This is a genomic window from Haemophilus sp. SZY H53, from assembly GCF_054332375.1.
Window position 1 is genome coordinate 57,672 of record NZ_JBTGNV010000005.1, and the last position, 56,981, is coordinate 114,652.

The window sequence follows — 56,981 nt, forward strand, 5'->3', positions numbered from 1 at the left end:
ATCTAGACTGCCACTCACTCGATGGGCAGCCTCAGTCGGATTAAAAATACCCCAACGTACACCTAACTCTTTCAGGCTTTCATCAGTAATCGTCACAATACGTGCTTCGATGACAATTTGTTCAATGGGTTTATCCAGCTCTGCAATCAATTTTTTGATATTTTTGATAGAACGTGCATCATCCTGAATCAGTAATACATTGCTTCGATCATCAAAGGTAATTGTGCCGCTAGGTGAAAGCAAAGAACCACTACCAGTTGTTAAAGATTTCATCACATCAGAGGCCTTAGCAAAATGCAGTTTAACCGTTGTACTCACAAGTGGTGTTTCACTAGGCAAACTTTCTCCGCTAATCGCCATAGGTTCTGTCATTTTCTCTGCATATTGTTCATGTTGAGAAGGCTTACCCAAATAATAAATATCATTTTCTTGATAAAAAGAGAGCCTTTTGATTTTTGCCACAGAACGCAATAAACGATCAAAATCTACGTTCTCTAATTGCAATGAAAGCGTTCCTTCTAACTCATCATCAATCATTAAATTGGCATTTTGCTCAAGAGCAAGTTGCTGGAGTGTCGCCACCATGGGAGCTTGTTTTAAGCGAAGTGAAAATACGCGATTTTCTGCCGCCGAGTAAGTTGTCCATAGGATCAAAAAACACATTAAAAACTGACCGCACTTTGTTTTTATTTTCTGCTTTATCATTTTAAAATCTCATTATGATTGAGGTCGTTTGTTCACATTGCCCCGGTTTATAACTTTGAAGCGTCACGCCATTTTTACTTACTTTTTCAATTAAATAACCTTCTTTTCCAATTCGCTGCCCGACTTGAACGGAAAGAATATGCCCATCATCATTAAATAATACTTCTGCCTGTTTACCATATTGCACGACTCCCACAATATCTAGCTGAGCCAATGGGCGTTCCTCCGCCAGTCTCAGCTCTGAATACACGCAAGTCGACACTGGCGGTAGGGTAAGCCCCTCTTTTGGATATTCGGTTTGTTCTCTTTGTTTACGATCAAAAGGATCTTGCGAAAATGCTGACACAGAAAAAAACGCTATCAAGATTAAGAAAAGCTTTTTCATTATTTGTCCTTATTTAGTTGGAAAATTAACTCGCATGTAATAGAAGCATTTTCCTCTTCATCTAATTTCTTAATGTTTAATTGAGTTAAAGAAAGTGTAGGAACATCGTTTAAAAGTGCGGTCAAAAATTGCTGTAAATCGACAAAATAGCCTTGTAACGACAAATGCAACAAAGTATGTTGAGAAAAATCCCAACGTAAATCCAACGCTCGAAGTCGCCCATTTAACAGCGCCTGTACATGCTGATTAATCGGCAACACAGAGTTAGCCAATTCAGGAGAAAGTTGTCGGCTGTCTGACTTTTGCCTTAAGGTTTGTAAAATCTTTTCCTGTTTATCCCACTCTTGCTGCTGCAAACTCAATTCTGCGTCAAGTCGATGTAGTTCGTTGCTATTTTCAACGTAACGAAAAACAGGTAAAAAGATGACTGCACTTAATGCACTCAACCAAAAGGCAGCATGGACCATTTGAGGTAATCGAAGCCATCTCCCAAACCAACTTTGCGCACTTTTTTGAACTAGCTCATTGATAAAGTTCCTCATTGCATAGACTCCGATAAATGAATATCAAATTGAAAAAATAACTGCTGTTGCACTGGCTGAAACTTAGTTAAGTTAACCTCTGTAAAATGGCGTTTGAGAAATTGATGTATCTCTTCAAACTCTTGTTGGCTTTCTGTCATGCCTGAAAGGACAATTTGCTTCGCATTGAGCGTAAATTCATCTAACTCACCCTGTTGTAATGGCAGCTCACTTAATAAATTAAGCAGGCGATACACATATTCCGTATCCATCTCAGTCAACTCATTCATTTCTTTTAAGTTACTTTGTAGTTGCTGAACTTGAATGCGCTTCTGATGGACTTGATGAGTTATTTGTGTCAGTTTTTCTTTTGTCTGATTTAGGGCTTGCCCTTGTTGTTCATTGAGTTGGTTCAATCCAATGACAATCAAAACTGAACAAGCTAGCCAAATGAAACCTTGCCACATAAAACGACGAAAGGCCTTTTGATGTTGTTCTAAACGCCAAGGCAATAAATTAAGGCTTAACATCACCACTCTCCCGATTAACTAAAGGCAAAAGTGCGGCTGGTTTTAAAGATAAATCCACTAGCTTTAAATCGGTTTGCCAAAGTGCATTACCTAAGGCGATGAAAGGAAAATCTGTTTCGATACGCTGCCAATCCTGAGACAGTAATTCGATTGTGTGTGAATTTAATATATCGGGCGTTTGATACATATAAATCTGTTCTATGGTTTCAGGAAAACGCTGGGTAAATTGTTGATAAAGTTCGGATAAATCACCTTGAGATTGCAAAACTTGTCGTTGTTGTAAGCGTTCACAAACGGCGAGACATCCTTGTTGATCTTGATATAAAAATAAAGTGTTAATCGGCTCTTGACCTAAAATGGCATAAAATGCACGTAAAATACTGTGATTCAGTGAATCAAGTGCGGTCAATTTTAGCGGCAAATATTTTTCTAATTCTGCATTGGCGCTTTCTTGTCGAATCGCCGTGATATCCAAACGGAAACCTTGTTTTAATGGCATGGCAAGATAATCAAACCATAATTCATCCAACGGAATCGGCAATTCTTTTTGCAAAATAAAACGACATTGTTGTTCACACTCCTGAGCATTGAGTGTTTGCGGTAAAATAAGCGTTTTAGACCAAGTCAAATGGGGGGAAATGGAACCAATAAAACAACATTGGTTCGCTTTTTGAGGTAAATGAGGTAATAACTGGGGAAAAATGTCCTTTTGTTGTCCATTTAAGCAAATAGATTGAACTTTGTAGAATTCATCTAGCCAAACAAAATAGAGGTTATCTTGTTGTTTACTCACACCAATTTTTTGTTTTAGCTGCTTTCTAGGAACAATTCCCATATTCTTTCCTATTCTTTAAGGGATTAATCTTTTATACTTAGCAGCCAAAATCATAATTTTGATTTTTTGAATATTCATTAAACCAGAGAGAATTTTACGATGCGGATCGCAAAATTAATATTAAGTACCCTATTTACGATATGTATACTGGGGTTAGTCGCCGGTGGTGTACTGTATTTTCACTTAAAATCCTCCTTACCATCGGTTGAGAGCCTAAAAACCGTTGAGTTGCAACAACCAATGCAAATCTATACGGCTGATGGCAAATTAATCGGTGAAGTCGGTGAACAACGCCGTATTCCAGTAAAATTAGAAAATGTGCCTCAACGCCTGCAAGATGCCTTCTTAGCAACAGAAGATAGCCGTTTTTATGAACATCACGGTTTAGACCCTGTCGGTATTGCTCGTGCGATTTTTGTTGCCGTCAACAATGGTGGTGCATCTCAAGGGGCAAGTACCATTACGCAACAGCTTGCGCGTAACTTCTTCTTAACGCCAGAAAAAACCATTATTCGTAAAGCTCGCGAAGCGGTATTGGCCATTGAAATTGAAAATGCCTTAAGCAAACAAGAAATTTTAGAACTCTATTTAAATAAAATTTTCTTAGGGTATCGTTCTTATGGCGTTGCAGCCGCCGCTCAAACCTACTTTGGTAAAAACTTAGATGAATTAACGCTTTCTGAAATGGCGATCATTGCTGGCTTGCCAAAAGCGCCTTCTACCATGAATCCACTCTATTCGCCAAAACGTGCGGAAGAACGTCGAAATGTGGTTTTAAGTCGAATGCTTGATGAGAATAAAATCACCAAAGCAGAATATGATGCAGCGATTAAAGAGCCAATCGTCGCAAGCTATCACGGTGCTAAATTTGAGTTCCGTGCAGACTATGTGACAGAAATGGTTCGTCAAGAAATGGTAAAACGTTTTGGTGAAGAAGATGCTTATACCAAAGGTTATAAAGTCTTCACGACTGTACTCTCAAAAGATCAAGCAGAAGCACAAAAAGCCGTTCGTAATAACCTGATTGATTATGATATGCGTCATGGCTGGCGTGGCGGTGCACCACTTTGGAAAAAAGGTGAAGCCCCATGGGATAATGAACGTATTGTCGCTTTCTTGAAAAAATTACCTGATTCAGAACCATTCATTCCAGCAGCAGTGACCGCATTAGGTAAGAATGGTGCAGAATTACTTTTAGCCAATAATGAAACGATGACGCTCTCTTCTAACGCAATGCGTTGGGCAGGTAGATCACCGGTTAAAGTGGGCGAACAAATTTGGATTCGTAAACGTGATAACGGTGAATGGATTTTAGGTCAAATCCCAGCCGCTAACTCTGCATTAGTTTCATTAAACTCCGATAATGGTGCAATTGAAGCCATGGTGGGTGGCTTTAGTTACGAACAAAGTAAATTTAATCGTGCAACCCAATCTTTAGTGCAAGTCGGTTCTTCAATTAAACCATTTATCTATGCCGCTGCGTTAGAAAAAGGTTTAACGCTTTCAAGCGTATTGCAAGACAGTCCTATCTCTATCCAAAAACCAGGACAACCTTTGTGGCAACCGAAAAACTCACCTGATCGTTATGACGGTCCGATGCGTTTACGTGTAGGTTTAGGTCAATCTAAAAACATGATTGCAATCCGAGCACTACAAACCGCAGGTGTTGGCTTCACTGCTGACTTCTTACAACGTTTTGGATTCAAACGTGACCAATATTTTGCGAGTGAAGCGCTTGCATTAGGTGCTGCATCCTTCACGCCATTGGAAATGGCGCGTGCTTACGCAGTTTTTGATAATGGTGGTTTCTTAATTGATCCTTACCTTATCGAAAAAATTCAAGATAATACCGGTAAAGATTTATTTATTGCGAACCCTAAAATTGCTTGTATTACCTGTAATGACATTCCTGTGATTTATGGTGAAACCAAAGATAAAATTGATGGCTTTAAAGATGTCGCAGAAGTGGCTAACCCTGATAACCTAAAATCCGCTAAAGGTAATAGCAACACCGATACAGATGAAGGTGAGGGCGATCAGCAACCTGAGAATGTACCAGACTTGCCAGAGCTTCAAACATCCGCATTAAATGACGGTTCTGTTGATTTAATGGCGGATGCGAAAGACGGTGCAGCAAAACAAGAATACGCACCTCGTGTGATTAGTGGTGAATTAGCCTTCTTAATTCGTAGTGCATTAAATACGGCGATTTATGGTGAGCAAGGACTTAGTTGGAAAGGTACCAGCTGGCGTATTGCTCAAAGCATTAAACGTAGTGATATCGGTGGTAAAACCGGTACCACTAATAGTGCGAAAGTAGCTTGGTACGCAGGTTTTGGCGCAAACTTAGTCACCACAACCTATGTTGGTTTCGATGATAACAAACGCATATTAGGTAAAGGTGAAGCGGGTGCAAAAACTGCAATGCCGGCGTGGGTCGCTTATATGAAAGCTGCACTTTCTGATGTTCCAGAACGTCAACTTGAGCTTCCTCCAAACATCATGGAAAAAACCATTGATAGTAACTCTGGTTTACTTTCTGAAGGTGGTGGTCGCAAAGAATACTTTATCGTCGGTACTGAGCCTAAACGTACTTACATTGCGGAAATGCAAGAGCGTGGTTATTATGTTCCACCAGAGTTACAACAACGTCTAAACGGTGGAACAGGTAAAACTAAAGATGCCATTCCAGCAACGCAACCAGAAGAATTATTCTAGTACTGATTAAAATACTAAAAGTGTAGTTAATTTTAAATGCCTTTCCGATCTCAATTTGTGAAAGGCATTCTTTTACTCAAAATATTTTCAATATTAGTTAAATTTTAAGTTTGATAAATTTATCTAGCGCAGTTGCCTATCTCTTGTTTCCGTAATAAACCAAAGTCCAATCAAACTTAATACGGCATTTAAGGTTAGATAAATTCCAACACTTTTTAAGCCATAATTTGCATTCAGTGGTAACGCAATAATTGCTGCTACACTGGCACCGAATAAGCCTGAAATATTGTAGGTCAACGATGCACCGGAATAACGAGCATGTGTTGGAAATAATTCAGGTAAGAAACTCGCAAGCGGGCCATAACCCATGCCAATTAACCCCATTCCTATCATCAAGAACCAAAATAAACTGGTAGTTGTTCCATTATCGAGAAAATATGGCAAGGCTAAGCCAAAAATAGCCACGCCAAAGGTTGTCCAAATTAACCAAATTCTTCGTCCAACAATATCGATATATTTGCCTGAAATAGCAATTGTAATAGCTAATGAAATCGCACTGCACATTAGTAAAGCAGTAAAAATTTGTGGTGAGAAACCTAATCCCATTGCGTAGCCAGCTTCTGATACGGTTGGGGCAGATTTTGCATAAATTTGGCTGAAAGCGATCATAATATAAAAGAGCACATAGCCTGCAATGCAGATCATCATGCCTAAGAAGAACGGTTTGAAATGAGTAACGATTACTTCTATCATCGGTAAAGCTTTAGGTTTAGGCTTGTTAAGTACAGCAATAAATATTGGTGCTTCCGTAAGTTTTAATCGAACATACAAACCAATTGCAACTAATACAAAAGAGGAAAGAAATGGAATTCGCCATGCCCAGTCAATCATTGCTGCTTGTCCAAAAAGCGTGGTAATGAGTAGAAAGATACCATTGGCAAGTAGTAACCCTAGAGGTGCGCCTAATTGTGGAAAAGTGCCATACCAACCACGTTTTCCTTCAGGTGCATTTTCGATTGCCACTAATGCAGCGCCGCCCCATTCGCCACCTAAACCAATACCTTGCCCGATACGGCATAAGCAAAGTAAGATGGTTGCCCATATTCCGATACTGTCGTAAGTCGGTAATAAGCCGATCACTACGGTTGAGATTCCCATTACTAACAGGCTCATAACAAAGGTATTTTTTCTTCCTAAGCGATCGCCAAAATGTCCGAATAATACCGCCCCCAGAGGACGAGCAATAAAAGTCAGTGCTAGCGTAGAAAGCGCAGCGATTTGGCCTGAAAGCGGATCGGCTGCATGGAAAAATTGATGATTGAAAACGAGCACCGCAGCCATGGCATAAATATAGTTATCGAAATATTCAATAGCGGTGCCAATCATTGTTGCTATTGCGACTCGTTTTAAGCTATTTGGATTATTGGTTGCTTGCATTACTTTCTTCCTTTAAGGCTTGAGTGGCTACTTTTATATCATTCGCTTGAGTTATAGCCGTTATAACTGCAACACCATCAGCACCATATTTCAGTAAGGTTTTTACATGTTCTCGTTTTACGCCACCAATAGCTACAAGTGGTTTGGTGATTCCTGCTTCTCTCAATGTTTGAATGAACGTCATTCCTAGAGTAGGTTTAGGATTTTCTTTTGACTGAGTCGGAAAAATTGGACCAATACCGAAATAATCGATTTCAGATAATTCCTCTCCGATTTTGGCTTCGTCTAAACGGTTTACTGACCAACCAATAATCAGTGGTTTATTGGTTTTTGCTCGAATCGTTTTTACAGGCGTATCACTTTGCCCAACGTGAATACCATCCGCTTCAATTTCTAAAGCTAAATCAACGTTATCATCGACAATAAATGGCACATTATATTGACGACATAAGTCTCTGCACTTAATGGCTAAGACTCGTTGTTCTGTTGGAGAATTTTCTAATGAGAATTTGCCTTTATCGCGAAATTGAAAACAGGTAATGCCACCTTCTAAAGCTTGTTTAAGAACAGAAAGCAAGTTATCTGCTGGATTATCACCTAAATGTCGGCAATCTTGTGTGCCTGCTACAAAATAGATCGGTAAAATTTCTTGAATATTTTTCATCTTTCAATCCTTAAAGGCGACTGTAAGCCCAATGATTCGTTGGTCCATGTCCATGACCAATATTCAATGGGTGAGAAATAGCTGCCGTAATAAAATCTTTGGCTGTTTTGACCGCACTTTCTAGAGGTGCCCCTTTGGCTAATTCTGCCGTTAAGCAAGCTGAAAAAGTACAACCTGTGCCATGAGTATGTGGTGTATTGAAACGTGGACTTTCCAAAACAAAATGTTCACCATTTTGTAAAAGGATCCAATCTTGGCATTGCTGACTTTGTGAATTGAGTGAATGTCCGCCCTTAATAATCACATTCTTTGCGCCTTGTTTTTGCAAGTCTAACGCGGCTTGTTGAATGCTGGCTGTATCAGAAATCTTAAAACTAGTTAAAGCTTCTGCCTCAGGAATATTTGGCGTAATCACATCGGCAAGTGGCAATAAATATTTGCTTAGTGCGGAAATAGCTTGTTGTTGCAATAAAGGTGCCCCACCTTTCGCAATCATGACGGGATCAAGAACTAATGTGCCGAATGGTCGATATTTTAAGAAATCAGCAACGCATTCAATAATATCTGCCGTGCCAAGCATGCCAATTTTGGCACTTGCAATTTGAAAGTCATTTTTAACCGCTTCAAGTTGTGCTTGAATCGTGTTCAGCGGAATAGGGTGAATATCAAATACGCCAAGTGTGTTTTGTGCGGTGACAGCTGTAATCACTGAAGTCCCAAATACGCCTTGCATTTGAAAGGTTTTCAAATCTGCTTGAATTCCCGCACCACCGCCGCAGTCAGAACCAGCAATAGTCAATGTTTGTGGAATGTTAGACATATTTCACCTCCGCATTTTGTTCTATTAAATCAGGTGTTAAGTCTGCCAATTCATCAAGTAAGCGAATTTGGAATTGACCGACTTGCGTGGTTAAGTTTTTAGCCGCAAGCTCCCCTGCAACGGTGTAAGCGGCACAGGCTTCGACTGTTGCAGAAAAATGTTTACCTTCATCAACGGCTAAAAATGCTGTGCATACTGCACTTAATAAACACCCCGATGCGGTGACTTTTGGAAATAGCGGCGTACCGTTATGGATGGTAGCAGTTTGCTGACCATCACTGATAATATCGACTTCTCCACTAATCAACACCGTACAGTTATAGCGTTGTGCAACATGTTTAGCGACTTCTTGTAGATTCGTTTTACCTTGTCCCGCATCCACGCCTTTTGCTTGCCAGTCTTCACCTGCAATTGCAGCTAGCTCACCAGCATTACCACGAATTAAGGCAAATTTTACTTCCGCCAATAACTGACGGACTGTTTCTTGTCGGTAACGAGTGGCGCCCACTCCAACCGGGTCAAGCACGACAGGAATGCCTATAGAATTAGCCGTTTTACCCGCTAATAACATAGCCTCTCGTTCTTTACCTATGAGAGTACCGATATTGATGACTAATGCTTGGCTGATTTTCGGCACCTCAACCATTTCCTCTATGTTGGCTGACATCAATGGTGACGCACCTAATGCAAGTAAGCCATTGGCACTAAAATTTGCCGCGACAATGTTGGTAATGTTATGAATAAGCGGGTTTTGTTCACGAATTTTTGATAAATAAATAGATTTCATTTCACACCTTTATTTTTATGCTAAATCTAATCCCATTTGCCAAAATCCGATTTCCATTCGGGTAGCCGTAGTAAAAATTTGTTGGATATGAGCGAATTGGGCATCATTAAGTGGTTCACAAAGTGCGGTAAGAAAATCAACTGTTTCTTGTGCCGCTTGTTGATATTCTGGTGCAGAGTATGCGTCAATCCATGCTTGATAAGGATTGCTTGGTTGTTTGGGATAATTTTCTGTGATGTAACGGGCGACTTGTGCGTAACCTAAAGCACAAGGCGTAACGGCGGCATATAGTTCAGGTAAACCGCCCGTCATTCCACAATCAAGCAGATAACGTGTATAGGAAATACATGCCGCACTTTCGGGTGTTTGGAATATTTCCTGTTCACTAATTTCCCATTGTCGGCAGTAATCCAAATGTAATTGGATTTCTTGGCAAAGAATATCGAGCGTTTTACGTGGCATGTCCATCTCGGCAAAATTTTTTGCCTTGAATACGCCCAAGGCAAAAGCTCGGCTGTAATGGAAAAGATAGATGTAATCTTGTTTTAAATAGTGTTGAAAACAAGCTTTTGGCAAGGTGCCTTTTGCAAGTTGTTGCACAAATTCATGCTCAACATATTGCTTCCAATAAGGTTGCGCTTGCTGAATGAGTTGATTAATCATCATTTTCCCTTATTGTAATTCGACAGCATAGTCTTTCAATTCAAGTGCTTTTGTAATCAACCCTTTCTGATGCATAAATTCCGCCATTTGTTGATAACGTTTAGCATCCAATTGACGGGGTTTCGTTGCTAATAAAGGTAGGGTATCTTTCCATGCTAATTGATTTAATTCTGTATTAAGTTCTTTTGGCTTATAGCTCACAAATGCTTGCCATGCTTCATCTGGATGGCTTTGTAGATAGGTTGTGGCTTGTTCAAGTGCGGTCAAAAAAGCGGAAATTTTTTTAGAGGCAAGATTGTTTCTGTTCGCCACTAAAATCAATTCATCATAAGCTGGCACACCATATTGTTCTGGGAAAAATGCCACGCCTTCTTGTTTTTCTAAATGGATCTGATTCAGTTCGAAATTACGAAATGCCCCGATGACCGCATCGACTTGTCCGGTTAAAAGAGAAGGGGAAAGTGACCAATTCACATTCACTAATTTTACGTCTTGGTTGCTGAGTCCGATGGAATGGAGCATGGTATCGAGCAACACATCTTCAAAGCCACTGACTGAATAGCCTACTTTTTTCCCTTTCAGATCGGCAAGCGTTTTGATATTGCTATTTTTTAGAACCACTACGCTATTTAATGGGCTGGAAATCAGAGAGCCTACACGTACTAAAGGTAATCCTTCAGCAACTTGTTGATAAAGTTGAGGTTGATAATTAATAGCTAAGTCCACTTTTCCTGCGGCAACTAATTTAGGCGGTAATGATGGAGCGGCGGGTTCGATAATGTCGACGTCTAAGTTATTTTTTTCAAAAAAGCCTTTTTGTTGCGCGACAATGATTGCGGCGTGATCAGGATTTACATACCAATCAAGCATTAAGCTGATTTTCTCTTTTGCTAAGCTGGAAAAGCTGGCGGTGAGTCCAATTAAAAGACTGAAATAACGGATGATTTTCTTCATTTTTGTCTCCTTTTGTCATGAAGTGTTAAACGTTCCAAATAAAACGGCGTAGTAGCCAATCAATGCTGAAATATAAACAAAGTGAAATTGCCACTAAGATCAGCAATGCGGCAAACATTAAATCTACCTGCATACGGGCGTTGGCATGAATCATCAAATAGCCAAGCCCTTCTGATGAACCCACCCATTCTCCAATTACAGCGCCAATTGGTGCGACTGAAACAGCAATGCGAAAGCCTGATGCAAATGCGGGTAAAGCAGCTGGTAAACGTACTTTAAGTAATAAACGCCAAGGGGATGGCTTGAATGTTTTGGCGAGATCAATCCAAGCTTTAGGTGTATTGCGTAAGCCATCGTAACAAGCTGCAGTTACAGGGAAATAGATAATGAGAATAGCCATAACAATTTTTGACGGCATGCCATAACCTAGCCAAAGTACGAGTATCGGAGCGATAGCAAAAACAGGAATTGCTTGAGAAATCACTAAAACCGGTAACAGTAAGGACGATATTTTAGGCGAAAAAGAGAGCAATAGGGCTGATGACAATCCAAAAAGAAAACCCAGTAGCAGCCCTAAGCCAATTTCAATTAAGGTGATTAGTGTATGTTGCCAAAGTAGTTCTGAATGAGAAGTTAATTGCAACCATACAGCTTGTGGAGAAGGAAATATGTAATGGGGAAAATCACCGAATACACCAATAAGTTGCCATAGACAAAGCAATATAACTCCAATAAAGAGCGGTTTAAGAAGGTTAAGTTTCATCTTTTTCCCTCTAATAACTCGTTCAATAATTGCTGTTGGAGCATCCACAAATTATTTTGGTTTAGATCTCGTGGTGCTTTACCTTCAGGTTTTATAACATCGGATAATGCTGATTGATTAGGCTGCGGTGAACGTAATACAAAAATACGTTGGCTTAAGCGTAATGCTTCTTGAGGATCATGGGTAACTAATAATACTGATTTATTTTTTAATAGTTCATAGGCCAAGTTTTGTAATTGGTAACGACTAATCGCATCAAGGGCAGAGAATGGTTCATCAAGTAAAACTAAATCAGCGTTTTGCATTAATACTCGAGCGAGCGCCACTCTTTGTTTTTGCCCTCCAGATAATTGAGCACTGTTTTTATGCAGATGCTCTGACATACCCACTTGTTCAAGTAATACTTTGGCTCGAATAGTGGTTTTTGCAGATTTATTTCCAAATAGTACGTTTTCTAATTGGACGTTATCAACAATTGAAAGCCAAGGATAAAGGGTATCTTTTTGCGGTAACCATGCCACTCGAATATGAGGATGGGAGGTGATATTGCCTTGAACTTTTCCTGGTATTTCAAGCCCTGCAATTAATCTCAAAAGCGTTGATTTACCTACACCAGAGCAGCCAAGTAAACTGACCCACTCATTAGGCAAAAGCGTTAAATCAAGGTGTTCAAATAGTACTTGCTCTCCAAAAGCAAGACTAAGATCCTGAATATTCACCATAGCATTAACCTAAGGATTAATAACCAAAGGTAACGGCAGAAAAGGAGTAAAAATAGGTATGAAGAATGAGAAAATATTTTGGCATATTAGTTTCCTACGTCAGTACTAACTGTTTCAGGTTCACGGGTATCATCTCAGCCACCTTGTGGCACCCCGACTAAAATTTGAAATAATTTTATATCGCAATTAAGAATAAAACAATAGGAAATGATATTAACTTTAGTTTAGATTTTTTTGTTTAGTCCTCAGGAGTCAATTTAAGTAATGAAAATAATAAGTTAAATTATAGACTCACTTTTCAAGTGTTATATTCAACGTTCTAGAAATGACTCCTTACCTTGTAAAATAAGACAACAAAAGTATTTATAATAAAAAACTAGATTCTCTATAAGCATATAATATATTATTAGTCCTTTAATTTGCTTTTCCATAAGTTGCTTGCCGGATTATAAAAATTTCTGACATCATGAATATCCCCTTGAATTCAAAGCTCTTCAAAGGTTTTAGTGTTTCAAGTGATAATATTTTTTCTACAGAAAAGTTATACCATCAATCTTGAGCGTACTTTTCTCATCATAAAGGAGAAACTATGTTAAGTTATCGCCACAGTTTTCATGCTGGCAACCACGCCGATGTGCTTAAGCACATTGTACTAATGCTGATTCTAGAAGATCTTTCACTAAAAGAAAAAGGTTTCTACTATCTCGACACCCATTCAGGTGTTGGCCGTTATCGCTTAAGTTCTAACGAATCAGAAAAAACCGGCGAATACAAAGAGGGAATTGGAAGACTTTGGGAAAGAACAGATTTACCCGAAGAGATTGCTCGCTACGTGGATCTCATTAAAAAGATCAATTATGGGGGTAAAGAATTACGCTATTATGCGGGTTCACCAATGATTGCTGCACAATTATTGCGTCCTCAAGATCGTGCATTACTGACAGAATTACACCCAAGCGATTTTCCATTATTACGCAATAATTTTAAAGAGTTTAAGAATATCACAACAAAATCAGAAAATGGTTTCCAACAACTCAAAGCCACACTTCCACCCAAAGAACGCAGAGGTTTGGTGCTTATTGATCCACCTTATGAATTAAAAGAAGATTATGATTTGGTGGTGAAAGCTATAGAAGAGGGTTATAAGCGCTTTGCGACAGGCACTTATGCGATTTGGTATCCCGTGGTACTTCGCCAGCAGACAAAACGCATTTTTAAAGGATTAGAAGCGACAGGGATTCGTAAAATTCTGAAAATTGAATTGGCTGTTCGCCCTGATAGTGATCAACGTGGTATGACCGCGAGTGGAATGGTGGTGATTAATCCACCTTGGCAATTAGAACAGCAAATGAAAGCTATTTTGCCTTATTTGACCCAAACGCTCGTCCCTGAAGGTACAGGAAGTTGGACAGTGGAATGGATTGTGCCGGAATAATCCATTCCAAAACCTTGGTCAAAATGACCGCACTTTTAAATTTTAATTTTATTGGAATACAACACTAAACAAAGTGCAATAACCATAATTAAAATCGCGCCTGCGAATAAGATGGTATCAACTGAGCTTTCATGATTCACAATAATCAAACGCAACATGGCCGTAATCCCTGCGTAAATAAAATAGCGTAAAGGAAAGTGATAGCCACTTTTAAAATATTGCACAATAAGGCCAATAAAACCGAAGTATAAGAAAAACATCACGGCTTGTTCAGCGACTTCATAAGGCACAACGCTTGATGTATTAAATACCATAATCGCTAAAGTGTACGTGATTTTAGCTAAAGCAATAATCAACACTAAAGCCAACGCGATAAGCGAAAAGCTTAATACTACTTTTAATACACCTGTCACTACTCGAGGCAGCTTTTCTAGTTCTTGAGATTCTTCCATAAAGTTCCTTTTTTGTTTTTAAATGACGAAAGTTGCGTATTTTAAAGGAATGTGATTTCGCGGTAAATAACCAAATTTAATCAAATAAAAAAGGCAGATATTTCTGCCTTTTCTTTTTTACATAAATGAATAATTACTCATCTAAGAAACTTCTCAATGTTTCTGAACGACTTGGATGACGTAGTTTACGTAATGCTTTCGCTTCAATCTGACGAATACGCTCACGGGTTACATCAAATTGTTTACCCACTTCTTCAAGTGTATGGTCGGTATTCATATCAATACCAAAACGCATACGTAACACTTTCGCTTCACGAGGAGTTAAACCTTCTAACACTTCATGAGTTGCCACTTTTAAGCTTTGTGCGGTTGCTGAATCTAATGGCAATTCAAGGGTTGAATCCTCAATGAAGTCACCTAAATGTGAATCATCGTCATCACCGATTGGGGTTTCCATTGAAATTGGCTCTTTCGCAATTTTAAGCACTTTACGGATTTTATCTTCTGGCATTCCCATGCGTTCAGCAAGCTCTTCTGGCGTCGCTTCACGTCCCATCTCTTGTAACATTTGACGAGAAATACGATTTAATTTATTAATCGTTTCAATCATATGAACAGGAATACGGATTGTGCGCGCTTGGTCTGCAATGGAACGCGTAATTGCCTGACGAATCCACCAGGTTGCATAGGTGGAGAATTTATAACCACGACGGTATTCAAATTTATCTACCGCTTTCATCAAACCGATATTCCCTTCTTGAATTAAATCCAAGAATTGTAAACCTCGGTTTGTATATTTTTTCGCAATAGAAATCACCAAACGTAAGTTGGCTTCAACCATTTCTTTTTTTGCACGGCGAGCTTTTTGTTCACCACGAGATACCGCATCACAAATCTCACGCATTTGTTGGATGGTAAGATTGGTATTTTGCTCAATATTCGCTAAGTTATCTAAAGATAAACGGATACGTTCTTCATATTTTGGTAAACGTTTTGCCCAAGCTTTCGTTGATTTTAATGCTTTTGCTACCCATGCATCACTGCTGCCATTCGCAACAATAAGCGCCTCAAATTCATCTTTTGGCATACCTGCAATATCAACTAATACTTTTTGTAGTTGACGCTCTTCTGCACGTACACGTTTCATCATATTCTTCATTGATAAAACAAGCGTATCGAATTGTTTAGGCACTAAACGGAATTGTTTAAAAATATCTGCGAGTAAAGCAATTTGATCTTTTGCGCGTTTACCACTGCGTCCGTGTTTTGCAATAGATGCTAATGTTTTAGTGTGTTGCTCTCTTAATGCCGAAAATCTTTCACGCGCTACTTCAGGATCGATGCTATTATCAGAATCGCTGTCATCAGAACTTGAGCTGCTATCGCTTTCATCTTCCTCATCGCTCTCATCATCAACTTCTGCAGCGACTTCAACACTTTCCTCTTCGTTAGCAAAATTCTCATCAATATTTGCTGCTTCCTCTGCGGCAATATTTGGATCCACAAATCCGGTAATTAAATCAGCTAAACGATAATTACCCGCTTCTACTTGATCATAATTATCTAATAATTCGGTTAACGCTTCTGGGTACGCCGCAATGGCGGTTTGAACTTCGTCAATTCCTTCCTCAATACGTTTTGCAATGCTGATTTCATCTTCACGGGTAAGAAGATCAACCGTTCCCATTTCACGCATATACATACGCACAGGGTCGGTTGTACGACCGATTTCAGATTCCACATTTGATAAAATTTGCGTTGCTTCTTCCACAGCATCTTCATCTGGAATCGTGTCATTCAACATCATTTCGTCACTTTCCGGTGCTTCATCCAGAACCGGAATACCAGCATCATGCTGTAAAGTTTGCAACAACTTATCGTAATATTCTGGATCGATCAAATCTTCTGGAAGCAAGTCATTGATCTCCGCATAAGTTAAATAACCTTGCGTACGACCCAATTCCATAAGCTGTTCAATTTGTTCTGAATATTGCTCGGCGGTAGATTGTTGATTTTGTTCCATTTTTATTCCCGTTTTGCGTTATTTTTGGAAGATAAAAGCCCTTGTTTTGAACAGGAGATTTTACCATTGTTATGACGGATTAACTAACTGTTTTTTCTGCTCTTCTTTTCCCTTGAGCAAATTCACTAAAATTGCTCGTTCTTGATCAGTTAAGCCTTCCGCCCTTTCTTTGGCGATAAGCATCTCAATATCACGTTCAATTGCTTGAATATTCAATCGACGATAGTTTTGAGAGAATGCATTAATGATTTCTAAGTCGTCTAATAGATGATCCCAAGAGGCTAATATTTCAAGGGGCTTGCTGAATTCTGTATCACGAAAATACTCTAAGATTTGCCCTGTTGTAATGCCTTCTCGTTCACGACAAAGTGCGGTCAATTTTTCGAGTAATTCGTAACCCGCCTCATGCTTTAAGGCTTGTAAACCCACATCCGAAATACGATTCACTAATTGTGAATTCTGTAATAACAGCGAAATCACCACACGCATTGGTGTTTTCTTAATAGTTTTTTGTGGCGTTTTAGGTTTGGGTTCAGCCTTGTCTATTTGATTTGGTATTAAGCTTTCAAGCTGTGATTGATCAAAGATTCCGAGCTTTTGCGCCAACATATTCCGCAATGATAGACGCAACATATCACCAGGGATTTGACGAATTAAAGGCGCTGCGAGTGCCACTAATTTGCCTCGTCCTTCTTGCGTCGAGAAATCTACTTGTGGACTTAAATGCGCAAATAAAAATTCTGTGAGGGACTGAGCTTGATCAATATATTCTTCAAACTTTTCTTTACCATATTGGCGAATATAAGTATCTGGGTCTTCTCCATCGGGTAGGAAAATAAACTTAATTTGTCGTCCATCTTCCAGATAGGGCAGGGCATTTTCAAGGGCACGCCAAGCGGCATCACGCCCTGCTCTATCACCATCATAGCAGCAAATAACTTGCTCTGTTGAACGAAACAATAATTGAATTTGCTCCGATGTCGTTGATGTCCCAAGAGAAGCCACCGCATAATTGACACCAAATTGCGCCAATGCCACCACGTCCATGTAGCCTTCAACCACCAGTAATTTTTCTGGCTCATCATTAATTTGTAAGGCTTCATACAAGCCATAAAGCTCATTTCCTTTATGGTATGTAATAGTTTCGGGTGAGTTTAGATATTTGGGTTTTTCATCCGTTAAAACGCGTCCACCAAAGGCAACCGTACGACCACGTTTATCCCGAATCGGAAACATAATACGATTACGGAATTTATCGTACACATTGCCACGATCGTTTCGAGAAAGCATACCTAAATCAAACAGTTTTTTCTGTTCTTCTCGATTTTTGCCGAATTGACGCAACACCGTATCCATCGCATTGGGCACATAACCGATTTGAAAACGAGCAATAATTTCTGGCGATAAACCACGTTGCTGAAGATAGCTTTGAGCAGGAATATTTAGCGGTAGTTGAGCTTGATAAAACGACGCAATCTCTTGCATCAAATCGTATAAATTACGTTTTGTCTGATAGCTCACATCAGGTTTATTGCCGAATTGGTTTGCACGTTTTTCATAAGGCACTTCAAGCCCTGCCGAAGCGGCAAGTTCTTCAACGGCTTCAACAAATTCTAATTTGTCATAATCCATTAAAAATGAAATGGCATTACCTTTCGCGCCACAGCCGAAGCAATAATAGAATTGTTTTTTTTCACTTACCGTAAAGGAGGGTGTTTTTTCGTGATGAAACGGACAACAAGCTTGATAATCTCGTCCCGCTTTTTTGAGTTTCACACGCGCATTAATCACATCGACAATATTCGATTTTGTGAGCAGATCATCAATAAATTGGCGTGGAATAGAGCCTTTCATTGCCTTGCCTCCTTGAATACGATGCAAAAGTGCGGTTGATTTTGCGTGATTTTTTTGATGAGTTTAAAGCAACAAAACCGTGATACCCAAAAGGTTTCACGGTTTGTCTTAACTCGAGTTAGAAAATACTACAAATTAGTATAAACGGGTATTGCGCGCATTTTCGCGAGCATTACGTTTAGCGTGACGTTTAGCAAGTGTTGCTTTTTCACGTTTACGGATTGTAGTTGGTTTTTCATAGAATTCACGAGCGCGAACTTCTGCTAAAATACCAGCTTTTTCGCAAGAGCGTTTGAAACGACGTAAAGCTACGTCGAATGATTCGTTTTCACGTACTTTAATTACAGGCATAAGCCAATCACCTCAATGAGTTTAATTTAATTGCAATTTTAAATTTTTATTACTGCCGAATGAACGGCAAATTCAATAAAGGACGCAATTCTAATCGATCTTCCCTGCAAAAGCAAAGGAAAGATCGCCTATTTGCTGAAAATTTGGCGTTTGAACTGGTTTAAGCGGGCTAAACAAGGTAAAATCTTTGCCAATTTTTTTAATAAAATGAGAAGAAAATGCGTATTTTAGGGATCGAAACCTCCTGTGATGAAACAGGTGTCGCGATTTATGATGAAGACAAAGGCTTAATTGCTAATCAACTCTACACGCAAATTGCCTTGCATGCGGATTACGGCGGTGTGGTGCCAGAACTGGCTTCTCGCGATCACATTCGCAAAACAGCACCATTAATTAAAGCAGCATTAGAAGAAGCTAATTTAACCGCTGATCAAATTGATGGTATCGCCTATACAAGTGGCCCAGGTTTAGTGGGGGCATTATTAGTGGGCGCAACAATCGCACGTTCACTGGCTTATGCCTGGAATGTGCCCGCTATTGGCGTACACCACATGGAAGGTCATCTACTTGCGCCAATGCTTGATGAAAATCGACCGCACTTTCCATTTATTGCCCTCTTAGTTTCAGGTGGACATACGCAATTAGTGCGCGTTGATGGTGTGGGTAAATATGAAGTCATTGGCGAATCTATTGATGATGCGGCAGGTGAAGCCTTTGATAAAACCGCAAAATTATTAGGGTTAGATTACCCTGGTGGTGCAGCACTTTCACATTTAGCCGAAAAAGGATCGCCGGATCGTTTTGTATTTCCACGTCCAATGACAGATCGACCAGGCCTTGATTTTAGCTTTTCAGGTTTAAAAACCTCAGCGGCTAACACCATTAATCAAGCGCTCAAACAAGAAGGGGAATTAACCGACCAAACCAAAGCCGATATTGCCTTTGCCTTCCAAGATTCCGTCGTGGATACGCTCGCCATTAAATGTAAACGTGCCTTAAAAGAAACCGGCTATAAACGTTTAGTGATTGCTGGCGGGGTGAGTGCAAACAAAAAATTACGTGAAACCCTTGGCGCTATGATGAAAAATCTTGGTGGTGAAGTATTTTACCCGCAACCTCAATTTTGTACCGATAATGGTGCCATGATTGCCTACACAGGCTTTTTGCGCTTAAAACAAGGTCAGAATAGCGATCTCGCCATTGATGTTAAACCACGTTGGGCAATGACTGAACTCCCTGCAATTTAAGGAAAAAATATGGAAAATATGATTAAAGTGAGAGCTATGCGTGCAGCCGGTATCGCTTGTTTTTTAGTGCTCGCGATTATTGGCGCATGGATTTTTACCACACCAAGTGGCGATATCGTTAGCGCGCTTTCAGCTGCCGGAAAAATGGTTGGCGGTGGTGCAACTTACGGTACCTTTATGCTAGCAGCCTGTCCACCTGTTGCAGGATTTATTGCCTATTATTTCTGGAAATGGGTGATTAAATAATGGCAAAACTCTATTTTTACTACTCTACGATGAATGCGGGCAAATCAACCACGTTGCTGCAGTCTTCCTATAACTACCGTGAACGCAATATGAACACCATGGTTTATACGGCTGCCATTGATGACCGTTTTGGATTAGGCAAAGTCACGTCACGTATTGGTATTCATGAAGATGCCAATTTATTTACGTCAACGAGTGACCTTTTTGCCGAAGTGAGCCAACATTTACAACAAGAAAAAATTCATTGTGTTTTGGTTGATGAAGCCCAGTTTTTAACGAAACAACAAGTCTATCAATTAAGTGATGTCGTAGATAAACTGAAGATTCCTGTGCTTTGTTATGGCTTACGCACAGACTTCCAAGCTGAGCTATTTGAAGGTAGCAAGTATTTACTTGCTTGGGCAGATCAACTAGAAGAATTAAAAACAATCTGTTATTGTGGGCGTAAAGCCAATTTCGTTTTACGTTTAAATGAACAAGGTGAAGTCATTAAGGAAGGGGAACAAATCCAAATTGGTGGAAACGACTCCTATCTTTCGGTTTGCCGCTATCATTACAAAGAAAAGTGCGGTCAGCTTTAACCTCATTTTTCAATTTTATACTCGGAGGACAATTTTATGCTAAAAAACAAAACATTCGGCAGTGCCTTAATCATTGCAGGCACAACCATCGGGGCGGGAATGCTCGCGATGCCATTAACCTCTGCTGGTATTGGTTTTGGTTACACCGTTTTCTTATTGGTCGGCTTATGGGCACTTTTAGTTTACAGTGGTTTGCTTTTTGTTGAAGTGTATCAAACTGCCGATCGCTTGAATGATGGCGTGGCGACTCTCGCGGAGAAATACTTTGGCATCACTGGGCGTGTCTTAGCCACCTTTAGTTTGCTTATTTTACTTTATGCCCTTTCTGCAGCCTACATCACTGGTGGTGGTTCATTATTATCGGGTTTACCAACCGCTTTTGGTTTCGAAAGTCTTTCCTCCGAACTTTCAATTATTATATTTACTGTCGTACTCGGTGCCTTTGTGGTTGTAGGTACAAGAGGTGTTGATGGTGCCACCCGTATTCTGTTCATCGGTAAATTAATTGCCTTTGCTTTTGTGTTGTTCATGATGTTACCCAAAGTATCTGTCGATAACCTGATGGCCTTACCTTTAAATTATGCTTTCGTGATCTCTGCAGCGCCAATTTTCTTTACCTCCTTTGGCTTCCACATCATCATGGGCAGCGTAAACAGCTATTTAGATGGTAGTGTTACTCAATTCCGTAAAGCGATTTTAATTGGTACAGCGATTCCACTCGTCGCTTATTTAGTGTGGCAATTAGCGACTCACGGCGTATTAAGTCAAAATGAATTCGTGCAAGTACTCCAAGCGGATCCAACACTTAACGGATTAGTGAACGCGACGCGTCAAATCACGAATTCCCACATCATGGGCGAAATCGTGCGTGTATTCTCAGCACTTGCATTAATCACCTCTTTCCTTGGTGTGATGCTAGGGGTATTTGAAGGTTTAGGCGATTTATTCAAACGTTACAAATTACCACACAACCGTTTAACACTGACGGTTGCCGCCTTCACACCACCACTTGCGTTCGCCTTGTATTATCCTGAAGGTTTTATCGCCGCATTAAGCTATGCTGGCTTACTCTGTGCGTTCTATTGCTTGATTTTGCCTATCGGACTGGCATGGAAAACCCGTCAAGCGAATCCGAATCTGCCTTATCGTGTAATCGGTGGTAATGTGACTTTAGTGATTGCGTTAATCATTGGTGTAGCAATTATGATCGTGCCATTCTTAATTCAAGCGGGTTACCTACCGGCTGTGGCAGGCTAAAGTGCGGTAGATTTTCAAGGCATTTTTCTTATAAAAAGTAGGGCTTAAACGCCCTATTTTTTTATTTTCAAAAAGTTTTCATTTTTTTATCTCTCTTAATCTTTCCTTAAGATTCTCTTGTTTAAATACACTCATCGAAGGTAAACAACCCAATCGATAAATAAATTTGAAAGCAAAACTTTCAACTTACTTTATGATTATCTTATTTAGGAGAACAAACTATGAAAAAATTACTTACTGTTGCAGCTATCGCATTATCTTCTGTTGCCGTATATAACACCGCAATGGCGCAAGGATTTAATGATGGAAAGAATCAAGTCACTCAACAAGGTTTTGTAGATGAAAGCGTCATTGTGAAAACCGTCGCTGATGCATTAAATGCCAATGATAACACTCCAGTTCGTTTAGACGGACAAATTGTAAAACAAATTGGTAAAAAGGATTTCTTATTTAAAGATGCAAGTGGAAAAGAAATCCAAATTGAAGTCAGCAAAAAAGCATGGAATGGTCAAACGATAGCACCTCAAGATAACATTCAAATTATCGGTAAAGTCGATAAAGAATGGAATAAAACAGATATTGATGTGAAACAAATCATCAAAAAATAAGTAACAAAATGACCGCACTTAATCTTGAGATGAGATGAAGTGCGGTCAATTTTGAGCGTATTTTTGAGATAAAAAATGGGGCGTATTCATCTGCGCCCCATTTTGTTTTCTAACCGTTTAACTATGACTGAATTTCTGCAATGAACTCTTCTTCCGTTAGCACAGTAACACCTAATTCTTGTGCTTTTGTGAGCTTAGAACCCGCCGCATCACCGGCAATCACAAAATCCGTTTTTGCTGAAACCGAGCCGCTCACTTTCGCGCCCATGTCTTGTAATAACGCTTTCGCTTCATTACGGCCCATTTGGGTTAAGGCTCCGGTTAACACAACCGTTTTGCCTTTAAAACGATTTTCTGTTACTTCTTTAGTTTCCACTGTTTCCCAATGTACGCCTTGAGCGATCAAATCATTCACCACAGACACGTTATGTGGCTCGTGCCAAAACGCTAAAATACGATTTGCCACCACTTCTCCTACATCCGGTACTTGTTGTAAGGCTTCTAAATCTGCATTTTGTAACGCTTCTAGGGTTTTGAAATGATTTGCTAAATTCAATGCCGTTGCTTCACCCACTTCACGAATCCCTAGAGCAAAAATAAAACGTGCTAACGTCGTATTTTTTGCTTTTTCAAGGCTGGCTAAGGCATTTTCAGCAGATTTTACGCCCATTCTTTCCAAACGGGTTAGCGTGGTTAAATCTAACTTGAATAAATCGGCTGGCGTATGAATTAATTCACGATCCACTAACTGCTCGATCAATTTGCCCCCTACGCCATCAATATCCATGGCCTTGCGAGAAACGAAATGTTTAAGCGCTTCTTTACGCTGTGCTGCACAGAACAAACCGCCCGTACAACGCGCTACCGCTTCACCTTCAATACGAACAATGGCTGAATCACATACAGGACAAGTTTCTGGGAAAACAATTGGTCTTGCATCCGCTGGGCGACGATCGTGCAATACGCCGATAATTTGTGGGATCACATCCCCCGCACGGCGAATCACTACCGTATCACCAATCGCAATATCCAAACGTTCAATTTCATCACCATTATGCAATGTGGCATTACTTACCGTTACCCCTGCCACAAATACCGGCTCTAATTTTGCTACTGGGGTAATTGCACCCGTTCTGCCTACTTGGAATTCCACGTCATTTAAGCGAGTTAATTCTTCTTGCGCAGGGAATTTATAAGCAATCGCCCAACGTGGCGCCTTGGAGATAAAACCTAATTTCTCTTGTAACGCAATATCATTAATTTTCAGCACGGTACCATCAATATCATAGCCAAGGGAACTGCGTTTATTTTGAATATCACGATAAAAATCCAACACTTCATCTGTGCCGTTACATAAACGGATTTCTGGGTTTACCGGAATCCCAATAGACTTCAACCATTGCAAACGATCATAATGCGTATTTGGTAAATCCACCCCTTCTGCAATACCAATACCATAAGCATTCAATACCAATGGACGCTTACTCGTAATTTTTGGATCGAGCTGTCGCAACGAACCTGCTGCTGCATTACGTGGATTAGTAAAGGTTTTCTCGCCTTTCTCTAAAGCCTGTTGATTTAAACGCTCAAAGCCTTCATGTGGCATAAACACTTCACCACGCACTTCTAAACGTGCAGGTGGATTGTCCATTAAAAGTTGCAAGGGAATATTTCGAATTGTACGGATATTCGCGGTAATATCCTCCCCTGTTGCCCCATCACCACGGGTTGCGGCTTGAGTCAGTACGCCATTCACATACAAAATACTCACCGCTAAACCATCTAATTTCGGCTCACAGCAGAAAGTAAGAGGTTCAGGCAAACGAATAAGACGATCTTCAATACGTTTTACGAATGCATAGAATTCCTCGTTTGAAAAGGCATTATCCAAAGACAGCATTGGAATTTCATGACGAATTTGAGCAAAACCAGAAAGCGGTTTGGCGCCTACACGTTGAGTAGGTGAATCTGCCGTAATGCGTTCCGGATGGGCGGCTTCTAAGGCTTTAAGTTGATGAAATAAACGGTCATATTCTGCATCAGGAATCGTTGGGTTATCCAATACATGATATTCATATTCATAACGACGAAGATCCTGACGTAATTTATCAATTTGTTGCTGAAGGCTCATAATGTTCTCTAACAGTTTGTTCATTGAATTAAAATGGGCGAACCATCGCGGCTCGCCCAAAGTGCGGTTATTTTTCGTGCGTTTTTATGCGATACGAGATAAATAATCCTGCTCTGCTACATCATCAAAAATTTCTTGTTGTTCAGTCAGCACTACACCACCTAAATCTTCTGCAATAGTTTTCGCTGCGCGAATCATGGTACGTAAGTTGGCCAAATTATTACCTGGCGATGGCAATTGCATAAAGAACACAATCCCAATGGTTGAAAACTCAGCCATATTGTAATAATCAAACGTACCTGGCTGTTCAATATTCGCTACGCTAAATAATACAGGACTCGCTACACTCAAATCTAAATGGCGATGATACATTTGATGTTCACCAAAAATAAAACCAAGATTTTCCAAAGATTGTGATAATTGCGGTCCATAAAAGTCACGATTTTGATTCGAAATCACATAAAGTTGAACAAAACCAGAGGTTTGTTTTGGTTTCTCTACTTCGACAGGTTCATGATAATTAAAATGCACATTGTCATGTGTAGCATTCTGTGAACTTAATGACATTTCCGCTAACTGCTCACGCAATTCAGGCGAAGAAGAATTCACACCATCAAAATCATTGCTTTGCGCTTCTAATTCTTCGATTGTCATTTCTACTACACGACGCTTCGACTGCTCATTAGCGTCAAGATAAGCTGCAGACTCGGATTGCGATGCTGAAGGTGATTGAACAGACTCGATTTCATAAACAGACTGATTTGGTAAGGAGATTTTTATATCATCGACACTTTTTTCTGTTTGACGAGCATCCTCTTGAGTTCGTTGCTCTTCAACCTGGCTCACCACCTGTGGCATAACATTGAATCGATCAGTAGTTTGCTGTACTGTTTGTACGCTCTCTGCACTATGCGTTAAAGAGATATCCGCATTGACATCGGCCGCTTGCGAAAAAGGATTGACCTCCTCACTTTTAAAAGTGCGATTAAATGCATTCGCATTTTTAAAATACTTTGATTTCTCTCGACGATTTGACCATAATCCGTGTACCACTAGGGCAATTAAAGCGATCACTCCTAAAATGATCAAAATGGTATTCAAATCCATTCTTGTTGCTCCTTGACGCAATAATTTTTGCTAATCCTATCACATTTCACCAAGTGAAAAAATAGGGATACAAACAAGATATTAAAAGGAACAAAATGGAATTTTTCTCAAAAAACATTGTCTTTCTGTGAGATTTTGTGCTTTTTACTTTTCAATTCAAAGGAACAATGATGATCGATCAAAATGAAATAAAATCTGCTTTCAATCATTTCGTAATGGGTTGGCATTTTATTACGCAAAAAGGTCTCCGCCGTTTTGTGATTATGCCAATTTTACTTAACGTCGTTCTACTTACAGGCTTATTTTGGCTATTCGTTTCACAAATCTCCACGATGATTGACTGGGTGATGAGCTTTATTCCAGATTGGCTAAGCTTTTTAAGCGTGATTTTGCTTGTGTTGTCTATTGGCTCAATTCTCTTATTTTTCTATTTTGCCTTTACAACGCTTTCAGGCTTTATTGCCGCACCGTTTAATGGATTATTAGCAGAAAAAGTCGAAAAAATGCTAACTGGTGAAGCCGTTAATGATGATGGTTTTGCCGAAATTATGAAAGATGTGCCACGTATGCTAAATCGTGAATGGCAAAAACTGTGGTACAGCTTACCGAAATTCGTAGGCTTATTCCTATTGAGTTTTATCCCTGTTATCGGACAAACCATTATTCCGGTACTGACCTTCTTATTTACTTTCTGGATGATGGCAATTCAATATTGTGATTACCCATTTGATAATCATAAAATTTCTTTTGGCATTATGAAAAACGCATTAGGCGAAAGACGCATACAAAGCCTGACATTCGGAGCATTAATCACCCTTTGTACCGCATTACCGATTGTGAATTTAGTCGTTATTCCCGTTGCAGTCTGTGGTGCGACCATAATGTGGGTCGAAAATTATCGCTCACAATTAAAATTTGATATGAATTTTGACCGCACTTCAGGTTCAACACAAATTGTGACACGTTCTACAAGTACGGAAATTAAGCCTTCGGGAAACAGCATCGTGAATAAATAGCATTTAGTTATAAAATATAGCGATTAACTATTTTTTGAATTTAAAAGCTGGTGTTATAACTATTGCATCAAATTATTCCAAAATATAAAAGGACAGTAAAATGACAATTTATGCAGATAACTCATACTCAATCGGTAATACGCCATTAGTTCGTTTAAAACATTTCGGACACAATGGTAACGTTGTCGTAAAAATTGAAGGTCGTAACCCTAGCTTTAGCGTGAAATGCCGTATTGGTGCCAACATGATCTGGCAAGCGGAAAAAGATGGCATTTTAACGGCTGGTAAAGAAATAGTAGATGCGACTAGTGGTAACACCGGTATCGCTTTAGCCTATGTGGCTGCCGCACGCGGTTATAAAATCACCTTAACCATGCCTGAAACCATGAGTCTTGAACGTAAACGTTTATTACGTGGTTTAGGCGTCAATCTTGTGCTCACTGAAGGCTCAAAAGGGATGAAAGGTGCAATCGCTAAAGCAGAAGAAATTGTGGCGTCTAATCCAAATCATTATGTGATGCTAAAACAATTTGAAAACCCGGCTAACCCTGACATTCACCGTCAAACTACTGGTGAAGAAATTTGGAAAGATACGGAAGGTAAAGTCGATGTTGTGGTTGCTGGTGTGGGTACCGGTGGTACAATTACCGGTATTTCTCGTGCGATCAAACTCGATCACGGTAAAAAAATTACCTCTGTGGCGGTTGAACCAACAGAATCACCTGTTATTAGCCAAACCCTTGCAGGCCAAGAAGTAAAACCAGGTCCACACAAAATTCAAGGTATCGGTGCGGGCTTCATTCCGAAAAACTTAGATTTATCATTAATTGATCGCGTGGAAACTGTAGATAGCGATACTGCGATTGCTACCGCTCGCCGTTTAATGGCTGAAGAAGGGATTCTTGCGGGTATTTCCTCTGGAGCCGCTGTGGCAGTAGCTGACCGCTTAGCAAAACTACCAGAATTCCAAGATAAATTAATCGTCGCGATCTTACCTTCTGCATCAGAACGTTATTTAAGTACGGCGTTATTTGAAGGAATTGAGGCTTAGTGATTAAGCCTCACTATTTCACTTTTAGATGTAAATAAAGGAACACTTATGAAAAAATCATTTTTTAGCACCGCACTTTTAGCGGCTGGATTAGCTCTTTCTACTTTTGCTAACGCAGGTGAAATTGCTGATCGCGTTGAACAAACTAAAACCTTATTAGTCGGTACTGAGGGAACTTACGCACCATTCACTTTCCACGACAAAGATGGCAAGTTAACGGGTTTTGATGTGGAAATTATCGAAAATGTCGCACAAAAATTAGGTTGGAAAGTCGAATTCAAAGAAACCGCTTGGGACGGTATGTATGCAGGTTTAAACGCAAAACGCTTTGATGTTATTGCAAACCAAACCAATCCAAGCCCAGAACGTTTAAAAAAATATGATTACAGTGCACCTTATAACTACTCTGCTGGCGTAATCGTGACGAAAGCTGATAACGATAGCATTAAATCATTCCCTGATTTAAAAGGTAAAAAATCTGCACAATCTGCAACTAGTAACTGGAGCAAAGATGCTCGTGCTAATGGTGCAATTATTGTAACCGTTGATAGCTTGGCGCAAAACCTTGAAGCAGTAAAACAAGGTCGTGTTGACGCAACTGTAAATGATAAACTCGCGGTGTTAGATTACTTCAAAAAACAACCTAATGCAGGCTTAAAAATTGCTGTAGAAAGTGATAAAAAAATCCCGACCGGTTTTGCTTTCTTGAAAGGTGAAGAACCGCTTATTGCGAAAGTAAACCAAGCACTTGAAGAACTACGCAAAGACGGAACGTTAAAACAAATTTCAATCAAATGGTTTGGCGATGACATTACTCAATAATTGGTTAGCAAGCCTTCCATTTATGACCGCAGAACGAGCTGATTATGTAATCAGCTCGTTTTGGCCTATGATGGAAGGGGCAATTTTATATACGATTCCCCTAGCGGTAATTTCCTTCTTTTGCGGTTTATTCATTGCTGTTATTGTGGCTGTGATTTGCACATTACCGCATCCCAATTTAATGACCAAAATTCTGCAGGGCATTTGCCGCACTTATATTTCAATTATTCGTGGCACGCCAATGTTGGTGCAGATCTTCATTATCTTCTACGGTTTACCTGAAATTGGTATCAAGCTAGAACCTTTTCCAACCGCAATTATTGCGTTCTCCATTAACATTGGTGCTTATGCGGCAGAAACGGTAAGGGCCTCCATTCTTGCGATTCCTAAAGGTCAATGGGAAGCCTCTTATGCGATAGGCATGAATTACACACAAGCTTTCGTGCGTACCATTATGCCGCAAGCTTTACGTATTTCCGTCCCTTCGCTATCAAACACTTTCATTAGCACGGTGAAAGATACTTCTCTTGCTTCACTCGTTTGGATCGCTGAATTATTCCGTGTAGCGCAAAACATCACGGCTGAAAACTATGAGTTTATTTTAATTTATAGTGAAGCAGCCCTTATTTATTGGGTATTCTGTTTTGTGCTGTCGATAGGGCAAACCCGCTTAGAAAAACGCCTTTCTCGCCATTTATAAGGACTGGTTATGTTAAAAGTCACGAATATTCAGAAAAGTTTTAATGGCCACCATGTATTAAAAAGCATTGATTTTGAAATTAATAAAGGTGAAGTGGTTGCCATTCTGGGCCCATCAGGTTCAGGCAAAACGACCTTTTTACGCTGTTTAAATTTGCTCGAACGCCCAGAAAAAGGGGTATTAGCATTTACCGATGGAAGCTTAACTATTGATTTCAGCAAGAAGATCAGCAAATCCGATGAACTAAAATTGCGTCGTCGTTCCTCAATGGTGTTCCAACAATACAACCTATTTCCTCACCGCACGGCTCTTGAGAATGTGATGGAAGGGATGGTGGTTGTGCAAAAACAACCAAAAGAGACTGCTCGTGAAAAAGCCTTGGCATTATTGGAAAAAGTCGGTTTAAAAGCAAAAGCGGATTTATATCCCTCTCAACTTTCTGGTGGTCAACAGCAACGTGTCGGGATCGCCCGAGCTTTAGCGGTTAAACCCGATATTATCTTGTTAGATGAGCCCACTTCCGCTCTTGACCCGGAACTCGTTGGTGAAGTGTTACAGGCACTCAAAATGCTCGCACAAGAAGGCTGGACAATGATTATCGTCACCCATGAGTTGAATTTTGCCAAAGATGTGGCAGATCGTGTGATTCTTATGGAAAATGGTCATATTGTTGAACAAAATACCGCAGCTGAATTCTTCAGTCATCCACAGCAAGAGCGCACCAAACAATTCTTATTGCAAGCTAAAATGCCGATGGAATTCGAAGATTATTGTATTTAATCCCCCTAAATACAAAAAGAGCGGTCAAAAAACATCATGAATTTTGACCGCTCTTTCTATTAGAATAAATTACATAATGGCGTTATAGAATACCGCTGCTAAAGCCGCCCCGATAAATGGACCTACAACCGGAACCCAACTGTATCCCCAGTCAGCTTTAGTTTTTAATGTACCACCAAGTAAAAGACCTAAAGTTAAGCGCGGACCAAGATCTCGAGCTGGGTTGATCGCATAACCGGTTGTTCCACCTAAACTTAAACCAATTGCCCAAACTAAAATCGCGACTGGTAATGCCCCGATAGAACCTAAACCAATTGGCGTGCTTTCTGCTGTGCCAGGTAAAGTGATGTTTGCACCTGCAAGATAGAAAATCACGAAGACGAGTACGAAGGTACCAACGATTTCGTTCACTAAGTTGATTGGATAGTTACGAATTGCTGGTTCAGTACAGAAACAAGCGCGTTTTAAGCCCTCTTCTTCAGTCGCTGCAAAGTGATCTTTATACATAATGTAAACCAACAACGCACCAACCATGCCACCCACCACTTGTGCCGCGATGTAGCCCGGCACCAATTCCCAAGCAAATGCACCTTTCATTGCTACACCAAGTGTTACCGCAGGATTTAAGTGTGCCCCACTGTAAGGTCCCGTTACAACAACCGCCACATACACCGCAAATGCCCATGCGGTAGTGATCACAATCCAACCAGAACTTTGCCCTTTCGTTTTATTTAAGCATACGTTGGCCACTACACCGTTACCTAACAGGATGAGAAGTGCTGTGCCAAAAAATTCTGCAAAATAGGCATTCATAAGAAAATCTCCAAATAATGATTAACTTAATGATTTCATTAAAGAAATCTTGCTTTGCAATTCGTTTCGTTGTTTGATCAAATATTGAGATACTCAAAGTGAGTGGCTTCATTATCTAGTTTTAACCAATTAATTCAATAGATGAAACCGATCTATTTTCTAAAAATGAGAGAGCGATCACATTATTTTGTGCGTTAACGCAATCGTTTACATATTTTCAGGAAAAAATTTGTGATCACAGTCACAAAATCAAATATTGCTTATTCCAATTAAGTTCGAATTCAATTAAGTTAGGTTCGCAATTTGTTCGTTTAAGCTCAAAATTTCTTCATTCATTTAATGAGAGTGCCAAACACTCTAAGGAATAGAACCATGACAGACAAGAAATACATCATTGCGTTGGACCAAGGTACCACAAGCTCTCGTGCAGTATTATTAGATCACAATGCGAATGTTGTCGAAATCGCTCAACGTGAATTTACACAAATTTATCCACGTGCAGGCTGGGTGGAACATAATCCAATGGAAATTTGGGCAACACAAAGTTCAACATTAAACGAAGTGGTTGCAAAAGCAGGCATTACCTCTGATGAAGTTGCGGCAATTGGTATTACTAACCAACGTGAAACCACCATCGTATGGGAAAAAGCAACCGGTACACCGGTTTATAACGCGATTGTGTGGCAATGTCGTCGTACTGCAGATATTACAGACAAACTTAAAGCGGATGGTCATGAGGAATATATCCGCAACACCACGGGTTTAGTGGTGGACCCCTATTTCTCTGGTACAAAAGTGAAATGGATTTTAGACAATGTAGAAGGCGCTCGCGAAAAAGCGGAACGTGGCGAGCTTTTATTCGGTACTGTAGATACCTGGCTTGTGTGGAAATTAACCCAAGGTCGTGTTCACGTAACGGATTACACCAACGCATCCCGTACCATGTTATTTAACATCCATACGAAAAAATGGGATGACAAAATGTTGGAATTATTAAATATTCCACGCTCTATGTTACCTGAAGTGCGTAATTCTTCTGAAGTGTATGGCCAAACCAACATCGGGGGTAAAGGCGGCGTACGTATTCCAGTTGCAGGTATCGCGGGCGACCAACAAGCGGCACTTTACGGCCATCTATGCACACGCGCAGGCCAAGCGAAAAATACCTATGGTACAGGCTGCTTTATGTTGCTCCACACCGGTGATAAAGCTATTACCTCTAAAAATGGCCTATTAACCACCATCGCTTGTAACGCCAAAGGTGAACCTGAATACGCACTTGAAGGTTCTGTATTTATTGCAGGCGCTTCAATCCAATGGTTACGTGATGAACTCAAAATCGTTCATGACAGCCACGACTCCGAATACTTCGCACAGAAAGTCCCTGATAGCAACGGGGTATATGTTGTTCCAGCCTTCACCGGTTTAGGTGCACCATATTGGGATCCGTATGCACGCGGTGCAATTTTTGGTCTTTCTCGAGGTTCTAACCGTAACCATATTGTACGCGCAACCCTTGAATCTATCGCTTACCAAACTCGTGACGTATTAGAAGCAATGCAATCTGACTCTGGTCAACGCTTACAATATTTACGTGTTGATGGCGGCGCAACCAACAATAGCTTCTTAATGCAATTCCAAGCGGATATTTTAGATGTGAATGTTGAACGACCTGTCGTAAAAGAAGTGACCGCACTTGGTGCAGCTTACCTTGCCGGTCTTGCAGTTGGTTTCTGGAAAGACCTCGATGAACTTCACGACAAAGCACGTGTAGAACGAACTTTTACGCCTGATAACGATGATGAAAAACGTCAACGTCGGTATAAAGGTTGGAAAAAAGCCGTTAAACGCTCATTAGAATGGGCAAAAGAAGATGCGGAATAATCTTTTCTGACTGATAATAAAATGAGATCAAAATTTCTATTTTGATCTCACCTAAAAGCTACACCATTCACTTAAGGACTGACGTCGATATATTAGACGACGTCCTTTTCTTTTGATTTTAATTAAATTGATCGGCCATCATCGCAATTTAGATCACCATTGATTATCGAAACCATTTACTTCTCTATATGCCACAAATGATTCTTTATTCAGTCTCAATTCGATGATAGACGGCTAAATGACCAGCCAAATTTTCAATAAAAGAAACTACTCGCTTAGTTAGCCATTCAGAGATTACTTTACCATCTCTAAATGGCTGCTAGTAGGCTTATATTCGATATTAACTAAAGAATATGTTGGTATTGTTCTAACATCTCTTTTGGCCATACGCTTGATTGCACTTCACCAATGTGTTTTTTGTGAAGCAACAACATTGCCAAGCGAGATTGACCGATACCACCACCGATGGTGAGAGGTAATTTGCCGTTTAATAAATCTTGGTGCCAATCCATTTTTAAGCGATCTTCATCACCGGTTAAGCCAACTTGTAAACGTAATGCGGATTCATCCACACGAATACCCATTGAAGAAAGCTCAAACGCTTTACCTAACTCAGCGTTCCACACCAAAATATCACCGTTTAAGCCTTTGTAGCCGTTTTCAGATTCAGTTGTCCAGTCATCATAGTCTGGTGCACGACCATCATGTGGTTTACCGTCTGATAATTTGCCACCAATACCAATTAAGAACACGGCGCCATATTCTTTACAAATCGCATTTTCACGCTCTTTGCTTGAAAGATCTGGGTAGCGTTTCACTAAATCTTCACTGTGAACGAAGGTGATTTCTTTTGGCAAACTTGATGGGATATCAAAACGCGCTTCTACTGCTAATTCAGTTAAACGGATTGCACGATAGATAGAACGTACCGTTTCTTTTAAATAAGCAAAGTTACGACGACCTTCAGGAATCACTTTTTCCCAGTCCCATTGATCCACATAAACAGAGTGAGTTTGATCCAATGAATCTTCATCTGGACGTAATGCTTTCATGTGCACAAATAAGCCTTCGCCTTCTTTAAAGTGGAAACGTGCTAAAGTGTGACGTTTCCATTTTGCTAATGAGTGAACCACTTCATAAACCGCATTTGGGATGCATTTCACGTTTACTTGAACCGCTTTCTCAATGCCTGATAAGTTATCTTGCATACCATTGCCAACTTCACTCAGGATTGGACCTTGCACTTCAATGATGCCAAGTTGTTCAATTAAATTTTGAGTAAAGGTGTTCTTCACAAAGCTAATTTCTTGTTGTTGTAAAATAAACGTCTTTTTCATATTTATCCTTCTTTTTTATAATAACTGGTAAGATTTGTTGTGTATTATTTAATAAAATTGCAATTTGTTTCAAGTAATTTCTTTACATTGTTTTAAATGTTGAATATTATCAAAAATAAAGAAGATATTTTAAAAAAGATCTAACTGGGGGTGTTTTATGCACAATATCGATACGCTTGATCGACAAATTCTCCGAGTACTGACAAAAGATGCTCGTACACCCTATGCAGAAATGGCCAAAAACTTTGGTGTAAGCCCGGGTACAATTCATGTTCGTGTAGAGAAAATGCGTCAGTCTGGCCTGATTGAAGGGACAAAAGCGATTATTGATGAGCGTAAGTTGGGTTACGATGTGTGTTGCTTTATTGGCATTATTTTGAAAAGTGCAAAAGATTATGAAAAAGTGATTAAAAAGCTAGACACTTTTGATGAAGTGGTGGAAGCCTATTATACCACGGGTAACTATTCGATTTTTATTAAAGTGATGACACATACGATTGCTGAATTACATTCCGTGCTGGCAACTAAAATTCAGCTAATTGATGAAATTCAATCGACGGAAACCTTGATTTCCATGCAAAATCCTATTTTACGAGACATTAAACCTTAAATGTCATCGAAACAATAAAGGCGTGTATTTAACACGCCTTTTGTTTTTTAATTAACGATAACGATCGAGGAATTTGTAATAGAGTACGCCGATCTTGGTGGCTAAGTTTTTAAGATATTTTCCACCATAAAACGAAGGGACTTTCAACCCTTCAAAAATTCTCAAACGTTCGTCATTACCTAAAATTGCTTCTGCAATAATGCGTCCTGCAAGTCCAGTGAGAGCGACACCGTGTCCAGAATAACCTTGTGCAAAGTAAATATGCGGTGAAATACGACCAAAATGCGGGCTTGCGTTCATTGTCATATCAATTGGCCCTGCCCAGCCATAGTCAATTTTGACATTTTCTAACTGTGGGAAAACATGCAACATATTGCCACGCATAATTTGCACCATATCTTTTTCTGAGCTTGAGTCACTACCAAATAACAAACGGTTATCCGCACTCAAGCGATAGTAATCGAGCAAGATATTGTTATCGCAAACAGACATGCCATTGTTGATCACTGAGTCAGCCGTGGCTTGATCTAAAGGTTCGGTCGCAATAATAAAGCTCTCGACCGGTAAAATTTTGCGATTAATACCGTGATGAATGGACTTCGGTAGTGCATCAATATAAGCGTTGGTGGCTAAAATAACGTCTTGAGAAATAACCGCACTTTTATCGGTTTTGACTTCAATGCAGCCTGATTTTTCCACTAAATCCACAACAGGCGATTGTTCATAAATCTGCACGCCTAAATCCAAGCAAGCTTTTGCTAAGCCTAAGCAATAGTTTAATGGGTGTAAGTGGCCTGAGTTGCTATCGTATAAGCCGCCTACATAAATATCGCTGCCTAGATGTTGTTTAAGTTTGGCTTTATCCCAAAGTTGCATTTTGTCATAGCCAAAAGTGGCATGGCTGGCTTTTTCCATTTCAATGAGATCGTCCATACGACGTTCATTTAACGCCAATGTGGCATAACCTTTTTTCCAATCACATTGAATGCCATATTTCGCAATGCGTTCGTCAATAATATCAATGGCTTCTAGCGACATATCCCAAAGTTTTTTCGCTTTATCAAAGCCCACTTGAGCAATATATTCATCAATGCCTTCTTCAAAACCATTGATAGCTTGACCGCCACTTCTGCCGGATGCGCCAAATCCGACTCTCGCACCTTCTAGGACAACCACTTTTTTACCTTTTTCCGCCAATTCAAGCGCTGCAGATAAACCAAAAAACCCCGCACCGATGACACAAACATCCGCCTCTTCTTGTTGAGTGAGAGGCATCAGTTCAAAAGTTTGATTCCGACTGTCAAGATAATAAGATTTGATGTGTTCTTGATGTGCAAATTCGAGCATAATTGATGATTAATTAACATAAAATTGAGATAAAGGAAATCTTACCCTGATAGAAAAATATGTCAAACCTTTTGCAAAAAAGGTGCTATACTCAGAAAGTTTATATAAGTAAACAATTACTTAGGGTTTATTTTGATTGTCCTGAGGAGGTCAATAAATTGAAAAAAAATGCTGTTCAATACATCAAATCACTTTGCCTTTCAGCAGTTGCATTCGCTGCAACCTCTGCAGCACTTGCTGCTGAAAAATTGTATGTTTACAACTGGACTGACTATGTCCCATCCAATTTGGTTGCAGAATTTACCAAAGAAACGGGCATCGAAGTGATTTATTCTACGTTTGAAAGTAATGAAGAAATGTATGCTAAATTGAAGCTGACCTCTAGTACAGGCAGCGGTTATGATTTAGTTTTCCCATCAAGCTATTACGTCAATAAAATGGCGAAAGAAAATATGTTACAAGAGCTTGATCACAGCAAATTAAGTAATTTTAAACAAATTCCGGCAAACTTATTAAATAAGGAATTTGACCCAAATAACAAATATTCTCTGCCTTATGTTTATGGCTTAACCGGTATCGGCGTGAATGCAGATGATATTGATCCAAGCAAAATCACAAGCTGGGCGGATTTATGGAACCCAGAATATAAAGGCAAAGTATTATTAACCAGTGATGCACGTGAAGTGTTCCATATCGCATTAGTCTTAGACGGAAAATCACCAAATACTACAAATGAAGAAGAGATCAAAGCGGCTTATGAGCGCTTAGTGAAATTATTACCAAATGTGGTGACCTTTAACTCTGATTCGCCAGAAGTGCCGTATGTACAAGGTGAAGCGTCTATCGGGATGTTATGGAACGGTTCAGCTTATTTAGCACACAAAGAAAACCCAAGCCTCCAATTTGTGTATCCAAAAGAAGGTGCCGTTTTCTGGATGGATAACTATGCGATTCCAAAGGGTGCGAACAATGTTGAAGGCGCGTATAAATTTATCGACTTCTTACTTCGTCCTGAAAATGCGAAATTAGTAGTGGAGAAAATGGGCTTCTCTATGCCAAATGAAGGCGTAAAAGCATTGCTTTCACCTGAAATGGCCAATAACCCAACCTTATTCCCATCGGCTGAAAATGTTGAAAAAGGTATTATGCAAGGCGATGTGGGTGAGGCGGTTGATATTTATGAAAAATACTGGAATAAATTGAAAACCAATTGATAACGTCTCAATGAAAGTGCGGTCCAAAATGATCTGACCGCACTTTTTTTATTCCTTCACAAATTGTTTAATTTGATCTGAATTCAAATGACCTGGTTGTGCTTTAATAAGGTTTAAATCTTTATCCAATAGCAAATTAAACGGATAGCCTAATACATTAGCACGTTTAATAATTTCTCCATTTTCATCCAATAATACGGTAATATTTTTGTAATCCAGACCTTTATACCAATTGATAAATTTTGGGCTATTTTGTTCGTTCTTTTGTCCAGGTGAGGCAATCGTAATCACATTAAAATCAAGATTTTTTTCTGCACTAAGATCGTCAATTTCCGCTAAACCCGCCAAGCAAATTGGACACCAAGATGCCCACATTTTGATATAAAGCGGTTTGCCTTGATATTGTGATAAGGTGACGGTTTGGTTATCCAATGTCTTCAAGGAAATATCCGCCAAAGACACCTTCTCTTGCGCAAAGCTTAATGGACTCAAAAACAATAAAAGTACGATCAATATTTTTCTCATTTTACCCTCTTATTTCACAAAAGGAATCAAATCACCATAACCTTGTTTTTCCATTTCACCCAATGGAATAAACTTAATTGATGCGCTATTGATACAATAACGTAAGCCACCTTTATCACGCGGACCATCGTCAAACACATGACCTAAATGGGCATGACCACTACGACTTAACACCTCAATACGAGTCATATTAAAGCTATTGTCTCTTTGATACTCCGCCACTTCAGCGGCAATCGGTTTAGTAAAACTTGGCCAACCACAGCCCGATTCAAATTTATCTTTAGAAGAAAATAACGGCTCTCCCGTGGTAATATCCACATAAATACCCGGCGCGAAATTATCCCAATATTCGTTACTAAAAGAGCGTTCGGTATGTTTGCCTTGCGTCACATCATATTGAAGTGCGGTCAATTTTTGCTTTAATTCTGCATCACTTGGTTTTGGGTATTTTTTATCATCAATTAATGGCTCATCGGCTTTTTTGATGTCGATATGACAATAACCATTCGGATTCTTCTTGAGATAATCCTGATGATACTCTTCCGCCTCCACATAATTTTTCAGCGGTTCTACTTCAATTTGAATCGGCGCTTGATATTTACTTTGTAAGGTTTTCAATGCCTCTTCAATAACCGCTTTATCTTGCTCATTTTGATAATAAATGCCGGTGCGATATTGTCTGCCACGATCATTACCTTGTTTGTTAATACTGGTTGGATCGATCACGCGAAAATAATATTGCAGCAATTTATCTAGCGAAATTTTATTTGGATCGTAAGTGACTTTCACCGTTTCCGCATGATCTGTCGCATGCAATAATTGGTAGTTAGTGGTATCACCTTTTCCATTAGCATAGCCCGAAACAGCATCGGTCACGCCTTGAATGCGTTCCATATAAGCTTCTAATCCCCAAAAGCAGCCACCTGCAAGATAAATAATTTGTTGTTCTTGTTTACTTTCCATTGTCATTTTTTGCTCCTTTGATGATTCTGTGTGATCAGCATACGTTAAACTACTTTGCAAACCGCTAAAAAGTGCGGTCAATATGAGAAATGTTTTTGTATATTTCATTTTCTTTCCTTATTATAGAAAATATCTTAAGATTACATTTCATTAGACGAATACAAGCCCATTTTCTTACAAAATAAGGCAATTTTTACCGCACTTTGTGCAAGGAACCCTTATGCCAAACATACATCTCCGCAATAATTATCAAAAAGCTGTTGTTTGTATGGTATTAGCTTACATCAGCATTGCCTTAATGGGCGTATTTGTAAAATACGCCTCTGATGAATTACCGTCCAGTGAAATTTTATTTTCCCGCTTCTTTATTGGTTTTGTGTTTCTCTTACCCTTTTTAATTAAAGATGGAGATTTCAAAGTCGATATGTCCCAATGGAAGTTTCTCGTTTTGCGTAACCTCGCCGGCATAGCCAGTATGTTATTAACCTTCTACGCTATTAAATATTTACCGATTTCCATTGCGGTTTTATTGATGAATACGTCCACACTTTTTGTGCCTTTATTGCTGTTTTTCTTTAAAGTCAGAACACCATTAAAAGTATTAGCTTGCAGTTTTATGGGTTTTATTGGTGTATCTATCATTATGCTGACCAACGGCTCAATGAATATCAATCCTCTCCATGTAGGCTATGCTTTGGGTGCGGCAGTCTTGGCTGCGATGGCATTTATCAGCTTACAAGAGCTCAATAAACACAATTCGCCTAAAAATATCGTGTTTTACTTCCACTTATTAGGTTCTATTTTATTGCCACTCTTTTTTATCGCACAGTGGAAAATGCCAACATTACATGGATTTACATTACTGCTTTTGGTGGGCGGATTCGGGCTTATTTTCCAATTATTACTCACTCGTGCCTTTAAATACGCGCCAGCGAATGTCATTACGCCTTTTGCTTTTACCGGTGTCATTTTTTCCAGCATCTGTGACTGGTTCTTCTGGGATAACGTACCAAGCCTAAATTTCTGGATTGGTTCATTAGTCATTATTGTTGCCGTCAGTTTGCTTGCTAGAATGCGGGCGAAATAGAGAAATCCGACCAAATAGCTAAAATATAACTATTCTCAATAACATTGTTTGGATGTATAATCCAAACGCTTTTTATTATTGAGGACACAACATGAAAAAATTATTAAAAACCACTTTAGCTTCCGCATTATTGATGGCATCTGCATTTGCTAGTGCTGTGACGATTAAAGATGCAAAGGGCGAATTTACCCTTGATAAAACCCCAAGCCGTGTTGTGGCGTTGGAATATTCTTTTGTGGATGCGTTAGCCCAAGTGGGTGTAAGCCCAGTGGGTGTGGCCGACGATAACAAAGTCGATCGTATTCTGCCGCAAGTACGCGAAAAAATTGCTGCATGGCAATCCGTTGGCACGCGTTCTCAGCCAAGCCTTGAAGTGATTGCTTCTCTCAAACCCGATTTAATTATTGCCGATCCTTCCCGTCACACAGCGGTGTTTGAAGAATTGAAAAAAATTGCGCCAACGGTGATGTTCGATTCTCGTCATGAAAGCTATCAAGAAAACCTTGAAACAGCACAAAAAATTGGTGATTTAGTGGGTCAAAGCGCTGAAATGAAAGCGAAGATCAATGAACATAATGATTACATTGCCAACATTGCAAAAAATCTAGGTGTACAAGGCAAAAAAGCCTCATTTGGTACTTCCCGAGAAGATAAATTTAATATCCAAAATGACAATGGCTATGTGGGTAGTTTCTTAACGACATTAGGTTTTGCCCCAACCAAACTCAATAGCGATCAGGCTTTCGTGGAAATCAACCTTGAACAATTAGTAATGGAAAAACCGGAATACTTGTTCATCGCCCATTACCGTGATGAAAGTATTGCGCGCAAATGGGAAGCCGAGCCACTTTGGAAAGCCATTCCTGCCGTAAAAGCAAATCATGTTTACAGCGTTGACGCCGACATGTGGGCGCGTGGCCGCGGCTTAGAAGCGAGCAAAATTATGGCAAAACAAATTGAAGGTTTCGTGAAACAAAAATAATGATGAAGTCCACTTTCCGTTGGGGACTTCCCCTTATCATTCTGGCTTTCCTATTATGGGGAAGCCTGTTTTTGTATTATCCCATCGAAATTCGACCGCTTGCAGCGTTACAAGCGTTCCTCCCCGATGGCGATGAAATTGCCAAAATTACGGTAACCGATTTACGCCTACCTCGAGCATTAGTTGGCATGATTTTAGGTGCCAATCTTGCGGTGGCGGGGGCGTTGTTACAAACCATTACGCGCAACCCACTAGCCTCACCTACATTACTCAGCGTGAACTCGGGAGCCAGTCTTGCCATGGTGACCGCCAGTGCGTTTAGCCCCTTGATTCTTTCTGGTTATAGCATTGCCTTAGTTGCCAGTATCGGTGGTGGTCTGAGTTGGTTTGTAGTGATGCTGATCAGCAACGGATGGAAAGACAACAGTGGAGATCGTAGCCGAGTGATTTTAGCGGGGATTGCCGTATCACTACTGTGTGCAGCTCTGACGAAATTGGTGCTCATTATCGCAGAAGATCATGCCTTCGGTATTATGAGTTGGCTAGCTGGCGGCATTGCACATGCCCGTTGGAATGAATTATTGACGTTATTTCCGTTCTTTATTTTGACCGCACTTTTCTGCCTGTTTTTTGCCAGCCGTTTGAACTTACTCAATTTAAGCGATGAATCCGCTCGTTCACTAGGCATCAATCTCTTCCGTTTACGTTGGTACGCTAACATCATGGCGTTATTGATTGTGGGTTCTAGTGTGAGTGTTGCCGGCCCCGTAGCCTTTATTGGCTTACTCGTGCCCCATCTTGCCCGCTATTGGATTGGTTATGACTTGCGAAAATCGCTCCCCATGGCGATGTTACTCGGCGCAATTTTAATGCTGGCTGCAGATACCATTGCCCGCGCGGTCAACTTCCCTAGCGAAGTGCCTGCCGGTGCGGTGCTTGCCTTAATCGGTGCACCAGTCTTTGTATTATTTGCCAGAGGAAGACACTAATGCGAGCTTCTCATGTATCTTTTCGCGCTATCGGCTTTTATGTCGTCACGCTTAGTCTAATGGTACTACTCTTTGGGTTGAGTATTCGCCTTGGCACTTATACGCTTTCCTTTGAGGAAATTTGGGCGGCCTTTCAGCCTGATGATAAAAACTATTTTACCTTGATGGAATATCGCCTACCCCGTGCGGTATTAGCGATTTTATTAGGCGGCGCCTTAGCGATTTCTGGTGTGCTCGTACAAAGCGTGGTGCGTAATCCACTTGCCTCTCCCGATATTTTGGGGATTAACAATGCAGCGGGGTTAATTGCTGTTTCGGTATTGATGTTCTTGCCAAACTTAGCATTTTACTGGATGCCGATTTTTGCCTTTTTAGGTGGTGTGCTATCTTTTGTTATTTTATGGATCGTATGCGGCTTTAACTTCCGCCCTATCAAAATGGCAATCATTGGAGTTGCACTTTCCGCATTGTGGGCAGCCATTAGTCATTATTTGATGCTTACCAATCCGGTCGAGATCAACACGGCTATGTTATGGCTCACAGGAAGCCTGTGGGGGCGCAGCTGGTCTTATTTGAATGTGGTATTGCCATGGTTAGTAGTATTACTGCCCTTGCCATTTATTTTCTGTCACGATCTAGATACCCTTGGTTTAGGTGAAAACAAAGCCTCCACCTTGGGCGTAACCGTAAATAAAGTGCAAATTAGCGTTTTAGTGTTAGCGGTAGCCCTTTCCACTACAGCTGTGGCAATTTGTGGTCCAATTGCCTTTTTAGGATTAGTTGCTCCGCATCTTGCTCGTCGTTTAGTCGGTGGCAGACATCGCACCCTATTACCGGCGGCCTTGATTATTGGCGCCCTCTTATTACAACTTTCGGATATTTTGGCGCGGGTGATTGACCCACCAACTGAACTCCCCGCGGGCATTCTGACTGCAATTATCGGTGCGCCATATTTCTTCTACTTATTGATGAGAACTAAATAATGAGCATTGAAATCAATAATTTATCTTTAGGTTATCAAGATAAACTCGTGGTTAAAAATCTGTCGCTAAAATTCCCGAAAAATAAAGTGATTGCATTAATCGGCCCAAATGGTTGCTGTAAGTCCACCACATTAAAAGCGGTGGCTCGCTTGCTCAAACCGAAGCAAGGCTCAATCACTCATAAAGGTCAGGATATTTGGCAAAAAAGCCCTAAAGAATATGCCCAAGAATTGGCTTTTCTCCCGCAGCAACACTTGGTACCCGAAGGGATTAAAGTGCGGGAATTGATCGCCTACGGGCGTTCGCCTTACTTAAATCTCTGGGGCAAACTCAGCCAAAAAGATGAAGAATTGGTCACTTGGGCGATGGATCAAACACAAACTGCTGAACTTGCCGAACAGTTGGTTTCTGATTTATCTGGTGGTCAGCAACAACGCGTCTTCTTAGCCATGACTCTTGCGCAAGATGCTGAATTAGTGCTACTCGATGAGCCTACCACTTATCTGGATTTAAACCGCCAAGCTGAACTCATGGGCATGATGCGACAAATGCAACAAAACGGAAAAACCGTGATTACGGTGTTACATGACCTCAACCAAGCCTGCCGCTATTGCGATCACTTAATCGTCATGAAAAAAGGTGCAGTAATGGCACAAGGCACACCTGATGAAGTCATGACCGAAGAGTTGCTGAAGGATGTGTTTGATTTAGATGTCATTATTCATCGTGATCCTATCAGCAATACACCAATGTTTATTTTGAAATAACCTACTATCACTTCTCTAAATATAAAGCTTTATTGTAGGGTAGTAACAATATTGGTCTCTTCTCACCATATCAGAAAATATCATTCACATAAAAAATTAATATAAAAAACCGCGCTTTGATTTAAAAACCAAAGTGCGGTTATTTTTAGAAATGTTTAATTAGATAACTATATTCTCTAATTAAGCTTTTGGACCTGCTGCGATAAGCGCTTTACCTTCTGCGTTAGTCGCATATTTTTCGAAGTTTTTCACGAAACGACCTGCAAGATCTTCAGCTTTAGCTTGCCATTGAGCTTTATCCGCATAAGTATCACGTGGGTCTAAGATCGCTGGATCTACACCTGGTAATGCTTTTGGAATCGCTAAGTTAAAGATTGGTAACTCGCCCATTTCTGCTTTTTCGATAGAACCATCTAAGATGGCATCGATAATACCACGAGTATCTTTGATTGAGATACGTTTACCTGTACCGTTCCAACCGGTATTAACTAAGTAAGCTTCTGCACCAGCAGCTTGCATACGTTTCACTAACACTTGAGCATATTGTGTTGGGTGAAGAGTTAAGAACGCCGCACCGAAACATGCTGAGAAGGTTGGAGTTGGCTCAGTAATACCACGCTCTGTACCAGCTAATTTAGCGGTGAAACCAGATAAGAAGTAGTATTTAGTTTGCTCTGGTGTCAATTTAGACACAGGAGGTAATACACCGAATGCGTCCGCAGTTAAGAAAATTACTTTCGTTGCGTGACCAGCACGAGATACTGGTTTAACAATATTATCAATGTGATAAATTGGGTAAGACACTCGAGTATTTTCAGTTTTAGAACCATCATCGAAATCAACTGAACCATCAGCACGAACCACTACGTTTTCTAATAACGCATCGCGACGGATTGCACGATAAATATCCGGCTCATTTTCTTCTGAAAGATGGATAGTTTTCGCATAGCAACCACCTTCAAAGTTGAAGATACCTACATCATCCCAACCGTGCTCATCGTCACCGATTAATTCACGTTTTGGATCAGTGGAAAGGGTGGTTTTACCTGTACCTGATAAACCGAAGAACACTGCTACATCACCGTCTTTACCTACGTTAGCAGAACAGTGCATTGCACCTACACCTTTAAGTGGTAGGAAGTAGTTCATCATTGAGAACATACCTTTCTTCATTTCGCCGCCGTACCAAGTACCACCGATTAATTGGATACGCTCAGTTAAGTTGAATGCAACGAAGTTTTCAGAGTTCAAACCTTGTTCTTTCCAGTTCGGGTTGGTGCATTTAGAACCATTCATTACCACGAAATCAGGTTTAAAGGTTTTTAATTGTTCTTCTGTAGGACGAATGAACATATTTTTCACAAAGTGTGCTTGCCATGCTACTTCAGTCACAATACGTACTGCGATACGGTCTTGTTCACTTGCGCCACAGAAACCATCAACCACGAATAAACGTTTACCAGAAAGTTGTTTAGTCACAAGACCTTTCAAGCTTGACCAAGTTTCTTGAGTCATTGGTTTGTTATCGTTTTTCGCCACATCAGAAGTCCACCACACAGTATCTTTTGTGGTATCATCTAAAACGATGTATTTATCTTTCGGCGAACGACCGGTAAAGATCCCTGTATCAACAGCCACCGCTCCAGTTGTGGTAAGTGTACCTTTTTCAAAGCCTTCTAAGCCAGGTTTGGTTTCTTCTTCAAAAAGTTGTTCATAGCTTGGGTTATAAACCACTTCTTTTACATCATGAATACCAATGGCTTCAAGTTCTTTAATTACATTTTTAATGTCAGTCATAGTTCACCTCTTGATTAAAGTTTAAAAATTTTTCCTGTGGTTATTGTAGGGGAATTGCCAGAAAAAAAATGTTAACTAGATCAAATTTTTGAACATTCATTGAAAATTTCTACCTATTTTTAGGGTGTTTTTGGGAGCCAAGATGAAGTGCGGTTGATTTCACCTTTACTTTTACTATATAGTGATAACCATTCTCAAATTAAGACCGGATAACCATGTTCTCATTTCTGCGTTTACCCTTTTTATTTTTCCTGCTGATGTGTACGCAAAGCGCGCAAGCTGAACCCGATTTTAAAATTCCACCTATTCAAGAAAGCATGAAAAAAATGTATCAAATTCAACAAAAAGATTTTACTTTTGAAAGTAAGCATTATCGTTTGTTTATTGCTGTTCCACCGAAAACGTCGAAAAAACTGACCGCACTTTATACGCTAGATGGTAACGCTCAATTTCCAATCGCAGTGAATGCGGTCAATCCTAACAAACCTCTCCCTCTTATTGTCGGTATCGGTTATGTATCTGATAAAGCTTACGCCATTGAGGAACGTACAAGAGACTACACGTTTCCGGCTGAAGGTGCTGAATTTGCCAAAGGAGGGAAAGCTGCCGATTTTTTACGTTTTATTCAAGAAGATGTTAAACCTTACATTGAGCAGCATTTCAATATAAATAAAGAAAAACAATATTTCTTTGGTCATTCTTTTGGGGGATTATTTGGATTGTATGTGCTCTTCCATCAACCAGATTTATTTCAACATTACACATTGGCAAGCCCTTCCCTTTGGTGGGGAAATGGCTCATTTTTGCCTCAAAATGAATCTTGGATTAGCCAAAAACCATCACATATTTTGATTACATTAGGCTCTTACGAAGAACATCCTGAACAGGATCCTAATATCACTGAAGAGCAATTACAGCGTATTAATCAACGGAAACAAATGCGAACAATCAATGCGCATCAACTGGCGGGAATATTGGAAAAACAAGGAAATTCCGTGGCGTTTATTTCCATTCCCAATAAAAACCACGGTGGCTCAATTCCTGACGCAATCAAACATTGCTTGGAACAAGTGCAACAATAAAACATCCATAAAAAAATGCCCGTTATCATGAACGGGGATTTTTCTTATTGTGCTTGTTTGAGTTTATTGATTGCTTCTTTATTGAAGAAGTAATGCGTGCCACAACATTCACACTGCATATCAATGCTGCCTTTATGCTCTTCTAAGATTTCCTCAATTTCAGCTTCTGGAATCAGTAATAATGCTGCCCCTGAACGCTCAGGTGAGCAACCACAGAAGAAAGAAACTGATTGTGGTTCAAAAACTTCCACCACTTCTTCGTGATATAAGCGATAAAGCAATTCTTCTGCGGGTAATCCAAATAACTCCTCATCTTTTACGGTTGCAGCTAACGTAGTTAAATGCTCAAAATCCTCTGGTGTACCTTGGCCATCTGGCATAATCTGTAGCAACATTCCTGCAGCAACTGGTTTGCCTTCATATTCACCCGTGCGAATAATAAGCTGAGTTTGTAATTGTTCTGAACGAACAAAATAGTCTTCTAAACATTCCGTAATCGTTGGTTTATCTAAACCGATAACGCCTTGATACCGCTCACCTTCAGTTGGAGCAATCGTAATCACTAATACGCCTTTGCCGATCATATCATGAAGGCTCATACCGTCTTGAATATCGCCTTGTACACGTGCTAATGCACGGATCTGTTGTTGGTCATTACCATTTACTAAAGCTAATTTTAATGGACCATCACCTTGAATTTGAACAGTAATATTACCGTTAAATTTTAATGTTGCAGTCAATAAATTAGTCGCCACCATCATCTCACCTAATAAGTTTTGTACCGCTTTTGGATAATGATGAGTATTCAACGTATCAGTAAAAGTTTGATTTAATCGCACCCATTCACCACGCACGGCACGGTTTTGGAAAAGGTAGCGGTAAAGTTTGTCATTGTCTTGAGTGTAATTCATTATTTGTTCCTATTTATTCTTTGAGTAAAAAGCGCGGTCAATTTTTCGAATAAATCGTAAACATTCAAAAAAGATGTCATTTTGTTACCGCACTTTGCGCCTGAGCAGTATTATGGGGGTGAAAATCAAAATTACAAGCCAAAAAGAAAAGCGGATAGCTTTCACTATCCGCTCACTTTATAAAATTAAACTGATAAATTACCAGTATGCACGTAAACCGATAACAGTTTTGAAATCACGGCTACGATCAAGCTGTTTACCTGCGTCATCAAAGGTATTCTCGTATTTAGTACGAGTCGCTTGCCATTCAATGAATGGTTTAACTTTTAATGAACCTTGATTATACACATAGTATTCAGTACCCACTAAGAATTGGCGATCTGTTGATTTGGAATATGCAGAACCCACAGGTAACGTTTTCTCAGTTTTATAAGAATACATTGCATATACGTTCCAGTCTTCATTTAAACCTTGGCGAATTACTGCGGTTACTTCATTATTTTTTACCTTGTTACCTGCGCCATCTTTATTTTTAGTATCTTTGTGAGCAAAGTCTAAACCATAAGTAGTGTGAACAAAGTTATATGCTAAGCCTAAAGCATAAGCATTGCTGTAGTATGCTGTTTTGTCAGCATTTTCAGAAATTTCACGAGTGAAACCTGCTGCGACAGTTACATTTTGGATACTATCAATTTCATGATCAAAGATAAGACCTGTACCCCAAGTGTTTTTACGGTTATTTTTTAAATCTACGTTTTTGATGTCACGTTTGCTTGAACCGCCATAGTACGCACCAAATTTCACTTTATTTGAGCCGTAGTCACCATTATAAACATATTGTGCTACACGACGAGCTGAAGTCTCTAATAAACCATCAGTCAAGCTATAAGTATTTGCTAAATCACTTTGTGTTACTTCATCAGTGATAGTTACCATGTTACCGTAAGTTAACTCACCGAATTGTTTGTGGCCAAAACCAGCATAAAGTTGACGAGTATAAACATGGTCAAAATCATGTTGTGAAGGCGCTTCACCACGCATACGCCATTCCGCACGACCTAAAGCATAGAAATCGCCACCTAAACTTTGTTTTAATTTAAAGCCAAAACGTGAACCATCGTTATCAACTGCATGGTTGATGTGCTCTTTGCTTTCACCGCCCGCTACATAGTTAGTTTTGTTAGAGGTGCTTTCCCATTTAACACGTAAAGAACCGTAAAAATCAACATCTGTACCAGTTTGGTCAATGTGGAAGTTATAAGCTTGTGCAGAACCTGCTGCTAATGCCGCTACAGATAAAGCAAGAAGTGTTTTTTTCATAACGCTTTCCCTATTATTTAATGAAGTTTATTAAAAAATTGAACTTTTTGCAGTTTATACACTACAACCTAAATGGTCAACCCTAAATTTTTCTAACTATCAGAAAATAGGCAATATTTTGACTAAAATCAATCCAGATAAATACATATTCGATTATTTTATCGCCTATTTAGTTAATAAATTAAGCGCAGAAAATACTTGGTCTGAGGTAATATTTTCCATTGAATTCGCTGTTAAATAGTGCTGATTTTGACCATAACAGCCAATTAAGGTCGGATCTGTTGCGCCATAAAGCGTAATATTTGGTTTATCCAGTGCGGCTGTCAAATGGGCAAGCCCTGTATCCACGGACACCACGGCTTTCGCATTAGCTATTTGGTCAGCCAATTCATTCAATGAAAGTTTAGGTAAAACGACCACATGAGATAAACCTGTGGCTAATCGCTCTGCTCTCGCCTTTTCTTTTTCATTCCCCCAAGGTAAACGGACTTGAATAGAAAGTGTGGTCAGTTTTTCGATTAAATTCCGCCATTCTCGTTCTGACCAATGCTTTTCATCTCTTGTTGTAGAGTGAAAAAAAATCACGTAAGGTTCAATAGAATTTACGGAAATAAAATGACGTGCAATGCCATAATCCCCTTTTTCTATCGGCAACGGATAAGATAGTGCTTGAGCAAAAAGCTGACGAATACGTTCTACCGCATGTTGTTGATAAGAAATCACATATTTTTTATCGTAAAACAAGGAAGCTATCGGCTCACGGATACTTTTGCGGTCATAGCCATGTTTGACACCATTGGCTAAGCGTGTCGCAAAAAAAGCGCTCTTAAAAAGCCCTTGCGCATCAATCACAGCATCATATTGATTGGCTTGTAATAAAGTGCGGTAAGATTTCCACTCATTTTTGGTCTGAGCCGAAAAAGGCGATTTTCGCCAGCGTCTTAAGGCAATTGGAATGATTTGCTTCACTGCCGAATGCCAACGTGGAATTTCGGCAAAATTCTCTTCCACCACCCAATCAATGGAGAGATTAGGAATAGCACGCTGTGCATCAGTCAATGCCGGCAAAGTATGAATCACATCCCCCATAGAGGAAGTCTTAATCACACATACTTTCATTTAATTAACCTTCTTCCCCAGTGCATAATTCCAAGTCCAGATACGGCTAAAATGCCTCCAATAATTAAGGAGGAATCCACTTGTTCATTCAACCAAACGGCTGAGAATAAAATCCCTAAAATCGGCACTAGAATAATATAAGCAGAGGCATTACCTGCGCCTAAGTATTTCACCCCATCAAAATACCATGCATAGGCTAATACCGTTGCACCAAATGCAAGACCAAGTAAACTAAACCATTGTGGTCCATTTAATTGAAGTACGGTTGCCCAATCTTCTGCATTTTCCGTCCATAACGCTGCCAACGTCAGCATGAAGAAACCAAAAGTGGAAGAAATTGTGGTCGCGGTAAGGGAATCTATTCCAATTAATACCTTACGCGCCAACAAAGTATAAGCAACCCAGCAAACTAAAGCACAAAGCAATAACATTTGACCGAATCCAAAATTTTGTAAGAGATTAGTTGGATTCCCTTTTGTCATGGCTAATAGGGAACCGCTAATTGCAATAATCATGCCTAATACAACCCAGCGATTCCATTTTTCTTTAAATAGTAAAATAGCAAAAAACATCGTAAAGACTGGATTCGAAGCAACCACCATCGTTCCTTGTCCTGCAGGCACGTATTTCAAGCCCCAAATAAAGAAAGTCGAATAACCAAAAATCCCAAGCAAAGCCGTTAATAATAATCCAAACCATTGGTTAGGACGAAGCTTTCTCACATAAATAAAGCGATTAGCCACATACAACCAAATCAACAATGGAATAATCGCGAACAAAAATCGTAAACTTGAAGCCACAAATGTCGGCATGGCTTGGGCAACCACTCGTCCCCAAGGCCAAGAGGCGCCCCATAAAATGGCCATTCCGATTAATTGTAAGTGTATGCGTAGAGGGTTCATTTTGCTAATAATGCCTCTAATTTTTCTAATGCCATTTCTGGCGTAATATCAATCAAACTTTGATGATACCCTTCCGAGCTATCTGTACTTTTACGCACCTTAATTAAATCGCCTTCAATTAAACGAATAATTACAGCTTTATCAGATAATGGTGGCGTATAAGTTGGGCTCGTTGGGCCATAAAGTGCAACCAATGGACGATCTGTCGCAGCAGCAATATGCATTAAGCCGCTATCATTGCTCACCACTGCCGTACAGTTAGCGATTAAATCCACAGCTTGATTCAGGTTAGTTTGTCCCGCTAAATTTAAACAAAATGATTGTAGCTCGGCAGGTAATGCATTGCGAATTTGCTCTCCTGATTCCACATCTTTTGGTGAACCAAATAATTCTACCGCATAGCCTTTTTCAATCAGCATTTCTGCTAACTTAGCATAATGATAATGCGGCCAACGTTTAGCTGGACCAAATTCAGCCCCAGGACAGAACCCGATAATCGGACGTTCGCCTAAAAGTGCGGTCTGTTTTTCAAATGTTTTTAAGGTTTCTGCTTGTTGAGTTGACTCAACGGTTAAATAAGGTTTTAGAACAGGAATATCAGCCGCTTTCGGTACCGCATTTTGCTCAAAAGCTAACGCGACATAACGTTGCACCATCATAGGATAATCACGTTTATTATTGCGTAAATCGTTAAGCAAGAAATAACGGCTCTCCCCTTTCCAGCCTCGACGTACCGCAATTTTTGCAAAGGCGGGAATAAAAGCTGACTTCAAGGAGTTTGGTAATATGATTGCCATATCATATTGATTGCGCAATGCCTTACCTAAACGATAACGTTCACACAAGGCAAACTTGCCGTGTCCAAGCGGCATTTCAATAGCATGACGCACTTCTGGCATACGGGCTAAAAGCGGTTTACACCAATTGGGTGCCATCACATCAATTTGGCAATTTGGATATTGCTGTTTGAGTTGTTGATACAAACTGTGCGACATCATCATATCGCCGACCCAAGATGGGCCGATAATTAAAATATTCATGCTTGACCTTATAACAAAAGTGCGGCTAAAAATAAGATTAATTTTAACCGCACTTTATTCATTTTCTAGTATTGAACGACATTATTTGTTCAATATTTTTATTTATTTAACCACACCATGTACTCGGCCACACCTTCCGCTACGGTTTTAAATGGTTTGTCGTAGCCAGTTGCGCGGAGTTTCGTTAAATCTGCTTGCGTATATTCTTGATAGCGAGATTTCAAATGCTCTGGGAATGGAATGGTTTCCACTGCGCCTTTACCGTGGAATTTAATTACCGCTTTCGCCACTTCAGCGAAAGATTCTGCATTGCCGGTACCACAGTTAAAGATACCCGAAATACCATTTTGCCAGCACCAAATGTTGACTTGTGCCACATCACCTACATAAACGAAATCACGGCGGAAGTGTTCACTGCCTGCAAATAATTTTGGATTTTCGCCTTTCAAGATTTGGTTATTTAAGTGGAATGCGACACTCGCCATTGAACCTTTGTGACCTTCACGCGGACCATACACGTTGAAATAACGGAAACCACATACTGGTGATTGCGCTTCAGGTAAAATCGCACGCACATATTGGTCGAACAAGAATTTAGAATAACCGTATACATTCAACGGGCCTTCAAATTCACGCTCTTCACGGAATTCAGTTTTGTCGCCATAAGTCGCTGCACTTGATGCATATAAGAACGGAATTTGACGATCTAAACAGTAATGCAATAACTCTTTTGAATATTCGTAGTTATTATGCATGATGTATTTGCCGTCCCATTCAGTGGTCGCTGAACAAGCCCCTTCATGGAATACTGCATCGATATCACCTAAATCATCACCGGCAATAATTGACGCAATGAAGTCTTCTTTATCACAGTAATCTGCGATATCAAGATCCACTAAGTTAATGAATTTAGTCCCGTCTTTTAAGTTATCCACCACTAAAATATCTTTGCGTCCCATATCGTTTAGCGCTTTAACGATATTACTGCCGATAAAACCGGCGCCACCTGTTACGATAATCATAATTCTGTCCTCTTTAAAATAAGTCTGTGTATTGTAATAGATTTTGTGCCGCTTAGCCAAAAAACTCTGTGAAAAACAACCGCACTTTTAAGCCCCAGTAACTTGTCCAGCCTGTTGTGGCCAAATCCATTTTTCCTTTGTTTAAAATAATAATGGTCGGCGTCACATTCACCTGCCATTGATCCGCAATTTTGCCTTGAGGATCATTCACCGTTGTAAACTGATAGTGATGGGTTTGTAAATAATCTTCCACGTCCTTATTTGACCCTGAACGCAGCGCGACAGAGACTACCGGATAGCCTTCTTCTGAAAGTGAATTAATCGCTGGCGAAGTATAACGACAATAGCCGCACCAACTTCCCCAGAAATAAATGATCGTCGGCTTAGCTTGATCTAATTGAGGTAAAAAGAAGGCATTCCCCTGTAAATCATAAAGTGCTGTCGCATTGATTTCAGGTGGAATATTGGGTTTACGAATAAAATCGAGAATACTGCTCACGATAATTAACGTCAGCAGGAGCGAAATCGCATTTTTTAATAAGGTTTTAATTTTCACAATAAAATTTCATGAGCTAGGATAAGTGGATTGTAATCGATTAGAAAAGTGCGGTCAAAATTACAGATATTTTGCTATAAATACGTTAAACGTTTATGTACGTTATCGTGATTGTAACGAAGCTGTTCAAACATGTAGTCGGAACTGAGCCAGCGTTTACGATCGGTAAATTTTGGATCAGTTTCCACCAGATAGCCGTTCGGAGCATCTGGGTTGATTTTATACAGGCTGGCCTGTGGTAAACGCACTTCTGTCAAATGGGTTTTTACCATTGGCATGGTCATACTAGATAAGTCTTGAGGATCAACTTTTTCAACGGCGGTCTGTAATTTAGCGATGACCTGCCCGGAACTAATCACATTATGGTTATTTATGGTCGGTGTCAGTGTAATTTCGGTATGTTTGCCGATACATAGTGATAGCTTAGGTGTTGCAAATGTGGATTGAATTGTTTGGCTAACACGGGGCTACGCTTAAAACCGCGTTGTTTATGCCATTCGTCGATACGTTGCGCGGTGGTTTGTATTGCCGTGCGTAATGATTTGCCGTTTTTTGTGGCGGAACAATGGATCACGATTTTGGTGATAGGAAGTGATAGAGATATTTCTTTAAACCTCTTTAATATTACGTAAAGAAATTTTAAGAAATAATGGTGGGTTGCTATATTAAAGGAGTTTAAAGAAAAAGGCTGTCATAAGACAGCCTTTGAATTAATGGTTACGATATTTATCCATTGGGATCTCAATGCGGAAAACACCGCCGTGAGGATGATAAATTCGCTTACCTTTTTTAGTGATATATGGAGTAAAAATCACTGCCACCTGTTCACCATTAGGGTTAGTTTCAAATACCATTTGAAGCCTCCTATATTGTTAGGAGGGCGTATTTATTATTGTAATTTGAGAGAAATATCTCATTTTACAAACTTAATCCTTGCGAAAATCTATTAAAAGAGTAAAATTTCGCATTGCTTTCAGGTTAAGAAAATCAGTAACGCCCTATGGAACTGATTTTTTTGCTTACTATTTAATAAAGTACTGCAATACTTTACTAAATCTTATAAACCCAGTCTTTATGATTGGGTTTTTACATTTCTAGCCGACCGAAATCTAGTGAGATTTGTGTAATTGAGTACCCCATTGCTTCTAAAATAATTTCTGCAAAGGTGTCTGCCTGCCATTCGGGATCTTCATTGATTGTAGGTGACTCGTCTGCTTTGTGTAAATAGGCTTGGTGCATTAGAAAAACGTGTCCGAGTTCATGCAACACAATTTCGAGTGAATCTTTATCGCCTTTACAGGCAAGAATATAGGTATTTTCAGGAATACGAATGGTAAACTCGCTTGGGCTGAAATGCCCTTTGGTGAAGTTATGGGTAAGTTCCTGCCATTCGGTCTCTGACAGGATCTCAAGATTGACAATCGTTGCCACATTTTCCAATACATCATCAAAGCGTTGGCGTGCTTTATTCCATTTGGTAAATTTCAAATGCTTAGCAAGAGGCAACGCCATTTTTTCAATTTCATTTCTGGTCATTGGTTTTACTCGTAAGCCGTTCATTTCGTATAATAAACTTTGTAAACTCATCCATTACTCTCCCTTTTCTGAATGGATTTCTTTTAATAATTCGGCAAATTTGGTGAGTTGCTCTGCGGTCATCGCAGATTTGGCGAAACCTGCTACCATCATTTGCTGTTGTAATGGCAAACCTTCTACAGGAATAGCGTCATTAGAAATATGGGCCAATTCTTGCAAGTCTTCAGTTTGTACGTTTTTGTCTTTAAAGTAGTTAGCAATTTTTTCTACCCATTCAGTCGGGACTTTTTTACGACCGGTTTCCATTCCGCTTAAAAATGCTGGACTGGCTCCGATAGTCTCTGCCATACTAAGTAGTGTTTCACCGGCATCAATCCGAGCTTTGCGGACTGCTTTGCCGAATTCTGTAAGTGCCATAGTTTTATCTCCTTGTCTCTCTTATTTCCCAATTTTAAGCAATTAAATAAGAAAGTCAATAAATTATTTTTTAGTTTTTGATTTTTCATTCACCTATTTGGTAAATGCAGAGTTATTAAAAAACGTCCTTTCGGACGTTTTTTCTAATTTTTAGCGGTTATGCGTTACCGAACATATCAAATTGGCGTCGGGCGATTTCTTCTTTTGTGATTTTTTTCACTATCTGATAAATCCACTGCATTGATACGTTGTATTTTCGTGTGAGTTCACGGTGATTTGTATCTTTGAACTCGTTAAAAATCTTCCGGTCGCGTTCGTTTAGTAATAAAACAAGATTACGAGGGATATAAATCACCTCACCGCCCCAGCATTGCGCGATATGGTTTTCCCCAATAAAAAAGGCTCTACATCACGTAAAGCCCCGTTTCATAAGGTTTTGAACCACTTATTCCCGCTTATTACAACCAAATCCCTATTTCTTTGTTTATTTCTCATATTAAGTGGTTGGATACAGCCGTAAAATATAGCCCGACCCGACCCAAAGGGAGGGGAAGCACCAAATAAAAAAGCCCTAGTAAATAACTAGGGCTTAGATATAGCTTTAATTACAATGCAGGAGCTAGATCATTAAGCTCTTCTATTCTCAACATTCTAATATCTGATACAGATGGCTTGAACCAAGAATAAGACTGAGAAAGTTTTTGAGCAGCCAAAACACATTTAACCGCTGTCATATCTGCACCACCAAAATAAACACTACCTTGTTGATGATCAAAGCCTTCTGCTTCTAGCACTTTTTTTACATCACCGTAAGCATTCTGCCAACTTTCAGTAGGGTATAGCTCTTTTAGCATTGCAGTATCAAGATCGAAAGCAATAGCATACATATTAAAATCCTCCGCTCATTATTTTGGAACATAAATTGTACAATACAGAACATAGCAGTACAAGAAAATTAAAATTTTCTTTATTGTTCGCCGCTTTTTATTTCTTTTGGATATTCAAAAAAATCAGGATTTTGATTTTTTTGAGCAAATAAAAGCTCAAAAAGAGCGTATAAAATACGGTGTGGAACAGGTCGAGAATTTGGCTTACCGCTTTTCCGTCGCCAGCTATGAATGTTGGCTTTAGTCACTGAAAAGCCCTTTTCTTCAAGCAACTTAACCTTGCATTTCACCCGCGAATTTTGGATTCTCTTGAAGAGCACGCGCATAAGCCTCATCCCAATCTTTCAACGAGACCACAACATTATCATAGGTTTTCTCTGGGTTTGAGATAGCTTCCCATAATGGATTTAGTTGGTGATTTTCCTCTAAATAGCAAGCTGGAATAATTTGTCCTTTATGCTGAATAACTGAGTTTGCACTGTGGCATTGTCATTGATTCAGCATCAAATGTTATCAGCACCGCTTTAGCCGGCAGACCGGCAGCGGAAGTGGTGGCTTCAGGATTATCACCTGCGGTGAATAATCAAATTAAGAAAGCAACAACAGATGCAAAAGGCAATGTGAATACTGCCCTCAATTTGACTGCTCATGCACTTTGGGGCGCAGTAGAGGCTTATGCGGGCAATCGTAATGTTGCTGCTGGTGCTGCGGGTGTACGTTTTAATT

General features: G+C 39.8%; 58 protein-coding genes, 4 pseudogenes and 1 riboswitch (1 of these 63 only partly in view). Of the genes and pseudogenes, 22 read left to right on the forward strand and 40 right to left on the reverse strand.

Annotation, left to right across the window (positions count from 1 at the left end):
• The 5 genes in view from ACXVWB_RS06020 to ACXVWB_RS06040 are tightly spaced (at most 1 nt apart) and all read right to left on the reverse strand, a layout consistent with a single transcriptional unit that may run on beyond the window.
• Positions 1–705, reverse strand: the 5' portion of a protein-coding gene (locus ACXVWB_RS06020; protein WP_289902107.1) for a type IV pilus secretin PilQ. It extends 681 nt beyond the left edge of the window; only the first 705 of its 1,386 coding nucleotides appear in the window; its start codon is at positions 703–705; the stop codon falls past the left edge of the window.
• A 1-nt stretch (position 706) separates the two neighbouring features.
• Complete coding sequence (locus tag ACXVWB_RS06025; protein ID WP_289902108.1) at positions 707–1,090, reverse strand: pilus assembly protein PilP; 384 nt, start codon at positions 1,088–1,090, stop codon at positions 707–709.
• Positions 1,090–1,632, reverse strand: a complete 543-nt coding sequence (locus ACXVWB_RS06030) for a competence protein ComC (RefSeq protein WP_289902109.1) — start codon at positions 1,630–1,632, stop codon at positions 1,090–1,092. The genes ACXVWB_RS06025 and ACXVWB_RS06030 overlap by 1 nt, the downstream gene beginning before the upstream one ends.
• Positions 1,629–2,141, reverse strand: a complete 513-nt coding sequence (locus ACXVWB_RS06035) for a competence protein ComB (protein ID WP_289902110.1) — start codon at positions 2,139–2,141, stop codon at positions 1,629–1,631. The genes ACXVWB_RS06030 and ACXVWB_RS06035 overlap by 4 nt, the downstream gene beginning before the upstream one ends.
• Positions 2,128–2,976: a competence protein ComA gene (locus ACXVWB_RS06040; protein WP_289902111.1), complete on the reverse strand. Its 849-nt coding sequence runs from the start codon at positions 2,974–2,976 to the stop codon at positions 2,128–2,130. Before ACXVWB_RS06040 ends, ACXVWB_RS06035 begins: the two co-directional genes overlap by 14 nt.
• 99 nt (positions 2,977–3,075) lie before the next feature.
• Between ACXVWB_RS06040 and ACXVWB_RS06045 the strand changes: the two are divergent.
• A pseudogene (locus ACXVWB_RS06045) lies at positions 3,076–4,926 on the forward strand (penicillin-binding protein 1A); the annotation flags it as partial.
• Positions 4,927–5,001: 75 nt separating this feature from the next.
• Positions 5,002–5,694, forward strand: a pseudogene (locus ACXVWB_RS06050) (penicillin-binding protein 1A); the annotation flags it as partial.
• A 123-nt stretch (positions 5,695–5,817) separates the two neighbouring features.
• Here ACXVWB_RS06050 and ACXVWB_RS06055 read toward each other — a convergent pair.
• Genes ACXVWB_RS06055 through ACXVWB_RS06090 form a run of 8 tightly spaced genes read right to left on the reverse strand, consistent with a single transcriptional unit; the run spans position 5,818 to position 12,504 of the window.
• Positions 5,818–7,131: an MFS transporter gene (locus tag ACXVWB_RS06055; protein ID WP_289902113.1), complete on the reverse strand. Its 1,314-nt coding sequence runs from the start codon at positions 7,129–7,131 to the stop codon at positions 5,818–5,820.
• Positions 7,115–7,795: a thiamine phosphate synthase gene (gene thiE, locus ACXVWB_RS06060; RefSeq protein ID WP_289902114.1), complete on the reverse strand. Its 681-nt coding sequence runs from the start codon at positions 7,793–7,795 to the stop codon at positions 7,115–7,117. Before thiE ends, ACXVWB_RS06055 begins: the two co-directional genes overlap by 17 nt.
• Positions 7,796–7,805: 10 nt before the next feature.
• Positions 7,806–8,615, reverse strand: coding sequence for a bifunctional hydroxymethylpyrimidine kinase/phosphomethylpyrimidine kinase (gene thiD, locus ACXVWB_RS06065; RefSeq protein WP_289902115.1), 810 nt, complete (start codon positions 8,613–8,615; stop codon positions 7,806–7,808).
• Complete coding sequence (gene thiM, locus ACXVWB_RS06070; RefSeq protein WP_289902116.1) at positions 8,608–9,402, reverse strand: hydroxyethylthiazole kinase; 795 nt, start codon at positions 9,400–9,402, stop codon at positions 8,608–8,610. The genes thiD and thiM overlap by 8 nt, the downstream gene beginning before the upstream one ends.
• Before the next feature lie 15 nt (positions 9,403–9,417).
• Positions 9,418–10,065 carry a thiaminase II gene (tenA, locus tag ACXVWB_RS06075; protein ID WP_289902166.1) on the reverse strand — a complete coding sequence of 216 codons (648 nt, stop codon included), beginning with the start codon at positions 10,063–10,065 and terminating at the stop codon, positions 9,418–9,420.
• Positions 10,066–10,074: 9 nt separating this feature from the next.
• Positions 10,075–11,019 (reverse strand): ABC transporter substrate-binding protein, encoded by a 945-nt coding sequence (locus ACXVWB_RS06080; protein WP_289902117.1) that lies wholly within the window; start codon positions 11,017–11,019, stop codon positions 10,075–10,077.
• A gap of 25 nt (positions 11,020–11,044) precedes the next feature.
• Positions 11,045–11,782 (reverse strand): ABC transporter permease, encoded by a 738-nt coding sequence (locus tag ACXVWB_RS06085; RefSeq protein ID WP_289902118.1) that lies wholly within the window; start codon positions 11,780–11,782, stop codon positions 11,045–11,047.
• Positions 11,779–12,504 carry an ABC transporter ATP-binding protein gene (locus ACXVWB_RS06090; protein WP_126470271.1) on the reverse strand — a complete coding sequence of 242 codons (726 nt, stop codon included), beginning with the start codon at positions 12,502–12,504 and terminating at the stop codon, positions 11,779–11,781. The genes ACXVWB_RS06085 and ACXVWB_RS06090 overlap by 4 nt, the downstream gene beginning before the upstream one ends.
• Before the next feature lie 74 nt (positions 12,505–12,578).
• Positions 12,579–12,670, reverse strand: a riboswitch (TPP riboswitch).
• A gap of 423 nt (positions 12,671–13,093) precedes the next feature.
• Between ACXVWB_RS06090 and ACXVWB_RS06095 the strand changes: the two genes are divergently transcribed.
• A complete protein-coding gene (locus tag ACXVWB_RS06095) occupies positions 13,094–13,939 on the forward strand; it encodes a 23S rRNA (adenine(2030)-N(6))-methyltransferase RlmJ (protein ID WP_289902119.1) in 846 nt (281 codons plus the stop codon).
• A 35-nt stretch (positions 13,940–13,974) separates the two neighbouring features.
• Here the strand turns inward: ACXVWB_RS06095 and psiE are convergent, their stop codons facing one another.
• The 4 genes from psiE to rpsU form a co-directional block, all read right to left on the reverse strand.
• Positions 13,975–14,391 (reverse strand): phosphate-starvation-inducible protein PsiE, encoded by a 417-nt coding sequence (gene psiE, locus ACXVWB_RS06100; protein WP_049362461.1) that lies wholly within the window; start codon positions 14,389–14,391, stop codon positions 13,975–13,977.
• Between the two features lie 133 nt (positions 14,392–14,524).
• On the reverse strand, positions 14,525–16,414 hold the full coding sequence (gene rpoD, locus ACXVWB_RS06105) for an RNA polymerase sigma factor RpoD (RefSeq protein WP_265470179.1): 1,890 nt from the start codon (positions 16,412–16,414) through the stop codon (positions 14,525–14,527).
• A gap of 69 nt (positions 16,415–16,483) precedes the next feature.
• Positions 16,484–18,268, reverse strand: a complete 1,785-nt coding sequence (gene dnaG / locus ACXVWB_RS06110; RefSeq protein ID WP_289902120.1) for a DNA primase — start codon at positions 18,266–18,268, stop codon at positions 16,484–16,486.
• Positions 18,269–18,403: 135 nt separating this feature from the next.
• Entirely contained in the window at positions 18,404–18,619 is a 216-nt protein-coding gene (gene rpsU, locus ACXVWB_RS06115) for a 30S ribosomal protein S21 (RefSeq protein ID WP_005694732.1), read from the reverse strand.
• 218 nt (positions 18,620–18,837) lie between these two features.
• On the opposite strand from rpsU, the gene tsaD reads away from it, so the two are divergent.
• The 5 genes from tsaD to ACXVWB_RS06140 all read left to right on the forward strand — a co-directional run bounded on the left by tsaD (position 18,838) and on the right by ACXVWB_RS06140 (position 22,558).
• Positions 18,838–19,866: a tRNA (adenosine(37)-N6)-threonylcarbamoyltransferase complex transferase subunit TsaD gene (gene tsaD / locus ACXVWB_RS06120; RefSeq protein ID WP_289902121.1), complete on the forward strand. Its 1,029-nt coding sequence runs from the start codon at positions 18,838–18,840 to the stop codon at positions 19,864–19,866.
• Positions 19,867–19,875: 9 nt separating this feature from the next.
• Complete coding sequence (locus tag ACXVWB_RS06125; RefSeq protein WP_049357145.1) at positions 19,876–20,112, forward strand: hypothetical protein; 237 nt, start codon at positions 19,876–19,878, stop codon at positions 20,110–20,112.
• A complete protein-coding gene (locus ACXVWB_RS06130; protein WP_049373832.1) occupies positions 20,112–20,693 on the forward strand; it encodes a thymidine kinase in 582 nt (193 codons plus the stop codon). The genes ACXVWB_RS06125 and ACXVWB_RS06130 overlap by 1 nt, the downstream gene beginning before the upstream one ends.
• Positions 20,694–20,729: 36 nt before the next feature.
• Positions 20,730–21,950, forward strand: coding sequence for an aromatic amino acid transport family protein (locus tag ACXVWB_RS06135; protein ID WP_128786770.1), 1,221 nt, complete (start codon positions 20,730–20,732; stop codon positions 21,948–21,950).
• Between the two features lie 221 nt (positions 21,951–22,171).
• Positions 22,172–22,558, forward strand: coding sequence for a YgiW/YdeI family stress tolerance OB fold protein (locus ACXVWB_RS06140; protein WP_197560909.1), 387 nt, complete (start codon positions 22,172–22,174; stop codon positions 22,556–22,558).
• Positions 22,559–22,679: 121 nt separating this feature from the next.
• Here ACXVWB_RS06140 and ligA read toward each other — a convergent pair whose 3' ends face one another.
• Positions 22,680–24,689, reverse strand: a complete 2,010-nt coding sequence (gene ligA / locus ACXVWB_RS06145) for an NAD-dependent DNA ligase LigA (protein ID WP_289902122.1) — start codon at positions 24,687–24,689, stop codon at positions 22,680–22,682.
• Between the two features lie 84 nt (positions 24,690–24,773).
• Positions 24,774–25,796 (reverse strand): cell division protein ZipA, encoded by a 1,023-nt coding sequence (zipA, locus tag ACXVWB_RS06150; protein ID WP_126470255.1) that lies wholly within the window; start codon positions 25,794–25,796, stop codon positions 24,774–24,776.
• 170 nt (positions 25,797–25,966) lie between these two features.
• Here zipA and cysZ point away from each other — a divergent pair, with 170 nt between their 5' ends.
• From cysZ to ACXVWB_RS06175, 5 genes are all read left to right on the forward strand, one after another.
• On the forward strand, positions 25,967–26,812 hold the full coding sequence (cysZ, locus tag ACXVWB_RS06155) for a sulfate transporter CysZ (RefSeq protein WP_289902167.1): 846 nt from the start codon (positions 25,967–25,969) through the stop codon (positions 26,810–26,812).
• A gap of 100 nt (positions 26,813–26,912) precedes the next feature.
• Positions 26,913–27,863, forward strand: coding sequence for a cysteine synthase A (gene cysK / locus ACXVWB_RS06160; RefSeq protein ID WP_075915763.1), 951 nt, complete (start codon positions 26,913–26,915; stop codon positions 27,861–27,863).
• Positions 27,864–27,911: 48 nt separating this feature from the next.
• Positions 27,912–28,685 (forward strand): amino acid ABC transporter substrate-binding protein, encoded by a 774-nt coding sequence (locus ACXVWB_RS06165; protein ID WP_049357133.1) that lies wholly within the window; start codon positions 27,912–27,914, stop codon positions 28,683–28,685.
• On the forward strand, positions 28,669–29,385 hold the full coding sequence (locus ACXVWB_RS06170; RefSeq protein ID WP_289902123.1) for an amino acid ABC transporter permease: 717 nt from the start codon (positions 28,669–28,671) through the stop codon (positions 29,383–29,385). Before ACXVWB_RS06165 ends, ACXVWB_RS06170 begins: the two co-directional genes overlap by 17 nt.
• Before the next feature lie 9 nt (positions 29,386–29,394).
• Positions 29,395–30,165: an amino acid ABC transporter ATP-binding protein gene (locus tag ACXVWB_RS06175; RefSeq protein WP_128786765.1), complete on the forward strand. Its 771-nt coding sequence runs from the start codon at positions 29,395–29,397 to the stop codon at positions 30,163–30,165.
• A 69-nt stretch (positions 30,166–30,234) separates the two neighbouring features.
• Here ACXVWB_RS06175 and ACXVWB_RS06180 read toward each other — a convergent pair whose 3' ends face one another.
• The gene (locus ACXVWB_RS06180) at positions 30,235–30,978 is read right to left on the reverse strand and encodes an MIP/aquaporin family protein (protein WP_065286246.1); all 744 of its coding nucleotides are present in this window, start codon (positions 30,976–30,978) and stop codon (positions 30,235–30,237) included.
• Positions 30,979–31,350: 372 nt separating this feature from the next.
• Here ACXVWB_RS06180 and glpK point away from each other — a divergent pair, with 372 nt between their 5' ends.
• Entirely contained in the window at positions 31,351–32,862 is a 1,512-nt protein-coding gene (gene glpK / locus ACXVWB_RS06185) for a glycerol kinase GlpK (protein WP_128786764.1), read from the forward strand.
• A gap of 344 nt (positions 32,863–33,206) precedes the next feature.
• Here glpK and asnA read toward each other — a convergent pair whose 3' ends face one another.
• Positions 33,207–34,199: an aspartate--ammonia ligase gene (gene asnA / locus ACXVWB_RS06190; protein ID WP_049371941.1), complete on the reverse strand. Its 993-nt coding sequence runs from the start codon at positions 34,197–34,199 to the stop codon at positions 33,207–33,209.
• Between the two features lie 157 nt (positions 34,200–34,356).
• Between asnA and asnC the strand changes: the two genes are divergently transcribed.
• Positions 34,357–34,809: a transcriptional regulator AsnC gene (gene asnC, locus ACXVWB_RS06195; protein ID WP_288669103.1), complete on the forward strand. Its 453-nt coding sequence runs from the start codon at positions 34,357–34,359 to the stop codon at positions 34,807–34,809.
• A gap of 51 nt (positions 34,810–34,860) precedes the next feature.
• Here the strand turns inward: asnC and ACXVWB_RS06200 are convergent, their stop codons facing one another.
• Positions 34,861–36,156, reverse strand: coding sequence for an NAD(P)/FAD-dependent oxidoreductase (locus ACXVWB_RS06200; RefSeq protein ID WP_289902124.1), 1,296 nt, complete (start codon positions 36,154–36,156; stop codon positions 34,861–34,863).
• 182 nt (positions 36,157–36,338) lie between these two features.
• On the opposite strand from ACXVWB_RS06200, the gene ACXVWB_RS06205 reads away from it, so the two are divergent.
• Complete coding sequence (locus tag ACXVWB_RS06205) at positions 36,339–37,370, forward strand: extracellular solute-binding protein (protein ID WP_458472990.1); 1,032 nt, start codon at positions 36,339–36,341, stop codon at positions 37,368–37,370.
• Positions 37,371–37,418: 48 nt separating this feature from the next.
• Here ACXVWB_RS06205 and ACXVWB_RS06210 read toward each other — a convergent pair whose 3' ends face one another.
• Positions 37,419–37,895 carry a redoxin family protein gene (locus tag ACXVWB_RS06210; RefSeq protein WP_289902126.1) on the reverse strand — a complete coding sequence of 159 codons (477 nt, stop codon included), beginning with the start codon at positions 37,893–37,895 and terminating at the stop codon, positions 37,419–37,421.
• Between the two features lie 9 nt (positions 37,896–37,904).
• Positions 37,905–38,966, reverse strand: a complete 1,062-nt coding sequence (gene msrAB, locus ACXVWB_RS06215; protein ID WP_289902127.1) for a bifunctional peptide-methionine (S)-S-oxide reductase MsrA/peptide-methionine (R)-S-oxide reductase MsrB — start codon at positions 38,964–38,966, stop codon at positions 37,905–37,907.
• Positions 38,967–39,078: 112 nt separating this feature from the next.
• Between msrAB and ACXVWB_RS06220 the strand changes: the two genes are divergently transcribed.
• From ACXVWB_RS06220 to fecE, 5 genes are all read left to right on the forward strand, one after another.
• Entirely contained in the window at positions 39,079–39,945 is an 867-nt protein-coding gene (locus ACXVWB_RS06220) for a DMT family transporter (protein WP_289902128.1), read from the forward strand.
• A 91-nt stretch (positions 39,946–40,036) separates the two neighbouring features.
• The gene (locus tag ACXVWB_RS06225) at positions 40,037–40,927 is read left to right on the forward strand and encodes a Fe(3+) dicitrate ABC transporter substrate-binding protein (protein WP_289902129.1); all 891 of its coding nucleotides are present in this window, start codon (positions 40,037–40,039) and stop codon (positions 40,925–40,927) included.
• Positions 40,927–41,916: an iron-dicitrate ABC transporter permease FecC gene (fecC, locus tag ACXVWB_RS06230; RefSeq protein ID WP_005695169.1), complete on the forward strand. Its 990-nt coding sequence runs from the start codon at positions 40,927–40,929 to the stop codon at positions 41,914–41,916. The genes ACXVWB_RS06225 and fecC overlap by 1 nt, the downstream gene beginning before the upstream one ends.
• Positions 41,916–42,899 (forward strand): Fe(3+) dicitrate ABC transporter permease subunit FecD, encoded by a 984-nt coding sequence (gene fecD, locus ACXVWB_RS06235; protein WP_075875608.1) that lies wholly within the window; start codon positions 41,916–41,918, stop codon positions 42,897–42,899. Before fecC ends, fecD begins: the two co-directional genes overlap by 1 nt.
• Positions 42,899–43,666, forward strand: coding sequence for a Fe(3+) dicitrate ABC transporter ATP-binding protein FecE (gene fecE, locus ACXVWB_RS06240; protein ID WP_075916512.1), 768 nt, complete (start codon positions 42,899–42,901; stop codon positions 43,664–43,666). The genes fecD and fecE overlap by 1 nt, the downstream gene beginning before the upstream one ends.
• A gap of 180 nt (positions 43,667–43,846) precedes the next feature.
• Here the strand turns inward: fecE and pckA are convergent, their stop codons facing one another.
• The gene (pckA, locus tag ACXVWB_RS06245; protein ID WP_111315170.1) at positions 43,847–45,463 is read right to left on the reverse strand and encodes a phosphoenolpyruvate carboxykinase (ATP); all 1,617 of its coding nucleotides are present in this window, start codon (positions 45,461–45,463) and stop codon (positions 43,847–43,849) included.
• Between the two features lie 257 nt (positions 45,464–45,720).
• Between pckA and ACXVWB_RS06250 the strand changes: the two genes are divergently transcribed.
• Positions 45,721–46,545, forward strand: a complete 825-nt coding sequence (locus ACXVWB_RS06250; protein WP_289902168.1) for an alpha/beta hydrolase — start codon at positions 45,721–45,723, stop codon at positions 46,543–46,545.
• Positions 46,546–46,589: 44 nt separating this feature from the next.
• On the opposite strand, the gene hslO is transcribed toward ACXVWB_RS06250, so the two are convergent.
• From hslO to ACXVWB_RS06325, 15 genes and pseudogenes are all read right to left on the reverse strand, one after another.
• Positions 46,590–47,456: an Hsp33 family molecular chaperone HslO gene (gene hslO / locus ACXVWB_RS06255; protein WP_049381434.1), complete on the reverse strand. Its 867-nt coding sequence runs from the start codon at positions 47,454–47,456 to the stop codon at positions 46,590–46,592.
• A gap of 198 nt (positions 47,457–47,654) precedes the next feature.
• Positions 47,655–48,776 carry a porin gene (locus ACXVWB_RS06260; RefSeq protein WP_049381432.1) on the reverse strand — a complete coding sequence of 374 codons (1,122 nt, stop codon included), beginning with the start codon at positions 48,774–48,776 and terminating at the stop codon, positions 47,655–47,657.
• Positions 48,777–48,941: 165 nt separating this feature from the next.
• On the reverse strand, positions 48,942–49,895 hold the full coding sequence (gene rfaC, locus ACXVWB_RS06265; RefSeq protein WP_178161709.1) for a lipopolysaccharide heptosyltransferase RfaC: 954 nt from the start codon (positions 49,893–49,895) through the stop codon (positions 48,942–48,944).
• Positions 49,892–50,797 (reverse strand): DMT family transporter, encoded by a 906-nt coding sequence (locus ACXVWB_RS06270; RefSeq protein WP_289902130.1) that lies wholly within the window; start codon positions 50,795–50,797, stop codon positions 49,892–49,894. The genes rfaC and ACXVWB_RS06270 overlap by 4 nt, the downstream gene beginning before the upstream one ends.
• Positions 50,794–51,837, reverse strand: coding sequence for a lipopolysaccharide heptosyltransferase II (gene waaF, locus ACXVWB_RS06275; protein WP_289902131.1), 1,044 nt, complete (start codon positions 51,835–51,837; stop codon positions 50,794–50,796). Before waaF ends, ACXVWB_RS06270 begins: the two co-directional genes overlap by 4 nt.
• A 98-nt stretch (positions 51,838–51,935) precedes the next feature.
• Positions 51,936–52,859 carry an ADP-glyceromanno-heptose 6-epimerase gene (gene rfaD / locus ACXVWB_RS06280; RefSeq protein ID WP_128786752.1) on the reverse strand — a complete coding sequence of 308 codons (924 nt, stop codon included), beginning with the start codon at positions 52,857–52,859 and terminating at the stop codon, positions 51,936–51,938.
• A 52-nt stretch (positions 52,860–52,911) separates the two neighbouring features.
• A complete protein-coding gene (locus ACXVWB_RS06285; protein ID WP_128786751.1) occupies positions 52,912–53,415 on the reverse strand; it encodes a protein disulfide oxidoreductase in 504 nt (167 codons plus the stop codon).
• Between the two features lie 74 nt (positions 53,416–53,489).
• Positions 53,490–53,699: a hypothetical protein gene (locus tag ACXVWB_RS06290; RefSeq protein ID WP_289902132.1), complete on the reverse strand. Its 210-nt coding sequence runs from the start codon at positions 53,697–53,699 to the stop codon at positions 53,490–53,492.
• A gap of 125 nt (positions 53,700–53,824) precedes the next feature.
• Positions 53,825–54,019: pseudogene (locus ACXVWB_RS06295) on the reverse strand (N-acetylmuramoyl-L-alanine amidase); the annotation flags it as partial.
• 106 nt (positions 54,020–54,125) lie between these two features.
• On the reverse strand, positions 54,126–54,269 hold the full coding sequence (locus ACXVWB_RS06300; protein WP_172621990.1) for a hypothetical protein: 144 nt from the start codon (positions 54,267–54,269) through the stop codon (positions 54,126–54,128).
• A gap of 232 nt (positions 54,270–54,501) precedes the next feature.
• Complete coding sequence (locus ACXVWB_RS06305) at positions 54,502–55,002, reverse strand: toxin (protein ID WP_128786749.1); 501 nt, start codon at positions 55,000–55,002, stop codon at positions 54,502–54,504.
• 3 nt (positions 55,003–55,005) lie between these two features.
• On the reverse strand, positions 55,006–55,368 hold the full coding sequence (locus ACXVWB_RS06310) for a helix-turn-helix domain-containing protein (RefSeq protein WP_128786748.1): 363 nt from the start codon (positions 55,366–55,368) through the stop codon (positions 55,006–55,008).
• Positions 55,369–55,525: 157 nt separating this feature from the next.
• Positions 55,526–55,753: pseudogene (locus tag ACXVWB_RS06315) on the reverse strand (Mor transcription activator family protein); the annotation flags it as partial.
• A 220-nt stretch (positions 55,754–55,973) separates the two neighbouring features.
• Positions 55,974–56,255, reverse strand: coding sequence for a virulence factor (locus ACXVWB_RS06320; RefSeq protein ID WP_128786747.1), 282 nt, complete (start codon positions 56,253–56,255; stop codon positions 55,974–55,976).
• Between the two features lie 80 nt (positions 56,256–56,335).
• Positions 56,336–56,581 (reverse strand): hypothetical protein, encoded by a 246-nt coding sequence (locus ACXVWB_RS06325; RefSeq protein WP_289902133.1) that lies wholly within the window; start codon positions 56,579–56,581, stop codon positions 56,336–56,338.
• Between the last annotated feature and the right edge of the window lie 400 nt (positions 56,582–56,981).

What these genes read in the sequence shown, in the direction of transcription:
- ACXVWB_RS06025 (WP_289902108.1), bottom strand. Translation starts at nt 1,090, where the DNA reads ATGAAAAAGCTTTTCTTAATCTTGATAGCGTTTTTTTCTGTGTCAGCA.
- ACXVWB_RS06030 (WP_289902109.1), bottom strand. Translation starts at nt 1,632, where the DNA reads ATGAGGAACTTTATCAATGAGCTAGTTCAAAAAAGTGCGCAAAGTTGG.
- ACXVWB_RS06035 (WP_289902110.1), bottom strand. Translation starts at nt 2,141, where the DNA reads ATGTTAAGCCTTAATTTATTGCCTTGGCGTTTAGAACAACATCAAAAG.
- ACXVWB_RS06040 (WP_289902111.1), bottom strand. Translation starts at nt 2,976, where the DNA reads ATGGGAATTGTTCCTAGAAAGCAGCTAAAACAAAAAATTGGTGTGAGT.
- ACXVWB_RS06055 (WP_289902113.1), bottom strand. Translation starts at nt 7,131, where the DNA reads ATGCAAGCAACCAATAATCCAAATAGCTTAAAACGAGTCGCAATAGCA.
- thiE (WP_289902114.1), bottom strand. Translation starts at nt 7,795, where the DNA reads ATGAAAAATATTCAAGAAATTTTACCGATCTATTTTGTAGCAGGCACA.
- thiD (WP_289902115.1), bottom strand. Translation starts at nt 8,615, where the DNA reads ATGTCTAACATTCCACAAACATTGACTATTGCTGGTTCTGACTGCGGC.
- thiM (WP_289902116.1), bottom strand. Translation starts at nt 9,402, where the DNA reads ATGAAATCTATTTATTTATCAAAAATTCGTGAACAAAACCCGCTTATT.
- tenA (WP_289902166.1), bottom strand. Translation starts at nt 10,065, where the DNA reads ATGATTAATCAACTCATTCAGCAAGCGCAACCTTATTGGAAGCAATAT.
- ACXVWB_RS06080 (WP_289902117.1), bottom strand. Translation starts at nt 11,019, where the DNA reads ATGAAGAAAATCATCCGTTATTTCAGTCTTTTAATTGGACTCACCGCC.
- ACXVWB_RS06085 (WP_289902118.1), bottom strand. Translation starts at nt 11,782, where the DNA reads ATGAAACTTAACCTTCTTAAACCGCTCTTTATTGGAGTTATATTGCTT.
- ACXVWB_RS06090 (WP_126470271.1), bottom strand. Translation starts at nt 12,504, where the DNA reads ATGGTGAATATTCAGGATCTTAGTCTTGCTTTTGGAGAGCAAGTACTA.
- ACXVWB_RS06095 (WP_289902119.1), top strand. Translation starts at nt 13,094, where the DNA reads ATGTTAAGTTATCGCCACAGTTTTCATGCTGGCAACCACGCCGATGTG.
- psiE (WP_049362461.1), bottom strand. Translation starts at nt 14,391, where the DNA reads ATGGAAGAATCTCAAGAACTAGAAAAGCTGCCTCGAGTAGTGACAGGT.
- rpoD (WP_265470179.1), bottom strand. Translation starts at nt 16,414, where the DNA reads ATGGAACAAAATCAACAATCTACCGCCGAGCAATATTCAGAACAAATT.
- dnaG (WP_289902120.1), bottom strand. Translation starts at nt 18,268, where the DNA reads ATGAAAGGCTCTATTCCACGCCAATTTATTGATGATCTGCTCACAAAA.
- rpsU (WP_005694732.1), bottom strand. Translation starts at nt 18,619, where the DNA reads ATGCCTGTAATTAAAGTACGTGAAAACGAATCATTCGACGTAGCTTTA.
- tsaD (WP_289902121.1), top strand. Translation starts at nt 18,838, where the DNA reads ATGCGTATTTTAGGGATCGAAACCTCCTGTGATGAAACAGGTGTCGCG.
- ACXVWB_RS06125 (WP_049357145.1), top strand. Translation starts at nt 19,876, where the DNA reads ATGGAAAATATGATTAAAGTGAGAGCTATGCGTGCAGCCGGTATCGCT.
- ACXVWB_RS06130 (WP_049373832.1), top strand. Translation starts at nt 20,112, where the DNA reads ATGGCAAAACTCTATTTTTACTACTCTACGATGAATGCGGGCAAATCA.
- ACXVWB_RS06135 (WP_128786770.1), top strand. Translation starts at nt 20,730, where the DNA reads ATGCTAAAAAACAAAACATTCGGCAGTGCCTTAATCATTGCAGGCACA.
- ACXVWB_RS06140 (WP_197560909.1), top strand. Translation starts at nt 22,172, where the DNA reads ATGAAAAAATTACTTACTGTTGCAGCTATCGCATTATCTTCTGTTGCC.
- ligA (WP_289902122.1), bottom strand. Translation starts at nt 24,689, where the DNA reads ATGAGCCTTCAGCAACAAATTGATAAATTACGTCAGGATCTTCGTCGT.
- zipA (WP_126470255.1), bottom strand. Translation starts at nt 25,796, where the DNA reads ATGGATTTGAATACCATTTTGATCATTTTAGGAGTGATCGCTTTAATT.
- cysZ (WP_289902167.1), top strand. Translation starts at nt 25,967, where the DNA reads ATGATCGATCAAAATGAAATAAAATCTGCTTTCAATCATTTCGTAATG.
- cysK (WP_075915763.1), top strand. Translation starts at nt 26,913, where the DNA reads ATGACAATTTATGCAGATAACTCATACTCAATCGGTAATACGCCATTA.
- ACXVWB_RS06165 (WP_049357133.1), top strand. Translation starts at nt 27,912, where the DNA reads ATGAAAAAATCATTTTTTAGCACCGCACTTTTAGCGGCTGGATTAGCT.
- ACXVWB_RS06170 (WP_289902123.1), top strand. Translation starts at nt 28,669, where the DNA reads ATGACATTACTCAATAATTGGTTAGCAAGCCTTCCATTTATGACCGCA.
- ACXVWB_RS06175 (WP_128786765.1), top strand. Translation starts at nt 29,395, where the DNA reads ATGTTAAAAGTCACGAATATTCAGAAAAGTTTTAATGGCCACCATGTA.
- ACXVWB_RS06180 (WP_065286246.1), bottom strand. Translation starts at nt 30,978, where the DNA reads ATGAATGCCTATTTTGCAGAATTTTTTGGCACAGCACTTCTCATCCTG.
- glpK (WP_128786764.1), top strand. Translation starts at nt 31,351, where the DNA reads ATGACAGACAAGAAATACATCATTGCGTTGGACCAAGGTACCACAAGC.
- asnA (WP_049371941.1), bottom strand. Translation starts at nt 34,199, where the DNA reads ATGAAAAAGACGTTTATTTTACAACAACAAGAAATTAGCTTTGTGAAG.
- asnC (WP_288669103.1), top strand. Translation starts at nt 34,357, where the DNA reads ATGCACAATATCGATACGCTTGATCGACAAATTCTCCGAGTACTGACA.
- ACXVWB_RS06200 (WP_289902124.1), bottom strand. Translation starts at nt 36,156, where the DNA reads ATGCTCGAATTTGCACATCAAGAACACATCAAATCTTATTATCTTGAC.
- ACXVWB_RS06210 (WP_289902126.1), bottom strand. Translation starts at nt 37,895, where the DNA reads ATGAGAAAAATATTGATCGTACTTTTATTGTTTTTGAGTCCATTAAGC.
- msrAB (WP_289902127.1), bottom strand. Translation starts at nt 38,966, where the DNA reads ATGAAATATACAAAAACATTTCTCATATTGACCGCACTTTTTAGCGGT.
- ACXVWB_RS06220 (WP_289902128.1), top strand. Translation starts at nt 39,079, where the DNA reads ATGCCAAACATACATCTCCGCAATAATTATCAAAAAGCTGTTGTTTGT.
- ACXVWB_RS06225 (WP_289902129.1), top strand. Translation starts at nt 40,037, where the DNA reads ATGAAAAAATTATTAAAAACCACTTTAGCTTCCGCATTATTGATGGCA.
- fecC (WP_005695169.1), top strand. Translation starts at nt 40,927, where the DNA reads ATGATGAAGTCCACTTTCCGTTGGGGACTTCCCCTTATCATTCTGGCT.
- fecD (WP_075875608.1), top strand. Translation starts at nt 41,916, where the DNA reads ATGCGAGCTTCTCATGTATCTTTTCGCGCTATCGGCTTTTATGTCGTC.
- fecE (WP_075916512.1), top strand. Translation starts at nt 42,899, where the DNA reads ATGAGCATTGAAATCAATAATTTATCTTTAGGTTATCAAGATAAACTC.
- pckA (WP_111315170.1), bottom strand. Translation starts at nt 45,463, where the DNA reads ATGACTGACATTAAAAATGTAATTAAAGAACTTGAAGCCATTGGTATT.
- ACXVWB_RS06250 (WP_289902168.1), top strand. Translation starts at nt 45,721, where the DNA reads ATGTGTACGCAAAGCGCGCAAGCTGAACCCGATTTTAAAATTCCACCT.
- hslO (WP_049381434.1), bottom strand. Translation starts at nt 47,456, where the DNA reads ATGAATTACACTCAAGACAATGACAAACTTTACCGCTACCTTTTCCAA.
- ACXVWB_RS06260 (WP_049381432.1), bottom strand. Translation starts at nt 48,776, where the DNA reads ATGAAAAAAACACTTCTTGCTTTATCTGTAGCGGCATTAGCAGCAGGT.
- rfaC (WP_178161709.1), bottom strand. Translation starts at nt 49,895, where the DNA reads ATGAAAGTATGTGTGATTAAGACTTCCTCTATGGGGGATGTGATTCAT.
- ACXVWB_RS06270 (WP_289902130.1), bottom strand. Translation starts at nt 50,797, where the DNA reads ATGAACCCTCTACGCATACACTTACAATTAATCGGAATGGCCATTTTA.
- waaF (WP_289902131.1), bottom strand. Translation starts at nt 51,837, where the DNA reads ATGAATATTTTAATTATCGGCCCATCTTGGGTCGGCGATATGATGATG.
- rfaD (WP_128786752.1), bottom strand. Translation starts at nt 52,859, where the DNA reads ATGATTATCGTAACAGGTGGCGCCGGTTTTATCGGCAGTAATATCGTT.
- ACXVWB_RS06290 (WP_289902132.1), bottom strand. Translation starts at nt 53,699, where the DNA reads ATGACCATGCCAATGGTAAAAACCCATTTGACAGAAGTGCGTTTACCA.
- ACXVWB_RS06300 (WP_172621990.1), bottom strand. Translation starts at nt 54,269, where the DNA reads ATGGTATTTGAAACTAACCCTAATGGTGAACAGGTGGCAGTGATTTTT.
- ACXVWB_RS06305 (WP_128786749.1), bottom strand. Translation starts at nt 55,002, where the DNA reads ATGAGTTTACAAAGTTTATTATACGAAATGAACGGCTTACGAGTAAAA.
- ACXVWB_RS06310 (WP_128786748.1), bottom strand. Translation starts at nt 55,368, where the DNA reads ATGGCACTTACAGAATTCGGCAAAGCAGTCCGCAAAGCTCGGATTGAT.
- ACXVWB_RS06320 (WP_128786747.1), bottom strand. Translation starts at nt 56,255, where the DNA reads ATGTATGCTATTGCTTTCGATCTTGATACTGCAATGCTAAAAGAGCTA.
- ACXVWB_RS06325 (WP_289902133.1), bottom strand. Translation starts at nt 56,581, where the DNA reads ATGCGCGTGCTCTTCAAGAGAATCCAAAATTCGCGGGTGAAATGCAAG.